The organism is Marinobacter sp. M-5, from assembly GCF_032911545.1.
Taxonomy (GTDB): Bacteria; Pseudomonadota; Gammaproteobacteria; order Pseudomonadales; family Oleiphilaceae; genus Marinobacter; species Marinobacter goseongensis.
This window is the reverse complement of record NZ_JAWJEK010000002.1, coordinates 57,672-114,232: the sequence shown is the minus strand read 5'-3', so window position 1 is coordinate 114,232 and position 56,561 is coordinate 57,672. Positions and strand designations below refer to the sequence as shown.

Below are 56,561 nucleotides of genomic sequence, written 5' to 3'. Positions count from 1 at the left end.
TTACCTGCTGATCAGCCACCCGGATCTGGACCTTTACCCTATGGTTTCGGTCGAGGATGGTCTGCTGGCCCTGTCCAATGGCGACCTGGATGTCATGGTGACCCACATCCCCGCGGTCAGTTACACCGTCGCCCGCCTTGGGCTGTCGAATCTGCGCATCACCAGCATTACCCCGTACCAGTACGAGCTGAGCCTGGCGGTGCGCAGGGACCGGCCGGAACTGCAGCGCATACTCAACAAGGCCCTGGGCAGCATCGATGCGGCGGAATCGGAGTCCATCTACAACCGCTGGATTCACCTGGATATCGAGCAGGAGACCGACTACACCGTGGTGCGCCGGGTGGTGGGTATTGCCCTGGTGGTGGTGCTGATCTTCCTGTACTGGAACCGCAAGCTGTCGCGGGAAGTGGATGAGCGTATACGCTCGGAAAATGCGCTGCGCCGCAGCGAGGACGAGCTCCGTGCGGCCAAGCTGGAAGCCGAACGGCTGGCCCGGGAAGCGGAAGCCGCCAGCCTCGCGAAAAGCGAATTCCTGGCCAATATGTCCCATGAAATTCGCACCCCGATGAATGCGGTCATCGGGTACAGCGACCTGCTGAGCGACAGCGTGAAGGATCCGCAGCAACGTAATTATCTGGATGCGATCCGGGCCGGCAGCCGCAGCCTGCTGATGCTGATCAACGACATTCTTGACCTTTCCCGCATCGAGGCCGGCAAGATGCGGCTGGACTACACCGCAGTATCCTTGCGTCGGTTGCTGGGGGATGTGCGACATATCTTTGACCTGCGCGCTCGCGAGCAGGGCATCACCCTGGAGGTCAGTGTGGACTCGAAAATGCCCGCCTCGATGATGCTGGACGAAACCCGTCTTCGTCAGGTGCTGTTCAATCTGGTGGGCAATGCCATCAAGTTCACCCACGAGGGTGGTGTAACGGTGCGGGCCACCGCGACGCCGGTGAAGAACGGCAAGTCAGGAGCCTCTGCCACCGACGACAGTCGCAAGCTTTACCAGCTGGCGGTGACCGTCCGTGACACCGGCATCGGTATTCAGCCGGATCAGCTGGAGCGGATCTTCGATGCCTTCGAGCAGCAGGAGGGGCAAAGCAGCCGTCGCTATGGCGGCACCGGGCTGGGATTGGCCATCAGCCGCAAGCTGGCCCGTATGATGGGCGGTGAGCTGGTGGTTGAGAGCCAGCCGCAGCAGGGCTCCACCTTTACGGTGACGTTACCGAGGGTAGACGCCACCGGGGAGCAGGCCGAGGACGACGGCGCCCCGGAAGAGGCAGAACGCCTGCTGGCCCAGACCCTCAGCATGCAGGAGCGTGGCTGGCTGCAGGACCAGCTGGCGCGGGATTTCGGTGACGAGTGGCAAACCGTGCGGGAAAGCGGGGATCCGGAGCAAATGCGGGATTTTGCCGGTCGTGTTGTGGCATGGGGGCAGCGATTCCGATCGCAATCGGTCACCGGCTACGGGGAGAAACTGTTGGCTGACGTGGAGGCGTTCAACCTCGACGCAGTAAACAGTGCACTGGAGGCCTTCCCCCGTTTGTTGGGTCGGGAACAGTAACCGCTGGAGACATCAGAGGCAGTCGAACTGGGAGCGGCGGTCGAACGCCACAGAGATCATGTCGTAACCGGAATCCGAGAGAGTGCGAATCAGGTCCCGATCCTTCAGCAGGGCCATACACACCTTGTGGACGCTGGCCTGCAGTTGATCCTCCGCCGGCTCGGAATGGAGCCGGAAATCCACAATCAGGTACTTGCGGTCGACCAGGGCCGACGTTGGGATATCTTCCCGTTCGACACTCTCAAAGCCGATGTAGGTGGCCTGCTCGCTGTTGAATACATTGCTCATCAGCACGTCCAGGTTTTCCGCAAGCGCCGGCCGGGCCGCGAAAACCGACACGAGAGCGACAGCGAAGACAAAGGACGGTTTGCGCATGGGGGCCACTCCCTGGTGTCTGCCCGGTGTTATCCAACATAATGTAACTGAACGTTACAAAGATTATTGCAGAGTCTGAAGAAGTTTGCGCCGGATGTAATGATGATTTTTCAATTGTTTTCAGTTTGTATGAAAAATGCGCAACGCGCCGCACGTTTCCCCGGCTGTGATGGATCAACTATCATGGTGGTATATCGATTCAGTGAGAGGCAGTGACATGTTTCAGCTTGTGTTCAAGGGAGAATGCGCGCCCGGGGCTGACCCCGCCGCCGCCCGGGCCAGCGCACGAACGTTGTTCAAGGCCAGCGTCGAGCAGATCGAGCGCATGTTTAGTGGCCAGCCGGTGGTCATCCGGAACAGGCTGGAAGAAGATCAGGCCCTGAAGTACCGTGCGGTGCTGGCAAAGCATGGCATGCGGGCCTATGTACAGCCGATGCCCGGTTCGTCGCCCTCGGGGCCGGAGGCCGCTGAAAGGAAACCTGCGCCGCAGACTCCGGCCCGGCCATCCCCGCCACCCGGGTCACCCGCACAAAGCACTGCTGCTTCCAGCGCAGACGCGCCTGCCGTCGAGCCCGGAGACCGGTTGCCGGTGGCTGGCGACAAGGTGGACACCATACTGGCGGGATCCGGGCTGTCGCTTGATCCGGTCGGGGTCACCCTCGCGGAACACCACGATGTGGAAGCCCCCATGTTTCAGCATCTCGACGACTGGACGCTGGCGCCTGCGGGCACGGATCTGGGCGTCGAGCGTGATCTTCCGCCGCCCATGGTGCCGGACGTATCTCACCTGTCACTGGCCGACGAGGAACCCCGCGGCAACCAGTGAACTGACCTCAGGAACTTCCCCTTGTTCAGGATTGTAGTTTGGCTGCTGGCCGCTTTTTGCCCGGCGCTCACACTTCCCGTTGTCGCGGCAACCGCTGCTGACCGGCCTTACGAAGATCGCCCAACCGTGGGCCTTGTGCTCAGTGGCGGTGGCGCCAAGGGCATGGCCCATGTCGGTGTGCTGCGGGTGCTGGAGGAGATGCGCATTCCGGTCGATCTGGTGGTCGGCACCAGCGCCGGCTCCGCGGTCGGTGCGCTATACGCCAGCGGCATGCCGGTGGAAGAGATCGAGCAGCGGTTCATTGATCTGGACTGGGTGTCCAGCTTTCAGGACGACCCCGGTCGTGCCTATAAGCCGGTGCGACGCAAACAGGAGGACTGGCGTTTCCCCGTGGTGCCCGGCATTGGCGTGCGCTGGGACGGGCTTCACCTGGGTGGCGGCATCATTGCCGGTCAGAACCTCGGTTTTATCCTCAATGAGCTCACCCGTAACGCCGCACTGGTGGAAGATTTCGACGAGCTGGCGATCCCATTCCGCGCGGTTGCCACCGATCTGGAAACCGGCGAACAGGTGGTGCTGGGCAATGGCAACCTGTCCGAGGCCATTCGCGCCAGCATGAGCATTCCCGGGGTTTATGCGCCGGTGAAGCGTGAGGGCCGCTTGCTGGTTGACGGTGGTGTTGCCAACAACCTGCCCGTGACCGTGGCACGCGACATGGGCGCCGACATTGTCATCGCGGTGGACATCACCGATCCGTTGCTGAAAGCCGAAGACCTGCAGGAGGCCTTCTCGGTGGTGGGTCAGCTCACCACCATGATGACGCGAATGAACACCGAGTATCAGCTCGACCGGCTTGAGGACGGCGATGTGTTGATTCGCCCCGACCTGGAGGGCCGTTCTTCCGCTGATTTCTACGATGCACCCATCCTGTTCGAGTTGGGGGCCACGTCGACCCGCAATCATGCCCGCGAACTACGCCACCTCAGCGTCGACAAACCGCGCTGGGAGCAGTTTCGCGCCCGCATCAACGACAGCGCCTATTCACCCGGTGAGATTGTCCGCGTCCAGGTGGAGCAGGATTCAAAGCTCGCCGGGGAATTCCTGCGCTCGCGCATCCGGCAACAGACCGGCGAGGCACTCGACGTGGAGGTGCTGGAGGAGGACCTCAAGCGGATCTACGGACTGGGCTATTACGAAACCGTATCCTATTCCCTGTCTCCATCGGCGGGGGGCACGGTGTTGACAGTTCAGGTCCAGGAAAAATCCTGGGGGCCGGGGTATCTGGCGTTCGGGTTGAATTACGAAGACAACTTCGACAGTGAAACCCGCTTCAATGTGGGCGCTGCCCTGCGGGTCACGGAACTCAACGCGCTCGGTGGCGAATGGCAGACCGGCCTGCAACTGGGCACCGAGCCTTACGTGCGCACTGAGTGGTTTCAGCCGCTGGATTTCGGCTACCAGCGATTCCTGACGACCGGAGTGGAATACACCCGGGATACCTTCAGCGTGTTCGATGGCGAGGGTGAACGCGTTGCCGAGGTCGACGTGACGTTCCGCCAACTGGATCTGGCTCTGGGTATGGAACTGGGTGGCAACGGCGACGTGCGACTGGGCTATTACCGAGGCTATGCCACTGTGGATGAGCAGGTGGGTGACGCCGAGGCACCGTCCGGTTCGATTCATCAGGGCGGACTGAGCCTGCAGCTGGTTCACGACTCGCTGGACGACATCTTTCACCCCCAGTCCGGTGGCTTCGCCGGCATTCGCGGCCGGATGGAGCGCGAAAGACTGGGTTCGGACCGCTATTTCGACTCGGTGACTGGCATGGGGCTGGGCACCGGGAGCTGGCAGGGCTTTACCCTGACCGGTCTGGCGTACGCCCACGCCGTCACCCGCGGTGAACCGGGCATCGAAAATACGGTCAGACTGGGCGGTTTCCGTCGGTTGTCGGCTTATGCGCCGGGTGAGATTACCGGGGAGAATGCGGCCATGGTGTCAGTGTTTGCCAGCCAGGAATTTGGTGGCCCATTCGTGCCCTGGTTTGCCGGCGCAGGTATCGAGACCGGCAACGCCTGGGAATCGTTCGACGATGCCAGCTGGAACAACACGGTCAGGTCCTACAGCGTATTCGCTGGCGTGGACACCTTTCTGGGGCCGGTGCAGCTGGCCACCGCCTACAACAACGAAGATAACTGGACGGCGTACCTGAACATCGGGTTTTCCTTCACCCAGCTGTTTTACTGAGCGCCGGCCAGAGTGCTGTGGCTCAGGCGCCGCGCCGGGCCTTGGTGTCCGCCAGGGCATCCAGTACCTGACGGCACTGCTGTTGGGCAAAGCGCTCAAGAATCCGGGCAAGGCGCTCTTCGTCCCGGTCCTTGATGGCCTTGATCGATTCTTCCATATGCGCCAGATTGTCTTCCAGCACCCGGTTGCCGCCGCTCTGAAACGCCACGAACGCGCAGCGTCTGGCGGAGGGCCAGAGATTCTCAATGGCCGAGACGATAAAGTAGTTGTCGGCGTAGGCGAGCGACGCCTGGGTGTATTCGATGCCGAGCTCCAGAAAGCCAGTCAGGTCATTGCGGCGATAGCAGTCTTTCATGCGCTCGTAGAGTGATTCCAGTTTTGCCATGTCCTCCGGTTGCCACTGGCAGGCCAGTTTGCGGCCGGTGTGGGTCAGGTACAGCTCCAGAATCTCGTACAGGCTGCGCACGAAATACTCGTCCAGCAGGGTCACAAAGGCGCCTTTGCGGGGCACATTGCGAACCAGATGACGCTTTTCCAGCAACAGCAGACCCTCGCGGATCGACCCGTGACTGACGTCCATCTGCTTGGCCATGGCGCTCTCGTAAATCCGTTCGCCGGATCTCAGCTGACCGAAAGCTATGAGGTTTTCGATGTGGCGGGCGACCTGTTCGGTCAGTGTTTCTCGGGGCTTGAATGTGGTCATGATCCTGCTTCGTTACTGCGTGCCGGGCTCGGAATAATCTGCATACTCTCACATTCTCGCGGTCGGGAAAACGCCCGCCCTGGGGGTCAGAGCAGCGGTGCCAGTAACCGCACCGCCCGGCAGCCGAGGCGGAAGGCGATCGACCGGTCCTGGTAATCCCGCTCGGTCATCAGCCGGGTATTGGCCAGGTCTTCCTCGAGCATGGTGGCCACATCGGCCACAAACGCCTCGGAGGTATTGATCGCGGTGATCTCGAAATTCAGCCGCATGGAGCGGTTGTCCATATTGGCCGTACCCACGGCGGCGTAGCGATTGTCCACCAGAATGACTTTCTGGTGCATGAAGCCGGGCTGGTAACGGTAGATGCCGACGCCGGCCTGACAGGCCTGCACCAGATACGAATAGGCCGCGATCTTGATCAGCCAGTTGTCGGACTTTTCCGGAATGATAATGCGCACATCCACCCCGCGCAGTGCGGCCAGCTGCAGTGCATTCATGATCTGGAAGTCCGGCACGAAATACGGCGACGCGATCCAGATCCGCTCGCGGGCGTTGTTAATGCAGTTAAGGAAGAACAGCGCGCAGGTCTCATAGGTATCGGCGGGACCGGTGGGCAGGATCAGCACTTCCTGGTCGCCATCAGGCGTTATGTCAGGTTCCCAGCTCAGCTCCGGGAATTCGCTGCTGGCCCAGTTCCAATCTTCCAGCCACGCCAGCTGCAGTCCGGTCACCGCCGGCCCGCTGATCTGGCAATGAGTGTCGCGCCACGGCTCCTGGTCCATGGCAGTGCCGAGGTATTCGTCCCCCAGATTGATGCCGCCGACAAAGCCGGTGTGGCCGTCGCAGACCAGCAGTTTACGGTGATTGCGGAAGTTGATCTGGAAGCGTCGGCGGCGGATGTTGCCATCCCCGAACGACGCCACCCGCGCGCCGGCGTCGGCGAGTTCCGTGAGGTACTTGCGGGGCAGCCCGACGCTGCCGATGTCGTCATACAGAAACCAGACTTCAACGCCCTCCGCGAGCTTGCGCTTGAGGATCGATTTGATGCGCTGTCCCACCTTGTCGGAGCGCACGATGTAGAACTCCAGCAGGATATAGCGCCGGGCGTCTTCCATGGCTTCGAACACCGCGTCGAAGGTGGCTTCGCCGTCGCGCAGCAGGGCGCATCGGTTGTTGCTGGTAAACGGCTGCCGGCCAAGCTTGCACAGCACCTGCAATTCGTCGCTGAAGTGCTCATGGCCGGGGAGGGAAATGGAGGTGGTCTGCTTTTCGAAGCGGTTAAGCAGGTTGGTCAGGGCGGCATCTCCCATCCGTCGTGCGCGGACATAGCCACCAAAACGGTTGCGCCCGAACAGCAGGAACATCGGTACCGCCAGATAGGGCACGGCGACCAGTCCGATGATCCAGGCCAGGGCACCCTGAGCGGTCCGGTAAGACAGCAGAATGCGAACAATACAGGCAAAGGCGGATGCGTACAGAAGGCCAAGGGCCATGGCGATGAACGTGATTTCCGGCATTGTCAGTCCCGGATCGGGCCGGCTTCACCGGCGAGGTGGTGGGCACGGTACTGGGCCGGCGCCCGTCCGGTCCAGCGTTTGAAGGCACGGCTGAAGGCGCTGAGCTCGGAGAACCCCAGCAAGAACGCGATTTCACCCAGGGCGTAATGATCGGCGGCCACATAGCGCAGCGCTTTGTCCTTGCGCACCTGCTCCACCAGTTCATGGAAGCTGACGCCCTCCTTTTTGAGGCGACGGTACAGGGTTTGCCGGCTCATATGGCACTGGCGCGCCAGAGTGTCCGCGTCAATGCGGTCGGTGGCCATCTGCCGCGAGATCAGCCGGCGGATCTTGCGCCCGAAAGTGCGCCGGGTCTGCAGCCGTGCCAGTACGCCGTTGACCTGCTTCAACACGGCGGAATACACATAGGGATTGCGATGGGGGATGGCGTGGCTCAGGTGGCGACTGCTGAACGCCAGTCGTGTGGTGGCGTGGTTGAACGTCACCGGACCACCGAGCAGGGTGGCGTATTCCCCGGCGTACGAAGTTTCGGGGTGGGCGATTTCGGCCCACTGGGCTGTAATCGCCGGGTGGATGAAATGCCGGGTGCGACTGAGAGCAGCGGCGAGCGTGCGGTCCATATCCTGGCGGCAATAGTGGCCCGGATGGTCCGGTTGCCAGGCCAGTACGGCCAGATCACCGGTCTGCTCGAAGCTCAGGGTGACCGACTCGTTGATCAGCCGGTGCAGCCGCACATACTGGATCACGGCCTCGCCAAGGGTGTCGCAGTTGAAGAACACGTGCCCGACCAGCCCCATCCGTTCCGGATCCACAACCTGCCCAGCGTGCAGGCCAACGGCGGGGTCACCGGTGACCTGTTCGGCGTATTCCCAGAGCCGGTAATGATATTCCGCCGGCACCCTGAGATCTGGATCTTTCAGGGCGTCCAGCGTGGTGCCGGTGATGCGTTCGACCTGATCCCGGTTCAGCACGCCCCGGCAGTCCAGATAATGCACCAGCGCCAGGATGCTGGAGGCCGCAAGCAGAGGCGTGTTGGGCATGTTGGGAGTGTCAGCCGGCAGTGCGTTCACGTGAATAGCTTCCTGTTGTTAACGGCTTGTCATGATGGCTGGTACAAAATGTCAAGCGGTTGGGACAGCCTGTCAAAGGTGTGCCATGCCAGTAACGATAGCATTAACCCGTTAGGTTGGAGCAATCGGCCCACCAATATTGAGGAGGTGTAATATGGATCGTGAAATCTTCGTACCCCATTCCGAGCTTGAGCGTCGCAACTGCGCCGCGCTGGCGGAATACCTGAACAGCATGTATTACTGCTGATCAAACGACTTGTAAGCTACTGACCTTTAACCGGGGCCATCCCCGGTTTTTTTGTGCCCGTCTGCCTCTTCGTTTCCACGCCTCTGTCTTGCCCCTGCGGTGATCGATGGTAATGTATCCGACTGATTCCCGTTAACAATACCGACCCCGGAGCCCCTGGCCTATGAGCGTTGAACTCAACCACCGTATCACCGGCGACGGTCCGCCATTGATTCTGCTGCACGGCCTGTTCGGGTCTCTGGAGAATCTCGGAGGCATCGCCCGGCGGCTGGAGGACGAGTGGCAGATCCATGCCCTTGACCAGCGTAACCATGGCAACTCATCCCATGTCGACGCCATGGACTATCCGGCCATGGCGGACGATGTGATCGCCTATATGGACGCGGCGGGTCTGGAACACGCCGCCCTTCTTGGTCACTCCATGGGTGGCAAAACCGCCATGCAGGTGGCGCTCCGTGCGCCGCAGCGTGTTGACCGGCTGATCGTGGCGGACATAGCACCAGTCAGTTACCCGCCCCGGCACGATGCCGTTCTCGAAGGTCTGAGCGCTCTTGACCCGGCGGCCGTTCATTCCCGGCAAGAGGCCGACAAGGCCTTGGCGGCGTATGTGGAATTGCTACCGGTGCGCCAGTTCCTGTTGAAGAACCTCGAGCGGGTGCCCGCCGGTGAGGAGAGCGCAGGCGCGTATCGCTGGCGGCTGAATCTGCCGGTGATTGAAGCCTGTTACCCCAAGCTGGCTCTAGCGCCGCAGGGCGACGGCCCGTTCGAGGGACCGGTGCTGTTCCTCAAAGGCGCCGAGTCGGCCTACATCCAGGAAAAGCATCGGGATGAGATCCGTCGCCTGTTTCCAGCGGCTGAGCTACGCATCATCGAGGGCACCGGCCACTGGCTGCACGCGGAGAAGGCCGATACGTTTGCGGCGCTGTGCCGGCGATTCCTGAAAGCGTGAATCGGGCCCTGGTGGCGATGTAGACCGGGGCAGGTCTCTGTTAAGGTTAGGCAAACGTCATCGTTGGAACGGACATCTGTTATGAAGTGGTTTTTGGGGCTGTTGCTGATCGTATTTTTACTGCTCGGGAGCTTTTTGCTGGCGCCGTCGCCCGTCGACAGTAAAGCCTGGGAGGCGCCACCGCCACCGGCGCTGACCGGTAAGCTGGCGCCCAACGAGCGTCTGAAACTGGCAGATCTGCTGGCACAAGGGCAGGTGTATGGTCCGGAAGACACCACGGTCAGTCCTGATGGTGTTGTTTACAGTGGCACCCAGGACGGCAAGATTGTCCGGGTATGGCCGGACGGCCGTGTGGAGAACTGGCTGGACACGGGGGGGCGGCCGCTGGGCCTGGTGTTTGACGCCGGGGGGAATCTGATCGTTGCGGACGCCTGGAAAGGCCTGGTGTCCATCGCGCCGGACAAGAGCATGACAACGCTGGCGCTGGAGTCCGAAGGCTTGCCGTTCCGCTTCACCGATGATGTGGACATTGCCCCTGATGGCCGCATCTACTTTTCCGACGCCAGTTCCCGATTTGAACAGCCGGATTATGTGCTGGATCTTTTGGAGATGCGCCCCCATGGGCGTTTGCTGAGGTACGATCCGGACACCGGCCGCACCGAAACCCTGGTGCGGAACCTGCACTTCGCCAACGGTGTAGCAGTGTCACCCGAGGGCAACTACGTCCTGGTCAACGAGACCTGGAAATATCGCATTCTGCGGTATTGGATCAGTGGCCCCAAGGCGGGCCAGGCCGAAGTCTTTGCCGACAACCTGCCCGGTTTCCCTGATAATCTGGCGGTCGACGAGGCGGGCCGCTATTGGGTGGCCTTTCCGACGCTGCGCAACCCGCAGGTGGATGCCATGCATCGCAAGCCCTGGCTCAAGGATCTGGTGGCCAAGCTGCCGGACGGCTTCCAGCCGAAGCCCGAGGAGTACGGGCTGGTACTGGCGTTCGATGCCAGCGGCAACGTGATCACCAGCCTGCACGACACCCGGGGTACGCACCTGCAGGAGATCACCTCGGTGAATCCCCACGATGGTCATTTATACTTTGGTTCACTTCACAACGACCGTATTGGCCGGCTACCGTTGCGGGCCATACCGGATCTGGGAGAGAGCCAGGAATGACCGCGCACGCTGACCGCATTGAGTGGGACCTGCCGTCGCCGTTCACCATCGAGATTGAGGTCAGGGCGGAAGATACCGACCGCCTCGGCCACGCCAACAATGTGGTGTATGTGCGGTGGCTGGAGGACGTCAGTTGGGCGCACATCGAGAGTCTCGGAATGACCTGGGCGCTGCACGAGGAAACCGGCAAGGCGATGGCCATTACCCGCACCGAGATCGATTACCTGGCCGCGGCCAACACCGGAGACCAACTGGTTCTGGCCACTTGGCTGACCGGTTATGATGGCCGTTTCCGGTCGTCGCGCCAGTTCCAGCTGGTGCGTCCGGCAGATGGCAAGACTCTGGTCCGGGCCACCTCCACCCACGCCTGCGTCGATCTCAAATCACAGCGGCCATCGCGGGCGCCAAAAGCGTTCGCCGACATTCTTGGTGCCGCCGTTGTGACCGGTGCGCCGGGACTCACATCCGGTTGAGCGTGCGATTGATGCGCGCCACAATCTGAACTTCTGCTAATCTGAGAAAAACACAGGCCCCTTGCCTGTTGCCAGCCCGCTGTCCGGAGAGTGCCATGGAAACGACCGTTGATCAGAACGCCGAAACCGCCATGTCCTGTGTTGCTTATGCGCACTTCGGGGAACGGGACGTGCTGCAGGTGGTGCGCTCAGAGGTTCCCCGACCGGGCGCCGGGCAGGTATTGATCCGCGTGCACGGTGCCGGATTGAACCCCATCGACTGGAAAACTCGCAAGGGGCTGGGTTTTGCGGCGCGGCAGATTGAAGACCGCCTGCCCTGGACACCTGGATACGACGTGGCCGGTGAAGTGGTGGCGGTGGCTGAGGACGTGACCACCCTGGCGGCCGGAGACCGGGTGATGGGTATGATCGGCTTTCCCGCCGCCGGTGGAGCCTACGCCCAGTATGCCATTGCCGCGGCGGATGAGGTGGCGATTGTGCCAGAGGAGCTGGACCTGGTCACCGCCGGTGCGCTGCCGCTGGCGGCCCTGACGGCCTGGCAGGCGTTGTTTGAAGTGGCGAAGCTGGAATCCGGGCAGAAAATACTGGTTCACGCCGGCGCCGGCGGTGTCGGGCATTTTGCCGTGCAGTTCGCACTCGAGCGGGGCGCCCATGTGGTGGCAACCGCCTCCGCTGGCAACCGTGATTTTCTCGCCGAGCTGGGTGTTCATGAAGTGATTGACTACCGCACCACAGACGTGGCTGAAGAGTGTTATGGCCTCGATGTGGTGCTGGATCTGATTGGCGGCGAGACCGGCAAACGCTCCCTCCACACACTTGGTGAGCACGGCGTTCTGGTGACCATCCCCACGGTGACGGCGGATGAAATCATCAGTGCGGCTGAGGAACTGGGCCTGCGGGCCCATGGCATGACCGTACGCCCGGATGTGTTCCACCTCGACGAGATTGCCGAGCTGATCGAGGACGGCGACGTCAAGGTGCACATCGAGCGTGCCTTCCCGCTGCACGCGGTGGCCGAGGCCCATGAACTGCTTGAGGGCGGTCATGTGCGCGGCAAGCTGGTGCTGGACTGCCGCTAGGGCCTTGGGCTGCCTTCGCTGTCTGCTTCCCGCTCGTCTTTCTCACGGCGTTCTTTCGGTGGCTGGGGTGGCACCAGGCTGATCAGTGCCCAGTTGGTTTCCGGCTCGACATCGTCTTTGTCCAGTACCGGTGCAACCCGCCCCTTGCCGTCGAACACGAACAGCACCAGCGCCTGATGCTGATACTTCTCCAGAAAATCGTCGTAGGTGAACTCGTCACTAAGCTGGGTGGTTTTCACGGTGTAACCCTGGCTGGCCAGGCTCGCCAGCTTGGCGTAGCTGACGCCATCGAACAGGCCGCGGGTCATCTGGATCTTTTCAGCGGTTTGATGCCGTGCCTTCTGGTCGGGGTCGCCTTCGGCCAGGGTAAACACCGAGTCTTTTCCGAACCAATCCAGAAAGTGGTAAGTGGCCAGCGAGTTCATGTGCTTGTAGGGCGATATGACCAGCAGATTGCCGATGCCGGTCAGGTCCAGGTGGGTGGAGGCGTGCTCCGACACCGGGTTACCAAAGTAGACATTCAGGTTTTCCATGCGCGCTTGCCGGATATTCTCCCAGTTGGTATCGGCCACGGTTACCGGCACCTCGTATTTTTTCAGGGCCACGGCAATTTTCCGTGCCACCGGGTTGGCGCCCAGAATGAGGAAGCCGAATTCCGCCGGCTCGGCCACCTTGAGCAGCCGTGCCAGCGGCCTGGCGGTCAGGCTCTGGAGGGTGACTGTGGCAATGATCAGCATGAATATCAGTGGAACCAGGGCGCCCGCGCTCTCGTAACCGAGTTTCTGCAGCTGGAAGGCAAACAGCGCGGAAACCGCCGCTGCCACGATGCCCCGTGGAGCGATCCAGCTCAGGAACAGCTTGTCGCGCCAATGCAGGCTGGTACCGATGGATGACAGAAAAATACTGGCGGGCCGGGCGACCAGCATCAGTACCGCCAGCACACCAACCAGGCCCCAGCCAAGTTCGGCGATGGCGGCAAACTCGACCCGTGCCGCCAGAATGATGAACAACGCCGAAATCAGCAGTACGCTGAGGGATTCCTTGAACTCGAGGATGTCGTCAATGGGCACCTGCTTCATGTTAGCCATCCAGATCCCCATCACCGTCACCGTCAGTAGCCCTGACTCATGGGCAAGCTCGTTGGAGATGGCGTAGACGCCCAGCATGAATGTGAGCGTGCCGGCATTATGCAGATACTGAGGCACCAGGTGTTTACGCAGCACCAGCCCGTTCAGGTAGCCGGCCACGGCGCCGATGAGAAAGCCCACTGCCAGGGTCTTGCCGAAGATGTAGAGAGAATGCCCGAACACGTTGCCCTGGCCCCAGGACACGATGCCTTCGAACACCAGTACCGCCAGCAGTGCCCCGACCGGATCAATGATGATGCCTTCCCAGCGAAGAATATTGGCAAGCTTGGCGTCGGGACGCACCGATCGGAGCAAAGGCGCGATGACCGTGGGGCCGGTTACAATGGAAATGGCACCGAACAGCAGGGCAACCTCCCAGGATACGCCCAGCATCCAGCGTGCCGCCAGCGTGCCGATCAGGCAGGTGACCACTGACCCCACCGGAATCAGGTTGCGGACCATCTTGCCGTGGCCGCGGATTTCCTCGTAGCGCAGGGTCAGGCTGCCTTCAAACAGGATAATGGCAACTGACAGGGAGATCAGCGGAAACAGCAGATCCCCGAACACCGCCTCCGGGGCCAGGAAGCCGAACAGGGGGCCCGCGGCGATGCCGCCCGCCAGCAGAAACAGGATGGCAGGCATTTTGACCCGCCACGCCAGCCACTGACAGAACAGAGACAGGACGCCAATGCTGGCAAGTAGCAGGACAGTGCTCAGTGGCATGGTGATGTCAGATCCATTGAGTTAGAGAGTGGTACGTCTGGCAATACGGTTGAGTACCCGTGCGGCCGCAAAGAAACCGAAACTGGCGGTCACCGGACTGGCCGCACCAAACCCGGATGCGCAATCCAGGCGAACCGGTCCTTCCGTTACCGGTTTCTGGAGGCAGACCTCGCCATCACCGGCAGGATACGTCAGCTGCTCCAGCGAGTATACGGCCTCGATGCCGAAACGGCGCTTGGGGTTGCGGGAGAAACCGTAGTCACGACGCAGCATGTTGCGAACCTTGGCCAACAACGGATCCTGGATGGTTTTGCTGAGATCGCCCACGCGGATCTGGCTGGGGTCCATCTGGCCCCCGGCCCCACCGGCACAGACAATCGGAATCTTGCGTCGCTGGCAGTGGGCAATCAGGGCGGCTTTGGACTTCACGCTGTCGATGGCATCGACCACACCGGTGATGTCTGCGGTGATCAGATCGGCCGCGTTCCCGGTGGTCAGGAAACCGAAGTGGATGCGAATGTCTGCGTGGGGATTGATCGCCCGCAACCGCTGGGCCATGGCGTCGGTCTTGGTGCGCCCGTACTGTCCTTCCAGCGCATGCAGCTGGCGGTTGGTGTTCGAGACACAGATGTCGTCCATATCGATCAGGGTCAGCGTGCCGACGCCGGAGCGCGCCAGCGCTTCTGCGGCCCAGGAGCCAACACCGCCAAGCCCGACGATGGCCACATGGGACTGGCGAAAGGCGTCCAGCGCACGGCGGCCATACAGGCGCTCAATGCCGCCAAAACGGAAACGGTAGTCATCAGTGTCCGGGGTGTCGCCGGTTGGGCTCATGGGGGGCTCCGGTGTCAGGCAAAGACCGGGATTGTAACGCAATGGGAGGAGGGCATAAAAAAAAGCCACGCAGAGCGTGGCTTACAAGCAAGTTGTTCAGCCCGACGGGGAGCTGAACAGGACTAGTTCAGAGACACTAATCAACCTAGCCATTATCGGGTTCCGGCGCCGTTGGCGGAAGGTCAGAACCTGACAATGCTCGGTCATTTCCGGCCATAGCTCGGCCGGGTGTCCCTCAGGCGGCCCAGTGGTCATCCTCGAACGCCATCATGGCGTCCTTGCCGCTTTCGATGTCAGACAACAGCCACTGTACTTCCGGCAGCAGTTTTTCGAAGTAGTAACGCGCCGACACCAACTTGCTCTGCAGCAGAGGCGTATTGCCTTCGCCGGCCTCGAGTTGCTGCTTGGCAACGTTGGCCATGCGTGACCACATGTAGCCGACCACCGTCAGTGCCATCAGGCGCAGGTAAGGCGTTGCTGCCGCCCCAGCCTGTTCCGGGTCTTTCGGGGCGTTAGTGGCCAGCCAAAGCGTAGCGGTCTCGAGTGCCTTCATGGCACCCTTGAGCTCTTCCCGGTGGGGCGCATCAGCGTTGTCTTTCAGGTAATCCGTCAACACACCGAACAGCGTGCGTACCAACTGGCCACCCTTGAGGCTCAATTTACGGCCTACCAGGTCCATTGCCTGGATGCCGTTGGTGCCTTCGTAGATGCGCGCGATACGGCCATCCCGAACCAGCTGCTCCAGCGGCCAATCAGTGGTGAAACCGGAGCCGCCCAAAACCTGAAGGCCGGTGTTGGCGTTGTTGGCACCTTCGTCCGTCAGGAAGGCTTTAACAACCGGGGTCAGCAACTGCACCAGGTCGTCTGCAGATTCACGAACGGCTTCGTCCGGATGGGCTACCGACAGGTCAAGCTGGTGGCCGGTGAACAGCGCCAGAGCACGCATGCCTTCGTTCAGGACTTTCTGCCGCATCAGCATGCGCCGCACGTCCGGATGCACAATGATCGGGTCGGCCGGGCCGTCGGCGTTTTTCGGACCGCTCAGGGAGCGGCTCTGCAAGCGCTCACGAGCGAAGCCCAGGCTTTCCTGGTAAGCCATCTCGGCCAGCCCCAGACCCTGCATGCCCACCATCAGGCGGGCTTCGTTCATCATGGTGAACATCGATCGCATGCCTTTATTGGGCTCGCCAACCAGCCAGCCTTTGGCACCCTCGAAATTCATCACGCAGGTGGCAGAGCCCTTGATGCCCATCTTGTGCTCAAGGCCGCCGCAGAATGCGGGGTTTCTCTCACCGGAATCCGGCAGTACCTTGGGTACCACAAACAGGGAAATGCCCTTGGTGGTGTCGGGCGCGCCGGGCAGCTTGGCCAGAACCAGGTGCACAATATTGTCGGTCAGGTCGTGTTCGCCGCCGGTGATCCAGATCTTGGTGCCTTCGATGGCGTAGCTGCCGTCGTCGTTGGGCGTGGCGCGGGTGCGGATCAGGCCCAGATCAGTACCGCACTGGGGCTCGGTCAGACACATGGTGCCGGTCCACTCGCCAGAGATCAGCTTTTCCAGGTAGGTCTGCTTCAACTCATCGGAGCCGTGGGCGTGCAGGGCGCTGATGGCGCCGTGGGTCAGGCCCGGGTACATACCGAGCGACAGGTTGGTGGAGCACACCATTTCGTCCACCACGAATTTCAGGGTGTGGGGCAGCCCCTGGCCGCCAAACTCGAGAGGAGCGTCCAAAGCGGTCCAGCCGCCCTCAACGAACTTCCGGTACGCCTCCTTGAAACCCTCCGGAGTCTTGACAGCGTGGCTCTCAGGATCGTAGTGGCAGCCTTCCCGGTCACCAATCTGGTTGGTGGGCTGGATCACCTCAGCGGCCAGTTTGCCGGCTTCGTCGATAACAGCGGAAATCAGGTCGGGTGTTGCGTCGGCGTATTTTTCCAGTTCGTGGAGCCGATCGGCACCCAATACGTCAAACAACAGAAAGCGAAGGTCATTCGCCGGAGCCTGGTATTGCATGGACTTCTCTCCTCAACTCAACGCGTGTCGTTATGCACTTCCGCACGCCCGGTTGTGGGGCGCACAGTGGTTACGGTTAATGCCTGTGTTCATACGGGTGTTTGAATCTGCCGGTTCACTGCCGGGGCAGTCTGATGCGCAAAGAATTCGTATGATCTCTATCGTTTGGATCAATCGTGGCCAGCAAGTGGGGAGGGTAGTTATGCAGAATGTGCTGATAGCGGGGATTTCCGGAGCCATAGGCAGCGGTATAGCTCTGGAGCTGCTTGAGCGGGACCCCTCGGTGCGCGTTATCGGATTGTGCCGCAGCCCGGGAAAGGTGCCAGAGGCGATCGCGCAATCGCCCAGGGTTAGCCTGCTGGACTGGGATGCAGCTCGTCCCGGGGCCGCTGAAAATGTGGCCGCCAGTCTCGTGGGCATGCTCGCTGCTGCGGAAGGCCTCGACGACGTGGTCTTTGCGGCAGGTATCCTGCACGGTGCAGGCATGTTCCCCGAAAAGCGGGTGGAGGATCTGGATGGTGATGCACTGGTGCAGGCGTTTCAGGTCAATGCCGCCAGTTTCGCGTTGTTGATCCGGGCGCTCATGCCTTGGCTGAAGCATCGCCGCTTCAAGCGTGTGGTCGCGATCTCCGCCAAAGTCGGATCTATCTCTGACAACCGCTTCGGTGGCTGGTACGCCTACCGCAGCTCGAAAGCCGCACTGAACATGCTGGTAAAGACGCTGTCGGTCGAGCTGCCCCGCCGCTGCAAGCCGGTGGCCTGTGTGGCAGTGCATCCGGGCACCACACGATCTGCCCTGAGCGAGCCTTTCGCGGCCTCACTGGCGCAACTGGAAGTGCACAGTGCAGGGCAGACGGCGACAAACATACTGGCGGTCATGGACGCGCTGGATGAGAGTGGCAACGGCTGCTTCTATAACTGGGATGGGGCAGAACTGCCCTGGTAAGGAATGCCGGGGCCGACCAGGGCCCCGGGATGCACGCTTGATTCAGCGAATGAACGGATTGAGCATGCGGGTGAACGTGCCGGTGAGTTTCACCGGGGCGCTCAGCACAGACAGGGTGATGCAGTCTTCGCAACCGACAGCGACTGGCTTGTGTTCGTCCTGATCGTTGAGAACCACGAAGTCCCACTGATTGAACACGCCCTTCTGATCCGCAAACGCTCCCTGCAGGACGATGGTGGTCTCTTCACCGCGGTGGGTGTGAGCCGGCGCCTTGCCGCCCGCGGCCAGTTTCTGCAGAACGACCTGCTCGCTCTGGCCCGGGAAGCGTTCAGAAATGTCGAGAACACTCACATCCCCCAGTTGCCGCTTCCACGGCAGGCTGTCCAGATCTTCGCCCAGCAGTTTCTGCAGCGGACTCATCCTGTGAACGTCCCGCCTCACGACGTCATTCTTCTCGACGTCGCTGTCGATGCGGGAAAGGATGCGGTCAAACATGCTTTCACTGACATCGGCTTTGGGCTGATGCTCCATCATTACCGCGCCCAGGCTGTCGAGCGTATCGACGCGGCTGCGGCAGTGCGGGCACTGGTCCAGATGGAGCCGGATGCAAAGAGCATGGGGCTCGGTCAGGTTGCCGGCGCTGTATTCCATCAGCGTCAGGCTATCAGGGTGGTGCCGTGTCATACGTTCTGATCCTGCAAAATCACTTTCAGTTTGTTCAGCGCCAGGCGCACCCGGCTTTTCACGGTGCCGAGGGGAATGTCGAGTTCGTCTGCCACCATCTGGTGCGACTTGTTCTCCATGTAGACCTTGGCGATAACCGTAATCTGCTCTTCGGGGAGATGGCTCAGCGACTCCCGAATCCGGCGTTCTGACATCAGACGGTGCAGCGAGGTGACGGGCTCGTCTTCATTATCGCCCGGAATCTGCCACAGGTCCTCGGTTTCGACCTGCATTTCGGCGCTGGTGCGCTTCATTTTGCGCAGCATATCGATTCGCTGGTTCCGCGCGATGGTGAAAATCCAGGTAGACGCCGCCGCTTTGCGCCAGTCATACAGGCAGGAACGTCTCCAGATTGATACAAAGACTTCCTGCACCAACTCTTCGGCGTGACTGGCCAGGCCGTTAGCCATGGCGTAGTACTTGATCTGCGGCCCAAAATGCTCAAACAGCGCATGGTACGCCTGGCGATCCTGGTTTTTACCCACTTTTTCCAGCATTTGGCTCCAAGGGTCCTTTCGTCCCTCGGCGCGGGCTGGTTTCTGCTCCAGTGTGGACACCGGACGCTCCTTGACTGTTGCATGATTTGAGCTTGTTCTAGTCATCATTCTATGCACTCGTCGCGGGTTTGTCAGTCACGGTATGTACGGGACACTGATCCGGATGGATCAACCGCAGCAGCAAAAAGCCGTTATCGGCAAACATTGCACGGGCGCCGGGTTTTGGGTGTCGGCAGGGTGATTGCGCAAGGCAATAAGCCGGACTAGTCTCAAGCATCAATAATAACCAGAGATCATCCCCGTCATGAACGCTCCCGGAGCTTCCGGCTCTCTGCCGGTCATTCGCGCCCATTACGCTGACATCCTGTGCCAGCTGGCCGGCGAACACGACGTTCTACGAGGGCCACTGCTGACGTCGGCGGGTATTCGTCCGTCCATGCTGAGCCATCCTGACAATCTGATCACGGTTGAGCAGTTTACGATGCTGTGCCGTGAGGCCCTGAGGCGCAGCGGTCATTCCGCATTGGGTCTGGAGTTTGGCCGCCGCCTCAAATTCACCACCCACGGTTCACTGTCGCAGGCCGCCATCAGTTGCGACACCCTGCAGCAGGCACTGTCGGTGCTGATCAAATACTTTCGCATACGTTTCGAGTACATGGAGCTGGATTTTTTCGTGGAAGGCGAGGATGCGGTGGTCCAGCTGAGCCTGGCTCACGAAGTTGAGGACCTTTACCGCTTTAACATCGAGGTGGTGATGGCGTCACTGATGGACGTCAACCAGTTGCTGTTCGGTGCCCGGCTGATCGAAAGCGGCGTATGCCGGCTGGATTACCCGGAGCCGGAACACGCACGGGATTACCTGGCCATTTTCGGTGATCGAGTCGATTTTGCCTGCGGCGTTAACCAGCTTCGTTTTCGCAAATCGTTTCTGGATCTGCCGATCTCGTTGTCCAATCCGGTTACCCGGCGTGTCGCCGAGGCGCAGTGCGAGGAGGAGTTGCGATCCATAGATGCGGCCACGTCGGTGACAGCGCGAGTGATGCGAGTGTTGGAGTCGGTGCGCGGTGGCAGCCTGCCGGGGCTGGAGGCGGTCGCCGATCAGCTGGGCGTGTCGCCGCGAACCCTTCGGCGGCAACTGAGCAGTGAAGGTGCCCGCTATCAGGTGCTGCTGGACCGGATCCGGCATAAACGAGCGCTGGAGCTATTGCGCCGTGGGCGACTGGGTATTGACGAAATCGCCGTCACGCTGGGATACAGCGACCCTTCCAATTTTGGCCGTGCTTTTCGCAAGTGGGAGGGCGTGGCGCCCACCGCATGGCGGGCACGGCACCTTCCGGGTCGCTGACAGGCCTCACTCTTCCAGGTAGGTGTAGCCTTCGAGGCCGTTCCTCAGTTCGCCAAGCAGCTGTTCCTGCTCCTCTGTCCCGAGTTCACTGGCCTCGAACTGGTGCTGATAGGACTGCAGCAGCGCCGCCGGCTCGAAATTCACATAGCGCAGTACCTTGGCCACGGTATCGCCGTGGATGGCATCGCTGACGGTGTAATGCCCGGCGTCGGTAAGATGTACGTCTACCGAATGGGTGTCACCGAACAGGTTGTGCATATCGCCCAAAATCTCCTGATAGGCACCGGTCATGAAGAATCCCATTAGCAGCGGGTCACCGGCCTTTTCTTCCGGCAGCGGCAGAGTCGTTTCGATGCCCTGACCATCGACGTAGCGATCGATGCGGCCGTCGGAATCGCAGGTAATGTCCTGAATCACCGCCCGCCGGCACAGGGGGCGGTCCAGCCCGTTGATGGGCATGACCGGAAAGATCTGATCAATACCCCAGACATCGGGCAGTGACTGAAACAGCGAGAAATTGACGAACAGCTTCTCCGCCAGCTTTTCATTCAGCTCGTCGATGATTTCCCTGTGTGCGCGGTTGCTGCTGTCCAGTCTCGATCGCAGAATGCGGCAGCAGTTGGTGTATAGGGTTTCAGCGCTGGCTCTCTCGGTCAGCGCCAGCAGGCCATGGGCGAACTGGGCATGCACGTCGGTCATGGCGTGCATCACGTCGTGATAGATTTCGGCCAGCGAGCGCGGTGATTGCTCGTCCTGAAGACTCTCCAGGTCCCGCCACAAATCCAGCAAGGGCGCGCTGGCGTCGGCAGTCGGTGGCATCGGTTCGCGGTGGTCGGGCACTTCGCGGTCAATCACGTTGGTGACCAGCACCGAGTGGTGCGCGGTCAGTGCGCGCCCGGATTCGCTGATCAGATCCGGATGGGGGATGCCGGCACGGTCGCACTCCGATTGCAGCACGTGAACGACGTTGTAGGCGTATTCGTAAACGCTGTAGTTCATCGAACAGCTGCTGCGGGAGCGTGTGCCCTCGTAATCAACTCCCAGCCCGCCGCCGATATCCACCGTGCCAACGGGCGCCCCGAGCTGACGCAGTTCGCTGTAGAAGCGTGCGCACTCCCGCAGACCGGTCTGGATATCGCGAATGTTGGCGATCTGTGAGCCCAGATGGAAATGCAGTAGCTGCAGGGCGTCCAGTGCATTAGCCTCGCGCAGGGTGCTGACCACGTCCAGTACCTGGCTGGCCGACAACCCGAATTTGGACTTCTCGCCGCCGGTATTCTGCCAGTTGCCCTTGCCGATGGTGGCGAGCCGGGCGCGCACGCCGATGAGTGGGGAGATACCGAGATTGCGGGCTTCGTCCAGAATCAGCGGCAGCTCAGACTGTTTTTCCACCACGATGAACACCCGGTGTCCCAGCTTCTGTCCGATCAGCGCCAGGCGGATGTACTCGCGGTCCTTGTAGCCGTTGCACACGATAACCGAACCGGGCTGGCGTGACATCGCCAGTACCGCCATCAGCTCCGGTTTGCTGCCGGCCTCAAGGCCGATCTGGTGATTGCTGGCTGCCGGTTCGGCCCGCAGCAACTCTTCCACTACGCGCCGCTGCTGATTGACCTTGATGGGATAGACCGCCGTGTAGCGGCCCTGGTAACCGTGTTCGTCCGCTACCCTGTTGAACGCGCCGCAGAGTTTGTTGACCCGATCGTGAAGGATATCCGTGAAACGGATCAGCACCGGTAGCTGGATGCCACGGGAGGTGAGCGAACGGGTCAGCTCCGGCAGATTGATGGTGCCGCTGTCGCTGCGGTGACCCCGCTCAGGCCGGATCAGCACTTCGCCCTGCTCGTTCACGTCGATATAGCCATCACTCCATTGGGCGATGTTGTACACCTTGTGGGCGGCGCTTCCGGTGGTTCGGGTCATCGTGGGCTTCCTGTGCTGAATCCGGGCCGGGTGAATGCCGGCGTATGGGCGCCATTGTATGGATTCCGCGGGTTCGCTAAAAGAACCCTGTACGGAAAATACGTGGATAGCGGTGCGCTATAGTGCTTTAGCTGACGGCCCTGCGCCCCTACAATACCGGCAAAACCTATCTGGCTCGCGTGAGCGTTATCTGCTTTGACGAAAGGGAGACATACCATGACAGCATTGAACGACGGCTGGTTTACCGAGGTATTCCAGGACCAGGGAACGGCGTTTTCCCTGCAGGTAAAACGGAAGCTGCACGAGGAGCAGAGCGAATTCCAGAAGCTGGAAATCTACGAGACCGAGACCTTCGGTAATCTCATGGTTCTGGACGGTTGCGTGATGCTGACCACCCGGGACAATTTTCTTTACCATGAAATGATGACCCATCCCGCACTGTTTACCCACCGCGACCCGAAGAAGGTCGTGATTGTCGGTGGCGGTGACTGCGGCACGCTCCGGGAAGTGCTGAAGCACCCCGGCGTTGAAGAGGCGTGGCAGGTGGAGATCGACGAGCGGGTGACCCGCCTGTCGGAAAAGTATTTTCCCGAGCTGTGTGACGCCAATGACGATCCCCGCGCCAACTTCTTCTTTGGCGATGGCATACAGTGGATGCGCGACGTAGAGCCGGCCAGCATCGATGTCATCATCATAGACAGCACCGACCCGGTTGGCCCCGCCGAGGGGCTGTTCGCGCTGGACTTCTACCGCGACGCCCTGCTGGCACTGCGGGATGGCGGACTGATCGTCCAGCAGAGCGAGTCCCCGCTGTTGCACACTGACACCATCATCAAAGGCATCCACGAGGATATGCGCAAGGCCGGATTCGACCACGTGCAGACCTTGCCTTTTCCGCAGCCGGTGTATCCGACCGGCTGGTGGAGCTGCACCATGGCCGGTAAAGACAAGCCGGTGCAGTATTTCCGCGAGGAAGACGCCGAGCAGCGACCGTTTGTGACCCGCTATTACAACGCCGGAACCCACCGCGGCGCGCTCGCGATGCCTCAGTTCATGGTGGATGCGCTGGAAGATCGGGTGATTCCCGGCGAGGCCTGAAGGAACGGGCAAAACAAAAAAAAGGGGCGCTCTTGCGAGCGCCCCTTTTCGTTTTGCTGTCGTCAGATTACTTGCTGCTGACGAACTCCGGATAGGCTTCCATGCCACATTCGGACAGATCCACACCTTCGTACTCTTCCTCTTCGGTGACGCGGATGCCGATGACCGCCTTGAGTATACCCCAGACAATCAGGCTGGTGACGAACACCCAAACAAAGATGGTGAGCGCGCCCACGATCTGGCCGAAGAAGGTCGAGTCACCGTTGGTGATCGGCACCAGCAGCAGACCCAGCAGACCACACACACCGTGGACCGAGATGGCGCCGACCGGATCGTCGATGCGCAGCTTGTCCATGGTGACGATGCTCAGGACCACCAGAATGCCACCCAGGGCGCCGAACAGAGTTGCTGTAAGGGCGGTCGGGGTGGAAGGCTCTGCGGTGATGGTCACCAGGCCAGCCAGCGCACCGTTGAGCAGCATGGTCAGGTCAGCCTTGCCGAACATCAGACGTGCCATGATCAGCGCGGCGATACCACCACCGGCAGCGGCTGCGTTGGTGTTCAGGAACACCATGGCAACAGAGTGAGCACTTGCCACGTCACCCAGTTTCAGTACCGAGCCACCGTTAAAGCCGAACCAGCCCATCCACAGGATGAAGGTACCCAGTGTCGCCAGCGGCAGGTTGGCACCCGGGAAGGCGCGGATTTCACCGTTCGGGCCGTACTTGCCTTTACGGGCACCCAGCAGGATCACACCCGCCAGAGCCGCAGCGGCACCTGCCATGTGAACGATGCCGGAACCGGCGAAGTCACTGAAGCCAAGGTCACCGAGCGTGTACATGCCGAACACGGAAGCTCCGCCCCAGGTCCAGGCACCTTCCATCGGGTAGATGAAGCCAGTCATTACGACCGCAAACACCAGGAACGCCCACAACTTCATGCGCTCAGCAACCGCACCAGACACGATGGACATGGCCGTGGCCACAAACACCACCTGGAAGAAGAAGTCAGACGCGCCAGAGTAGATGGAACCACCCTCGAAGCCGCCGTCACGGCTCGCGAAATCGCCCATCACACCGCCGACGTCCACGTCGCCCATGCCGGACAGGAAGATGTTGCCCCCGTACATGATTGCGTAGCCGCAGACCAGGTACATGGTGCAGGACACCGCGAACAGTGCCACGTTCTTGGTGAGAATTTCAGTGGTGTTCTTGGCACGAACCAGGCCGGATTCCAGCATGGCGAAGCCAGCTGCCATCCACATGACTAATGCACCACACACCAGAAAATAAAAGGTATCTATAGCGTACTGCAAGTGAAAGATATTGCTTTCCATATGAAGCCCTCCGCACGAGGCTTTTCAGGTTATAAGTTTTTTGCGTTGGCTATTGGGAATTCAGACGGTCGTCAGACCGCTTCCTCGCCGGTTTCACCGGTCCGGATACGAATTGCCTGTTCGAGTTCGGTCACGAAGATTTTGCCGTCACCGATCTTGCCCGTGTTGGCTGCCTTGGTGATGGACTCGATAACCTGGTCCAGCAGGTTGTCGCCAATGGCAACCTCTACTTTGACCTTGGGCAGGAAGTCCACCACGTATTCCGCGCCACGATAGAGCTCTGTGTGGCCCTTTTGCCGTCCGAAGCCTTTCACTTCAGTGACGGTTACGCCTTGCACGCCAATCTCGGATAGTGCCTCACGGACATCATCCAATTTGAAAGGCTTGATGATCGCTGTCACAAGTTTCATTGCTTTCTCCTTGGTAAAGCCGTCCCAACATTGAGGGCCCATTGGCCGTTTGTGTTGAGGTCGGGATGCTGCCACCTCGCACACCAATTGTGCGGATTGCGTACTAGGCTTATAGCATCGGGTGTGCCAACGCAAAAAATGTGTTTAAAACCAGTTGCTTGAGAAACTGCCGCTCCAGTTTGGAACATTATGCTGCACCAAAACAGAGCAACGGTGTGTGCAGCGAGCCAAATTGGCGCACTGCGGCAACCGTTTCGCCCCGCCATTATACTGCGGACGGCCTACAGTATGGCAGGGCCTGCGATGTGATACACTTCCGCGAGTCCGTTCCGGGCGGCTGAGTCGCGGTCGCGACCGGGAATTGTCGATGCCAGAGAGGTGATTTCGTGAAAGGACCGCAAGATTTTCTGACCCAGCTGCAGGGGCAGTTTGGCCAGTTTGTACCCGACATGGCCCGTGCGGCCCGGGAAGACTTTGAAACCCAGGCGAGGGCCACCGTGATGTCGGTGCTGTCCCGGCTGGAACTGGTAACCCGGGATGAGTTTGATGCGCAGCAGGCTGTGTTGATGAAGACCCGGGAGAAAGTCGATGCGCTGGAAAAGCGCGTGGCTGAACTGGAGAAACGCCTGCCACCCGCCTGAGCAGGTTGCCGCTTGTAAAAAACTGACCATGGAAGGTCGTCATGTTAGCTATAGTCCATTCCCGCGCCAGCATTGGCGTGTCTGCACCGACCGTTACGGTTGAAGTGCATCTGTCCGGTGGTCTGCCGGCTCTGTCCATCGTCGGGCTCCCGGAAACCGGCGTGCGCGAAAGCAAAGAGCGGGTGCGCAGTGCCCTGCTGAATGCCGGTTTCGAATTCCCTGCCCGTCGCATCACCATCAATCTGGCGCCTGCAGACCTGCCGAAAGAGGGCGGTCGCTTTGACCTGCCGATCGCGCTGGGTATTCTCGCCGCGTCCGGACAGATACCTCGAGAAAGCCTGGTCGATGTGGAGTTTCTGGGCGAACTGTCCCTGGATGGCGCATTGCGCCCACTCAAAGGTGTGCTGCCTGCTGTGCTGGCTGCCCGTGCTGAGGGCCGCCGCCTGCTGGTGCCGCAGGCGAATGCAGCGGAGGCGGCCCTGGCAAGTGAGGACGATGTATTGGCGGCAGCCCACATACTGACCGTGTGCGAGCATCTGTGTGGCCGCGCCAGGCTGGTGCCGGTGCCGGCCGAGGAGTTGGGCCGGAATGACCAGGCAGGCCCCGATCTGGCCGATGTCCGCGGGCAGAGCGTGCCTCGCCGAGCGCTCGAGGTGGCCGCCGCGGGTGCCCACAACCTGCTTTTTTTTGGCCCGCCAGGGACCGGGAAAAGTATGTTGGCCAGTCGCTTGCCGGGCATTCTGCCGCCGTTAACCACAGACGCTGCGTTGGAAGTGGCCAGCGTGCACTCCGTGGCGGGGCTAGCGGACCGGAACGGCGGTTGGCGTCAGCCGCCGTTCCGGTCGCCGCATCACACAGCTTCGGCGGTGGCCATGGTGGGTGGCGGCAGCAGTCCGCGACCGGGGGAAATCTCACTCGCCCATCGCGGCGTACTGTTTCTGGACGAATTACCGGAGTTTGAACGTCGGGTCCTGGAAGTGCTGCGTGAGCCCATGGAGAGTGGCGAAATTGCGATCAGCCGTGCGGCCCGCCAGGTAACCTTTCCGGCGCGATTCCAGGTGGTGGGGGCGATGAATCCGTGCCCCTGCGGCTACAACGGCCACCCCACCATAGAGTGCCAGTGCACACCCCAGCAGGTAATGCGGTATCGCGGCAAGGTATCCGGCCCCCTGCTGGATCGGTTTGACCTCCATGTGGAGGTTCCGGTGCAGGGCAGTGAGGTGTTGATGCAGCGCCAGCAGGATGGTGAATCCAGTGCCTTGGTTCGTGCCCGTGTGGCGGAAGCCCGGGATCGTCAGCTCCGGCGCGGTGCGGTCAACGCGTCCCTGGCCGGGGCCGCGCTGCACACCCATTGTCGCCTGGACCGTCAGGGCGAGACCTTGCTGTCCGGCGCCCTGGAGAAACTGGGGCTGTCGGCGCGGGCACTGCACCGGATTTTGCGGGTAGCACGAACGCTTGCGGATCTTGACGGTTGCGAGCGCATTGCCAGTGGCCACCTGGTCGAGGCACTGGGGTATCGGAAGCTGGACCGGCAGCAGTCCCGCAGCTCTTTGGTATCAACCTGAAACCGCTCTCTCTGGTAAACTGTCGGTTACTATTTCCAGAACTTGAATCCGCTGCCCGCGGTTGAGGAAGACCGATGACCGATGAGAAAGATCTGTCCAACGAATCACCCGTCACAACCCGCCGGGGAATTCGCAGCTTTGTACTGCGTCAGGGACGCATGACGGAGGGCCAGAAAAAAGCCTACGAGCGCAGCTGGCCGGTGTATGGTCTCACCCGGGAGCAGGGCATGATCGACCCCCGCGAGGTGTTCGGCCGCGATGCCATGCTCAATCTGGAGATCGGCTTCGGTATGGGCAAGTCGCTGGCGGATATGGCGGAAGCCGCCCCTGAGCAGGACTTCGTTGGTGTGGAGGTGCATCTGCCCGGCGTCGGCGCCCTGTTAAAAGAGGTGGAAGACCGCAAGCTGGAGAATGTGCGGGTGTACGCCATTGACGCCAATGATGTGATTGATCTGTGCCTGCCGGATGCCTGCCTCGACCGGGTGATGGTATTTTTCCCGGACCCCTGGCACAAGAAGCGTCACAACAAGCGGCGGCTGGTTCAGCCCGAGTTTGTTCAGCGCATTCGTCACAAGTTGAGGGTCGGTGGGGTATTACACCTGGCGACAGACTGGGAAAACTACTCCGAACACATGATGGAGGTGATGAGTGGGTCGGAGGGCTTCGCGAACACCCAGGAGCCCGGCCAGTTCTCACCGCGCCCGGACGATCGCCCCATCACCAAATTCGAGAAGCGCGGGGAGCGCCTCGGCCACGGAGTATGGGATCTGCTCTTCCACCGCACCAACTGAACGGCCGTGGTCGGGCGTTATCCGTGAGCCAGCGGGTGACGCCTTGCGGCCCGGATGATTACAAGCCCCGCGATTCCCAGCAATAAACCGGTGAACTTGACCAGCGCGCAGAGCGTGGCCGACAGGCTCAGGCTGTCTGTGGGCGGGTTGAGGTTGTTCAGCAGCAGGATGTTTTCCGCCACGTCGCTGATGCCGGCACTCACGAACAGAGCTCGCACCCAGCGCGCCACGTTGCGTTCACGCACCCCGGGACGATCCTGCGTCAGCTGGTTGGTCAGCATCAGCAAGGTGAACACGTAAGCCGGCACCAGCAGGAAATCGAGCCAGAGCGAAACCTGGGCCCAGACCATGGCGTCGCCGCGCCAGCTCCTGAGGATGGCCATGGACTGATCGGCGGTAGCCGCCAGTTGATAGCTCACGATGCCTTGGGGCGCTGAGCTGGTCTGAAGTGGCTGGTTGATTACCAGCAGGGCTGCCAGCATCAGGGTCGTCACGATCACGCCGAGCTTCAGTCGGCCCGGCAGGGATCGGATGATGTTCACAATGTCCATTACAGAAAACGCTCCAACAGGCTGTTGAGATACCTCTGGCCCAGATCTGTTGTTTTGATTCGGTCAGGGTCTAACAGATGTTCCTTCCTTAACTGTTTAAGTTTTACCGCAACTGTGCTCAGGGGTAAACCGGTTCTTGTTCGGAACAGGGATTCTTCAACGCCGTCGGTCAACCGCAGAGCGTTCATCAGGAATTCCAGCGGCAACTCATCTTGCTCGATCACTTCTGATCCCGCTGTGCGGCTGCCAATGCGGTTCAGGTACGCCGTCGGCTGCCGCGTTTTCCAGTAGCGTGTGATCGAGTCGGGTCGGGTGATCTTGCCGTGGGCGCCGGCACCCAGCGCCAGGTAATCGCCGAAAGTCCAGTAGTTCAGATTGTGGCGTGAGGCCATGCCGGGGCGAGACCAGGCGGACACTTCGTAATCGTGAAAGCCGTGGGCCCGCAGGCAGTCTCCCCCCCGCTGGTAGATCTCCCAGAGGCGGTCATCATCGGGCAAGGGCGGCGGGCGGCTGTAGAATTCCGTGTTGGGCTCCAGGGTCAGCTGGTACCAGGAAAGGTGGGGTGGCTGCCATGCCAGCGCCGTTTCCAGATCCGCCACGGCGTTTTCCGGGGTCTGCCCCGGGAGGCCGTGCATCAGATCCAGGTTGAAATTGTCGAACCCGGCAACCCTGGCGGCCTCAATGGCCTGATGGGCAGCCCGGTCATCGTGAATCCGGCCCAGTGCTTTCAGGTGGTCCGCATTGAAACTCTGGATGCCCAGTGACAGACGGTTGATGCCGGCGCCGCGAAAAGCCTCAAAGCGGCCCTGTTCCAGGGTGCCCGGATTGGCTTCCAGGGTGATTTCCGCGTCCGGGGCAAAATCCAGCCGCTGGCGGAGGGCCCTGAACAGTTCACGATAAAACGGTGCGGACATCAGTGAGGGCGTGCCGCCGCCAATGAAAACCGTCTGAATGGCGCGGTCCTGAACCAGCGCAAGGTCCTGGTCCAGATCCTCGATAAGGGCACGGAGGTAGGGCGTTTCGGGGATATCGCCGGCCAGGGCGTGGGAATTGAAATCGCAGTAGGGGCACTTGCGGACACACCAGGGCATGTGCAGGTAGAGGCTCAGCGGGGGTAGCTGTGCCACGTCCGCCCGTGGTGTGTCGGTCACGCTGAGCTGGCTCCCTGCTCAAGCTGGGTCAGTAACTGGGCGAGAGCGCGGCCGCGATGACTGATCCGGCCTTTCTGTTCCCGCGTCAGTTCCGCCGCACTGGTTCCGGTTTCCGGTACCAGGAATACCGGGTCATAGCCGAAACCACCGTCGCCTTGAGTTGCGCTGAGAATGCGCCCCGGCCAGCGCCCGTGGCAGATCACCGGGGTGGGGTCGTCGGCGTGACGCAAGTACACCAGCACACAGTGGAACTGCGCGCCGCGGTCAGCCTCCGGCACACCGTTGATGGCTGCGAGCAGCGCGTCGATATTGTCACGGTCACTGGCCTGTTCGCCGGCATAGCGCGCCGAGCGGACGCCGGGGGCGCCACCGAGGGCGTCTACCGCGAGCCCGGAGTCGTCGGCAAGGGCTGGCAGGCCGGTGATGCGGGACGCATGCCGGGCTTTGAGAATGGCGTTCTCCACGAAAGTGACGGCGGGCTCCTCCGCCTCACTGACTCCCAGCTCGCCCTGGGCTACCGGTTGCAGTCCCAACGGACTCAGAAGATCGGTCAGTTCCGCGATCTTGCCTTTGTTGTTGCTGGCAATCACCAGCTTGCGATGAGTGTCTGTCATCAGTCGTTGAACAGTGTGTGGGCGAACCGGATTGGCAGGTCCTTGCCACCGCCGGTGGGGCGCGCGGTGATCTGGAACGTCATCAGCTCCGCGGAGCGATACTGGTATTCCGCGATGAAGTAGACCGCGTCGCCTTCCTGAATACGCCGAAAAGGCAGAAACCGTGTTTGCTGGATATCATTGAGTACCTTGCCTTCCACCTGGCCCGATACCGGCTCCAGGCCGCCGTCTTCGCCCTCGCGCATGATGGCGATATTGACGATGCCGATGCCCTTGCTGCGGTTGAGGTCGTTGGCCTGAGCAACCTCGGCGCTGAGAAAGGTGCTGGGGAACACGCTGTAGTGCACCTGATAGTCACCGAAGTTCTTGGAGCCGGCGTGGGCAGGGGTGCTGAAGGTAAACAGGCAGATCAGCGCGATGCCCAGCCAATGTTTGAGATTGCTCATCATGGTGTCTCCCGGGTTATACGGTAAATGGCGATTTCCCCCAGCATGTTGGGCCACAACCGGGCAAGCCAGCTGTTCTGGTGCTGCCCGTCGACCACCCGCCGGCTCTTGATGCGAATGTTCTTCTGCCGGCACAGGGCTTCGAAATCCTTGAAAGTGCACAGGCGGATGTTGGGGGTGTTATACCACTTATACGGCAGCGCGTCGGATTCGGGCATACGCCCTTTAAACGTCAGTCCCCAGCGCAGCCGCCAGTGGGCAAAATTGGGGAACGTGACGATACCTTCACGACCGACCCGCAGCATTTCATCCAGCACCATATCCGGGCGGCGAACGGCCTGCAGTGCCTGGGTCATCAGCACGATGTCGAAAGTCTGGTCCTCGAAATTGCCCAGCCCCTGGGTATCCAGGTTCTGTTCGATCACCGCAACGCCACGCCCCATGCAGGTGGTGATGTGATCCGGATTGATCTCCAGCCCAAATCCGGTGGCGCCCCGTTCGCGCTGGAGGAAGTCCAGCAGGGTGCCGTCACCGCAACCGAGATCAAGTACCCGGTGGCCGGGCTGAACCCACTGTTGAATAATTTCCAGATCCAGTCTCATGCGCCCACCTCTCTGGCGACACGGTCCATGTAGGCGGTGAAGATGTCGGTGTAGCGGGGGGTGGGTATCAGAAACGCATCGTGGCCCCAGGGGGCGTCGATTTCCGCGTAACTGACCCGTTTACGGGCAGCAATCATGGCGTTGACCATTTCTTCCGAGCGCGCCGGGGTGAAGCGCCAGTCGGTGCTGAACGACAACACCAGGTATTCGCAGCGGGCCGCCGCCAGCGCTTTCGACAGATCGCCGCCGAACTCATAGGCCGGGTCAAAATAATCCAGTGCCCGCGTCATCAGCAGGTAGGTGTTGGCGTCAAACACTTCGGAAAAGCGTTCGCCCTGATAGCGCAGGTAACTTTCCACCTGGAATTCTGCGTCATAGCCGAACTTGTAGGCCTGGTCCCGCAATTCGCGACCGAACTTTTCGCCCATGGAGGCATCGGACAGGTAGGTAATGTGGCCCACCATTCGTGCCAGCATCAGGCCGCGGCGCGGCAGTGCCTCGAAGTCCTGGTAGCGGCCGTCGTGAAATTCACGATCCGAAGTGATCGCCTGACGCGCCACCTCGTTGAAGGCGATGTTCTGGGCCGTCAGGCGTGGGGTGGACGCGATCACCACTGCATGGCGGAGACGGTCCGGGTAATCCAGGCTCCACTGCAGCGCCTGCATGCCGCCCAGGGAGCCGCCCACGACCGCGGCCCAGCACGCGATGCCGAGTCGGTCCGCCAGCAGCGCCTGGCTTTGCACCCAGTCACTGACCGTGATCACCGGAAACTCCGGGCCGTAGGGCTGTGCAGTGGCCGGGTTGATGCTGCTGGGGCCGGTGCTGCCGTGGCAGCCACCCAGATTGTTCAGGCTGACCACGAAAAACCGGTTGGTATCGATGGGCTTGCCGGGGCCAATGCAGCTGTCCCACCAGCCTGGCTTGCGCTCGTCCATGGTGTGGTAGCCGGCGGCATGGTGGTTACCGCTGAGCGCGTGACAGATCAATACAGCGTTGCTGGCGTCGGCGTTCAGTTCACCGTAGGTTTCGATCACCAGATCGTAGCTTTCCAGCGTTTGCCCACACGCCAGAGTGATCGGCGCGTCAAAGTGTAGGGTCTGCGGGGTGACTATCCCGACAGAATCCGTTGGCAGGGAATCGGGCATCGGCGCGACAGGTTCCTGGTTCAGTCAGTGGAAGTCCGGAGCAACACAGGGAGAGAGTGTTTGCCAGCCCAGCAGTTTAAAGGCCGGCTCCGGCGGCTGCAACCGCCGGATGCCCGGGCGCCTCAGACGGCGCCAGAGATGTTCACGACTTTCTGCTGGATCAGCGTGGGGGCCGGCTTGCGAATCTGGCGCTGCATGGCATCGGCCAGTTCCAGTTGGCGGCGCAGGTCGGTAATGGTGTTGTGCAGGCGTTCCCGCTCTGAGCGGCCGTCACGGTCGCTGCGCACCATGTCCCTGAGGCGGCGGATCTGGTGCTCCAGCAGCTGTTTCTGTTCCATGGAATACTGCATGATTGGCAGCAGTGCCTCAGAGGGCCAGCGGTCTACATCGGCGCGGGTGCGCTGGTGCAGAGTGCGGGCTTCGTTCACCATGACGTTGAAGAAGCGACGCACCAGCACAGACTGCTCGGTCAGCAGGTTTTTGGGGCTGATGCGGAAGCGTCGGGCTTTTTTGCGCAGCTCGCGGATCGCAATGACATGGCGTCCCGACCTCAGCGGAATCGGTTCCAGGTGCCGGGCCCGGGTGTCTTCGTTGTAGCGGCGATAGATGGCGCCGACCATCTTTTCGGCCAATTGACCTTCGCTCATCAGATTGTTGAGGTCGCTTTCCAGCAGCTCGAAGAAGTGGTCCATGCCGCGGTTCATGCCCGCGGTGGTCCAGCTTTTCGACATCATCTGGCGCACCTTGTCAGCGTGGCTTTCGAATCGCTCCTCACTAACCAGCTTTCTCAGCATGTTGCCCTGGGAATCCATCAGGCGCCGGCTAGAGCGCAGGGTAATCAGCTTCTTGTAGTAAAAGTCGTAATCTTTCTGGGCGCGGTCGGCGAGGCGACGCAGGGCGGCCTTGTCCATGGTAGCGCCGGAGCATGCCTGCAATTCCTCTTCGAGAGCATAGAGCCGGGTCTGCATGGCGGCTTGACTGTTCTGCAGCATGCCCAGCAGGTCGTTGATCAGGCTCTGGGTGATCAGCTGTTCCTTGTGCATCAGGATGCGCTGAATGATCAGTTGCTCCAGTTGACCAAGATTGGAGCGCTCGAACAGGTCGGTGTTGTTTCTCACCCGCGCGACCAGGCCCTGTTTGGCGGATAGCGGGATCACGTCGCCATGGCGGATGCCCAGATGATCGGCGGTATAGTCGCGTACTTTCTCGATGGCGTCGCGGGTGTGCTGGTCACCTTGCAGGTCATCCCACAGCACGTCGATCTTGTTGAGCACGGCAAAGCGGCCGGCGCGATGGTCCGCATGCTCGGTATCAATATGCTCTTTCCAGATGGTCATGTCGCTTGCGGTCACGCCGGTATCGGCGCTGAGCAGGAAGATCACCGCATGGGCCCGGGGCAGCATGCTGATGGTGAGTTCCGGCTCGGAGCCCAGGGCGTTCAGCCCCGGTGTGTCGAGAATGCGCAGGCCACGCTCGAAGAGCGGATGGCGGATGCTGATCTGGGCATTGCGCCAGGCCGGTACCAGTACATGGCCGGGGTTGTTGCGATCGTGCTCGAGCATGTCCTCGTCGAAGCCGAGTGCCCGCGCCTCGGCCGGCGACACGCTTTTGACTCTGGCCACTTCCGCCAGCACTTCCCGCATGATATCCGGGTTGCGCTCGTCCAGGTCGTGTTTGACCCAGCGCTCCGGCTGTCTGCGCAGGTCCTGCAGGGAAAGATCGCCGGTGCGGGTCTCGATCGGCAGCAGCAACAGGTAGTTGGCGTTGGCGGTGCGATCAAAGAACAGCTCGGTGGGACACATGGTGGTCCGCCCGGCCTGGGACGGCAGCATGCGCTGACCATACTCGGAGAAAAACAGCGCGTTGATCAATTCGGTTTTACCGCGGGAGTATTCACCCACGAAGGCGATGGTCAACTCGTCTTCAATCAGCAGTTCCAGACCGTGGCGAATACGGCCGCTGACATCCTCTGAGAACAGGTTGTTGTCCTGCAACCACAAACGGTATCGACCGATCTGGCGGATCAGTTCTTTCTTCCAGTTGTGGTAAGCCTCTACCTGCTGCGACAGAGTTCCTTGTTTGTTCATCGGAATTTCCTTCTGCGCGACTTCCGGGTAACAGTTTCTGGGTGGATCGAGGTATCTCGGCGCTCGACGGCTGAACCTCGGGCAAGCTACCGACAAGTGTAACGTAACCACCGGATATGTCTTTATTTGTGCAAGCAGGTGTGTATAGCAGAACGTCAGGTTTCGGTCAAAAAAAGACCGTCGAATCAGTAGGATGAATCGACGGTCTGGATGTGATGCTTGGTCTGGAAAGTTGTAACCGATTGTAGTCTTGCGACCTGGTTTACATTCCGGCCAGTGCGCCCATGCCGGCCGCGACCTTCATGTGGTCGATGACCACCGACACCACATTGAGGATCAGAAACACAATGATGGGCGAGAGATCCAGTCCGCCCATGGACGGCATGATGTTGCGCACCGGGCGCATCACCGGCTCGGTGATCTGCGCCACCAGCTGGATGGCGGGATGATGGCTGCCCGGGGCAATCCAGCTTACCACCACCACGGCAATGACGGACCAGAAGTAGATCTTGACGATCAGATCGAGCACGTTCAGTACTGCCCAGACCAGCAGCGTCAGCGGATTGATGCCGGGAATGCCGCCATTCATCGCGACCAGGATCAGGAACAGCGCCAGCGCCTGGATCAGCACCGCCAGCACCAGGGCGGCTCCGTCGATGCCGCCCCAGCCCGGAATGAAGCGCCGCAGGGGGCGCAGCAGCGGGTTGGTGGCTTTTACCGCAAACTGGGAAATCGGATTGTAGAAATCCGCCCGTGCCAGCTGCAGCAGGAAGCGCAGCAGCACGATGGTCATATAAAACGTCGAGGCGATGAGCAGGATGGTGATCAGAATATCAGCCAGCATGAAGCCTTGTCTCCGTTATTGGTTTGCCAGTTCTTTGGCCATGTCTTCAGAGCGCGAGAAAGCGGCGGAGTAGGCTTTCTTGACCAGCTCCCGCAACCCTCCGTCCTCGAAGGTGTGGATCGCGCGCTCGGTCGTGCCACCGGGTGACATCACATTGCGCTTGAGCTGGGCCGGATCGTGTTCGCTGCGACCGGCCATCTCGGCGGCGCCTGCCATGGTCTGGATCGCCAACTGGCGGGCGGTTTCCGGATCGATGCCGGCTTCTGTGGCGGCCTCCTCGAGAGCCTCGAGCATCAGAAAGAAGTAGGCTGGGCCGCTGCCGGAAAGTGCCGTCACCGCGTGCAGCAACGGCTCTTCATTCACCCAGAGGGCCGAGCCGATGCTGCTGAACACCTTTTCCACCATCTGCTTCTGCTTGTCACTGACCTGATCGTTGGCAAACAGCCCGGCGGCACCTTTGCCGACCAGGGAAGGGGTGTTGGGCATAACCCGCACCAGTGGCAAGCCACCGCCGAGCCATTGGTCCAGCGTGCCGGCTTCCAGGCCTGCGGCAATGGAAACCATCAGTGGGCGGGTGTTCTGAACCATCGGTGCGATGTCACGGCACACATCCGCCATGACCTGCGGCTTCACCGCCAGAATGACCAGATCAGCCTGCTGCGCGCAGTAGCGGTTGTCGGTGGTCACGCTGACCCCGAAGCGCTTGCGAATGGCCTGTAAATGACTGTCATCGGGAGCGCTGACCCAGATATCGGCTCCCTTGAAACCGTTGTCCAGCATGCCGCCAATGATGGCGCTGGCCATGTTTCCTGCGCCGATAAACGAAATGGTTGGTGATGTACTCAAGGTTCACTCCACTGTTGAACTGTCGATGATCCGGGCCTGATGATAACAGGAACTGGCGCGTTCAGCTCTTGGCCGGTCTACGGCCGAACAGCGCGGTGCCGACGCGCACCCAGGTGGCGCCTTCTTCGATCGCCATCTCCAGATCCCCGGACATGCCCATGGACAGGGTGTCCAGCGGACCGGCATCCGGATGATTCTGTCGCAGCGATTTGAGCGCGTTGGCCAGGGCGCGGAAGCTGGCGCGCAGCGCCGACTCCGGCTGATCGGGATCGGGAATCGCCATTAACCCGCGCAGCGCCAGATTGGGCAAATCACCGATCTCCGCGACCAGCCCATCGAGCTCGGCCACGGTGCAACCCGCCTTGCTGTCTTCCTCGTTGATATTGACCTGTAGGCAGATATTCAAGGGGGGCATGTGCACATCCCGCTGTTCGCTGAGCCGGCGGGCGATTTTCAGCCGGTCGACGCTGTGTACCCAGGCAAACCCGGTCGCAATCTGGCGGGTTTTGTTGGACTGAATGGGGCCGATAAAGTGCCAGTCGATACCCTCGAGATCGGCCAGCGCGGCCTGCTTGTCGAGCGCCTCCTGCAGGTAATTTTCACCGAAGGCGGTCTGCCCTGCGGCCACCGCTTCGCGCAGTTCGCTCGCCGTGCGGGTCTTGCTGACTGCCAACAGGCGCACGGAATCGGAAGCTCGTCCCGCCCGCAATGTTGCTTTTTGTATGCGTCGGGTTACGCTCCCGATGTTGTCTGCTATGCTGCTCATACTGTGAGTTTGCCGCTTCTGGAATAAAAGAAAAAGCCTTCCGAGGAACCTATGGATATTACCGAACTGCTTGCCTTCTCGGCGAAACAGGGTGCGTCGGATTTGCACCTGTCTGCCGGTTTGCCTCCCATGATTCGTGTTGATGGTGATGTTCGCAGAATCAATCTGCCGCCCATGGAGCACAAAGAGGTGCACGGGCTGATCTACGACATCATGAACGACAAGCAGCGCAAGGATTACGAAGAGTTTTTCGAGACAGACTTTTCCTTCGAGGTACCCGGGGTTGCCCGTTTCCGTGTCAACGCCTTCAACCAGAACCGCGGTGCCGGTGCGGTATTCCGGACCATCCCGTCCAAGGTGCTGACCATGGAAGATCTGGGCATGGGGCAGGTTTTCAAGGATGTGTCCTCGGTGCCCCGTGGCCTGGTACTGGTCACCGGGCCCACCGGCTCCGGTAAGTCCACCACGCTGGCGGCGATGATCGATTACATCAACGACAGCCGTTACGAGCACGTGCTGACCATCGAAGACCCCATCGAATTTGTTCACGAGTCCAAGAAATGCCTGGTTAACCAGCGGGAAGTGCACCGGGATACCCTGGGCTTCAACGAAGCCCTGCGCTCGGCGCTGCGGGAAGACCCGGACATCATTCTGGTGGGCGAGCTGCGGGATCTGGAAACTATCCGCCTGGCGCTGACAGCGGCGGAAACCGGCCACCTGGTGTTCGGCACCCTGCACACCACCTCTGCCGCCAAGACCATCGACCGGGTGGTCGACGTGTTCCCGGCGGAGGAGAAGTCCATGGTGCGCTCGATGTTGTCGGAGTCCCTGCAGGCGGTTATCTCCCAGACCCTGATGAAGAAGATGGGTGGCGGTCGGATTGCGGCCCACGAGATCATGATCGGCACGGCGGCGATTCGTAACCTGATCCGGGAAGACAAGATTGCCCAGATGTATTCGGCGATCCAGACGGGCGGCTCGCTGGGCATGCAGACACTGGATCAATGCCTGGAAAAGCTGTTGAAAAAAGGTCTGATTTCGCGCGAAGCGGCCCGCGCCAAGGCCAAAATGCCGGATAACTTCTGACTGCCGGTGCGCCCTTGCACCCTGGATTGATGAATAGGTAAGACATCATGGAATTCGAAAAACTGTTGCGGCTGATGGTGGAAAAAGGCGGATCGGACCTGTTTATTACCGCGGGTGTGCCTCCGAGCATGAAAGTGAACGGGAAGGTGCTGCCCGTCACCAAGAACGCTCTGACGCCGGAACAGACCCGTGAATTCGTTTACGGCGCCATGAACGACAAACAGCGGGCGGAGTTCGACGAGAGTCACGAGTGCAACTTCGCCATCAGTGCCCGCGGCATCGGCCGCTTCCGGGTCAGTGCCTTTTTCCAGCGCAATCTGTGCGGCATGGTGCTGCGACGCATCGAGATCAAGATTCCCCAGATCGATGAGCTGTCGCTCCCGGAAGTCATCAAAGAACTGGCGATGACCAAACGTGGCCTGATCATGTTTGTGGGGGCCACGGGTACCGGTAAGTCCACGTCGCTGGCCGCGATGCTGGGGCACCGCAACCGCAACAGCCGTGGCCACATCATTTCCATTGAGGACCCCATCGAATTCGTTCACCAGCACCAGGGTTGCATCGTGACCCAGCGAGAGGTGGGCATTGATACCGAAAGCTTCGAAGTGGCCCTGAAGAACACTCTGCGGCAGGCCCCGGACGTAATACTCATCGGTGAGGTGCGTACGCGCCAGACCATGGAGTACTCGGTGCAGTTTGCCGAAACCGGTCACCTGTGCCTGGCCACCCTGCACGCCAACAACGCCAACCAGGCGCTGGACCGCATCATCCAGTTTTTCCCGCCGGAGCAGCACAACCAGATCTGGATGGACCTGTCCCTGAACCTCAAGGCCATCGTTGCCCAGCAACTGGTACCGACGCCGGACGGAACCGGCCGCAAAGCGGTCATCGAAGTGTTGATCAATACCCCGCTGGTCGCCGATATGATCCGTAAGGGCGAGGTACACAAGCTCAAGGAGTTGATGTCCAAGTCCACCGAATCGGGCATGCAGACCTTTGACCAGGCGCTGTACCGGCTGTACGCCGAGGGTTCGATCACCTACGAGGACGCGCTGGCTCACGCCGATTCCGCCAATGACCTGCGCCTGATGATCAAGCTGGGCGCCGACGCCCAGGGTGCGGACAAGCTGTCATCTTCGGTCGACAAGCTGTCAATTCAGGACGATTGAGCGATCTGTCGCCAAATCAGACTTTAGTCTTAAACGGTTAGGTCCCTGAACCAGTAGGGATGGCATTTGAGGCCATTGGCCCGAGATGCGTATACTTCCTCGCAAAATTGAATGGAGGAAGTATGCGCAACAACAAGTCCAAACTTTATTCTGCGATCCGTTTTGTCACCCTGACCGCTGCCGTCGCGCCAGCCCCGGCCCTCGCGGGTGGCTTTGCTCTGAATGAGCAGAGCGCCAGCGCCATGGGCGTTGCCAACGCTGGCACCGCTGCCAATCCCGAGAATGCCACCACGGTCCTGTTCAACCCCGCCGGCATGAGCCAGCTGTCCGGAACGAATCTGTCGTTCGGCGCCGCGGTCCTCGATATCGATGCAGAAGCCAAAAACGACGCGCAGGCAACCAACCAGATCGGCCTCCCGGTGCAGGGCTCCAGCGGTGGCGACATTGCCGATCCAGCCGTGCTTCCGAACCTGTACATGACCCACGAAGTCAGTGATTCCGTTGATGTGGGTTTTGGCATTCACGCGCCTTTCGGCCTCGCCGCAGACTATGAAGACGATTTTGTTGGCCGCTATTTTGCCGACGAGACCGAGCTGACGGCGATTTCGTTCAGCCCCTCCATTTCTGTGAATAACGGCAACGGCCTGTCGATGGGGGCGGGCATCAATATTATCTATGCCGAAGGCAAACTGACCCGATTCCTCGATAATTCCGCTTCCAGCGTTGCTGTCACCGCGCCCAGCGGCACACCAAATCCCGGCTTTTACGATGAGGGCTACGCGGACATCGAAGGTGATGACGTGGGCGTGACATTCCGCGTCGGCTTCCTCTACGAGTTGTCGGAACAGACCCAGTTCGGTCTGATGGCGCAGACCGGCACTGAGCTGAATCTCGAGGGCGACGCCGAGCTGAGCAACTTCGTGAATCCCGCCAACGGCGTGGTGACACCGACCAGTGCCACTGAGAAAGTTGAGGTGCCGCTGGCGATTCCGGAAAGCATCACCTTCGGCGCTCGCTACCATTTGACGGACACCGTGACCCTGCTGGCGGGCGCGACCTATGCCAAGTGGAGTCGGTTTGAAGAGCTGGACATCGTAAGCCGTGAAGCCGGTGGTGAAGTCACCCAGGCGCCGCAGGAAGGCGCTGTGCTCAGTCATGTTACTGAAAAATGGCAGAACACCTGGCAGTTTAATGTGGGTGCGATCTGGCAGGCCACGCCGGAGTGGGCCTTCAAGACCGGTTATGCGTTTGACGAATCACCGGTCAACGACGACTTCGTAACGGCGCGCATTCCCTCCAATGATCGCCACTGGCTCACGCTGGGTGCTCAATGGGCTGATCAGCGCAGTGGCTGGACCGTGGACGTGGCTGCCGGCACGCTGATTTTCGACGGCAACGGTCGGGTTGATGAGTTCAACTATGAGCACGAGAACCCGTCACAAGTCGCCGAGCTTCAGCCGGGTGTAACGGATCAGAGCAACTACCAGGGCGAGTACGAGCTTGAAGCCTGGAGTGCCGGTATCCAGGTCAGCAAATCCTTCTGAGCACACTGCAGTAACAGGCTGACCGGTCCCGGTCAGCCGACCACCTGGCCACGATAGATCACCTTGGTACGTCGTGGCTTCGCTTCCTCGCCCTCCGCCTCCGTGTGCTGTTGTTCGCGGCCTTCGTCAGGAATTACCTGCCCACGATACGTGCGCTTGCCGCTTTCCGGCGCGTCAGCCTCCGGTGCCGGTATATCCAGTTGCGGTACCCGCTCCACCAGGGTCTCCCAGGTGCGGGTCAGTTGTGTGGAGCGTGTCTTGCGGGCGTAGTCCGCCAGCTGCGCTTCGAGGTGTTCTTCGGTCAGGTGCAATTTGACGCCAAATTCGGTGTGAATCAGGCGGCGGCATTGGTGCACCAGTTTCAGCAGGCCCGGGTCCAGAAGCCAGCTTCGTTGAGATGCCAGAGATGTCATGGTAACGGCCTCGGAAACGATGTGTCACAACCTGGCTCCGTGCTGAGTAGCGGGAGCCGACAACAGGATTACTTGCGAATTTCGTGCCGTGTCGTGAAAGGCGCCAGTGGTGGCGGTTGGTTTCGATATTATGACCGGAAACGGGGCGTCGCCCCGTTTCCTGCCCCAAAATGACCCGTTTTCAGGGCGTTATGGTCTGGCGGCTGGCGTCAATGGGCTTCGTCCCAGTTATCACCGACGCCCGCTTCCACCAGCAGCGGAACGTCCAGGCTCGCCGCTGCGGACATCCGCTGCACCAGGCCCTTGCGGATGGTCTCCACCACGTCCTCCCGCACCTCCAGGATCAGTTCGTCGTGTACCTGCATGATCATACGTGCGTCGTCGGCGTGGCTGTGCAATAGCCAGCGTTCCACGTCAATCATGGCCCGCTTGATGATGTCGGCGGCAGTACCCTGCATGGGTGCGTTGATGGCGGTGCGTTCGGCGGCCTGCTGCATCTGCTTGTTGCGGGCGTTGATCTCGGGCAGGTACAGTCGGCGGCCGTACAGGGTTTCCACGTAACCGTCGTCGTGAGCCTGCTTGCGGATGTTGTCCATGTATCGGAGCACGCCGGGGTAACGTTCGAAATACCGGTCGATGTATTCCTGGGCCTGGTTGCGGCCCACATCCAGCTGGCGGGCCAGCCCGAACGCGGACATGCCGTAGATCAGGCCGAAGTTGATGGCTTTGGCACTGCGCCGCTGGTCACCGGTGACCGCATCAACAGCCACCCCGAACACCTCCGCCGCTGTGGCCTTGTGGATATCCTCACCTTTTTCGAAGGCGGTCAGCAGGCCTTTGTCGCCAGACAGATGCGCCATGATGCGCAGCTCGATCTGGGAGTAATCCGCGGCCACCAGTTTGCAGCCCTCCGGGGCAACAAAGGCCTGACGGATGCGTCGGCCCTGTTCGCTGCGAATCGGAATGTTCTGCAGGTTGGGTTCCGATGATGACAGGCGACCAGTTGCCGTGACGGCCTGGTGATACGAGGTGTGAATACGCCCGGTGCGGTGGTGAATCAGCACCGGCAGGGTGTCGGTATAGGTGGACTTGAGCTTGCTCAGGCTGCGATGTTCCAGGATCAGTCGGGGCAAGGCGTGCTCGTGGGCCAGTTCCTGCAGCACCGGCTCCGCGGTGGAGGGCGCTCCTTTGGGGGTTTTCTTGATGACCGGCAAGCCCATCCTGTCATAGAAGATGACCTGTAACTGTTTGGTGGAACCCAGGTTGAACGTTTCGCCGGCCTCTTCGTGGGCCTCTTTTTCCAGCTCGGCCATGCGTTCCGCCAGTTCCTGGCTGTGCTGCTTCAGGGTGCTGGCACAGATCATTGCGCCGCGCTGCTCCATGCGGGAGAGCACCGGCACCAGTGGCAGGTCGATCTCCTCATACACCGATTTCAGCTTGCCGGTTTCTGCCAGCCTGGGGCGCAGCACCTGGTGCAGCCGCAGGGTGATGTCGGCATCCTCCGCCGCGTAGGGGCCGGCTTTGTCCAGATCAATCTGGTTGAAGGTCAGTTGTTTGGCGCCCTTGCCGGCGATGGACTCGAAGGTGATGGTCTGCTCGTCGAGATACTGTCTGGCCAGCGTGTCCATGTCATGTCGGGACGCCACTGAGTTGAGCACGTAGGACTCGAGCATGGTGTCTTCGGCAATGCCCTCGAGGGTGATGCCGTGGTTGACCAGCACATTTTTGTCGTACTTCAGGTTTTGCCCCAGCTTGGGCCTGGCCGGGTCTTCCAGCAGAGGCTTGAGCTGCGCCAGCACGGCGTCGCGATCCAGTTGCTCCGGGGCCCCCATGTAGTCGTGGGCCAGCGGCACGTAGGCGGCCTCGCCCGGCTCGATGGCGAAGGAGACGCCAACCACCTCGGCATCCATATACCGCAGACTGGTGGTTTCGGTGTCGAAGGCGAACAACGGCGCCTGCCTCAGCCGCGCCAGCCACTGATCGAAATCGGCCTGCTCGGTGATCACCGTGTAGCGCTTGTCGACTGGCTCGGCGGTTGCGTCGGCACTCGTATCCGGCGTCCGGTCTGACTCGGTGCCGGTACTCTCCAGCTCCGCCGTCCAGGAGCGCAGCTCATATTCGCGGAACAGTTCGAGCAGTGCGTCGTTGTTCTGGTTCCGCAGCTGGAGATTTTCCAGCCCGAAGTCCAGTTCCACGTTGGTGCGGATGGTGGCCAGGTCGCGGCTCAGTGGCAGTATCTCCAGCGCTTCCCTGAGGTATTCACCGATCTTGCCCTTGACCTGGTCGGCGTTCGCCATGATCTCTTCAAGGCTGGGGTGTTCCTGGAGCCATTTGACCGCGGTTTTGGGCCCGCATTTATTGACGCCGGGAATGTTGTCCACCTTATCGCCGACCAGTGCGAGGTAGTCGATGATCTGCTCCGGGGTTACGCCGAACTTGTCCACCACGCCGTCCCGGTCCATGCGGGTTTCGGTCATGGTGTTGATCAGCGTCACGTGGTCGCTGACCAGCTGCGCCATGTCCTTGTCGCCGGTGGAAATCACCACGTCGATTCCTTTGCTGGTGGCTTCGTGGGCGAGGGTGCCGATCACATCGTCGGCCTCCACGCCGGGCACGATCAGTAGCGGCAGTCCCATGGCCTTGACCATCTCGTGGATGGGCTCAATCTGGCAGGCCAGGTCGTCTGGCATCGGCGGGCGGTTGGCCTTGTACGCCTCATACATGTCATGGCGAAAGGTTTTCCCCTTGGCGTCAAAGACGACCACCATTTTAGATCCCGGAAAATCCTGCTCCAGCCGGCGCAGCATGCTGATGACGCCTTTGATGGCGCCTGTCGGGTGGTTCTTGCTGGTGGTCAGGGGCGGCAGGGCATGGTACGCCCGGAACAGATAGGAAGAGCCGTCTACAAGAACAACCGGTGGGGTCTGTTGCTGTGTCATATCAAAACAGGTCCGGAATGTGATTGAAGCGTGGGTTGCCATGTGCAACGCTATAGTCATAAAGGGACAATTACTGTCGCCATAGTTGGACAAAAGGGTATCACGAAAATGAAACGAATCGCCTGCCTCGGTGTTGCCTCCCTGCTGCTGTCCGCACCCATTTCCGCGCAGGACAGAGGAGGGCTGGATCAGGAGGTGGTCGCCACGCCACAGGAGCCGCTGGTGGTGTCTGATTACCAGCCCTCCTCGGACGGTGCCCAGATCGTGATCCGCCCCGGTGATAACGAAGTGTTCTATGAATACCGGGTCAATGGTCAGCTGGTTGAAATCAAGGTAGTGCCGGAGGTGGGGCCGGAATACTATCTGGTGCCCGCCGACGGTGGCGGGTGGATCCGCGAGGATCAGACCGACATGCTGGTGCCAAGCTGGGTCATATTCCGCTGGTAGTTCGCCGGTTGCGAGTGCTCAGCCCTGTCGCATCTGGGTGAGATTGATGGACACCGGCGTTGAGCGGCGGCTCTCCAGGCCACTGTTATCCACTGTGGTGATGCTGAATTCGTACGCACCCGGTGGCAAGGTGTTCAGAGTGAACCGGTTCTTTTGTGGGCTGTCGACCGGAATCACTTTGAGTGTGTTTTCGTGTTTCAGCCGATAGTAAATGCGGTAGCCGCTGATCTGGCCGGGATAGAGTGATGAGCCGTCTTCCCTTGTCAGCGGGGCGTTCCAGGTCAGTGTCGGAGTGCGCATCCGCTGCTCAGTGCCGCTGTCCTGCCCCAGCGCGGTACGAAAGCTGCCCATGGCTTTGTCCAGCCGCTGTCCGGCGATGGATGCCGCCTGATCGGTGCTGGTTTTTGACGCCCGTGAGTCCTCCTGGCAGCCCGCTAGAATAAGTACGCTTGCCAGCGTTGCGCTGAGGGCAAGGCTTCGCCCCCGCAGAGTCTGCATTGGTCTGGTCATCATGATGTTCTCGCCATTTTTCTTGTTGCCCGGATCGGGCGATCCGGGAGCGCGCAGCCTGAATAATGCGGAGAGACGGGCTTTGAGATCAGGTTGAAATTATGCGGTGACGTGGAAAATCATCAAATGAACAATCTTTAAGTTCGGTAATGGGTCACACATTGGCTTTTAGTATGAACATTCTAATTTTTGACCGTAACCTGATGTTGTGAATTAGGGATCCGACAGGAATCCACCCTTTATATCATCTCAGGAGAGAACATTATGGGTAAGCTCAAAAGCTATCAGGAACAGCTTCAGGAAATCGTGGAAAAAGGCATCAATGCCGCTGAAGACCAGCAGAAGAAGCTGGCTTCCAAGCCGTTCGACTACGCTGAGAAGCTGGAGTCAGAAGCACGCGAGTACAGTGTCAAGACTCTGCGTACCCGTTACTACGGTTACAGCGAGAACCTGTTCGAGCAACTGCGTACCCTGAACAGCCGTTTCGGCAACTTCGCTGCGGATCTGGTTGCCAAGCTGGAAAAAGAAGCGGCTGAAGGCGCCGACGCAGTTTCTGACGCAGCAGGCGAGGTTTCTGAAGCTGCCCAGTCAGCCAAGAAATCTGTTGCAGCCAAGAAGCCTGCAGCGCGCAAGACCGCCGCTCGCAAGCCGGCTGCCAAGAAAACCACCGCTTCTGCCTGATAGGTCGTAAGACGGTGCGAAAAGGGCCACCCGAGGGTGGCCCTTTTCTTTGATTGCTCAAAACAGGTTGATCAGTTGCCCGGTTCGGGCGGCTCAAGTGGAAGGGTTCGCGGCTCGCCGGTGATCTCTTCAAGGCGGCGTATGTCGGCCTCGTAGCCATCCCTGAGGTCCTGTATTTCGGCATTCTGGATCGCAATTTCCCGCTCTATGTCGCGAACCTGGGCTTCAAGGCGCCGGATTTTTTTCAGGGTGGTTTCCGGCACTTCGCGCCCGGAGCGCTCCATGTCGGCGGCACGGCTCTCTTCGTTATTCAGTTGGCTGACAATGACGGAAATGTTGCCCCGCTTGAGTTGGCTCAGGCTTTCCAGCTCACGGACCTTGCGGTGCATGGCACTGACGGCCTGATCCGGATGGCTGAAGCGTTTGAGCAATTTGCGGTCCTGCTCTTGCTGCCGCTTCTGCGCTTCCTGGCGCTTTTCCTCAGCTTCGCGGGCGGCTATTTCCTCCGGGGTCGGAGCCGGGGCAACCGATTCGACGACACGTCCTTGGGTATTCAGGATGTCGTAGCCCCGCCGGGAAGCCTCCTGGGGGATGGTGTTGCTGATAACCATCTGGCCGTTTTCATCCGTGTAACGGTACATTTGTGCCTCGGCGACCGTTGCGGCAAACAACAGAGCGGAGGCAGATGCTGCGAGTGAAAACCGGGTCAGACATTTCATGGATATTCAGACTCCGTAACGGTCCCGATACTGGGCGACGCGACTGGCGTGGTCGGCGAAATCCGGACGCTTGCTCAGGTAGTCGAGAACCTGTTCAAGCCGGATGATGCTGACGACGGGCAAACCGAATTCCTGTTCCACCTCCTGGATGGCGGACAGCGCGTCATTGCCGCGCTCCTGTCGGTCCAGGGCAATCAACACGCCCGCGGGCTCGGCGCCTGCGGCGCGGATCAGGTCGATGGACTCGCGAATGGCCGTGCCGGCGGTAATGACATCATCAACGATCAGCACTTTGCCCTCAAGTGGCGCGCCGACGATGTTACCACCCTCGCCATGGTCCTTCTTTTCCTTGCGGTTGAAGGCAAACGGCTTGCTTTGGCCTTCAGAAGCCAGCGCCATGGCCGTTACCGTGGCCAACGGAATGCCCTTATAGGCAGGCCCGAAGATGATGTCATAATTCAGGCCGCTGCGCTGCACGGCGGCGGCATAAGCTTTGCTTAGTTCAAGCAGGTCCTCGCCGGTATTGAACAGCCCGGCATTGAAGAAGTATGGGCTGGTGCGTCCGGACTTGAGGGTAAATTCGCCAAAACGCAAAACGTTACGGCGGATGGCAAACTCAATGAAATGTTGCTGATAGTCGTGCATGGCAAGGCTTCTGGCGGGTGTGGATCTTTAATTAAAGCGTAAAACCGGTATCATACACACAAACCGAATCAGGAAACACGTATGCGGGTAGTAACAATCAGCGTCAACGGCCTCGCCCAGGCGGTTGAGAAAGGTTTCTTCGAATGGCTGGCCGGGCAAGATGCCGACGTGGTCTGCGTTCAGGATCACCGCATGCGCGCCTACGAAATCGAGGACTTCAACCTGATTCCGGAAGGCTACGAGGCCTACTTCATTGATGGCGAGAACAACGAGGACGGCGGCGTGGGCATCTATACCCGCCACTTTCCCAAAGCCATCATGTACGGCTTCGCCAATGAGCAGGCGGATCGTGAAGGGCGATTCATCCAGGCCGACTTCGACAAGGTGTCGGTGGCCTGTGTGCTGGCGCCCTGTGCGCTTGGCCGTGAGGACGAGCTCATTGGCGACAATGACCTGACGGTGCTGGATCACAAGGACGACTTCATGGAAGCGTTCGGCCTGCACATGCAGAAGACATTGCGCAAGCGCCGCCAGTTCATTTTCTGCGCCAACCTGCAGACCGCCCATCACGTGACCGACGCCAGCCCGCTCTATCATCAGCTGGACGCCTCCGGATTCATGCCCCATGAGCGGGCGTGGCTGGATCGGCTGTTCGACGAGATGGGCTGCGTGGATGGATTCCGCGAGATCAATAAACAGAGCAATCAGTTTACCTGGTGGCCAGAACAGACCGAGGGGTCGCGCAAGAACGCCGGCATCCGGGTGGATTACCAGCTGATGACGCCGGGTATCCGCAAGACGATTCTGGATGGCTGGATTGATGACGGCACCCGTTTTTCCGATCACGCGCCGGTGATCATGGACTACGACATCGAAATCGGTTTCTGAGTCTGGGAGAGCGCCGTCGGTCGGATCAGGCGCAAGCCCTGATCCGACAACAGCTTACCCGGTAACTTATCCCTCCAGAGCCGCCTTCTGAATCTCAAACAGCTGCTCAATACCCTGCCTGGCTAACGTCAGCATGCTGTCCAGCTCTTCCTGCACAAACGGCGCGCCTTCGGCGGTGCCCTGTATCTCGATAAAGCCACCGCGGTCGGTCATGATCACGTTCATGTCGGTTTCGGCCTCGGAGTCTTCCGGGTAATCCAGGTCCAGCACCGGCGTACCTTTGTACACGCCGACACTCAAGGCTGCGACCATCTGCTTCAGCGGTGATTTCTTCAGGCGTTTTTCCGCCACCAGATGATTCAGGGCGTCAACCAGGGCGACGCACCCACCGGTGATCGCCGCGGTACGGGTGCCACCATCGGCCTGGATGACGTCGCAGTCGATGGTGATGGAGTGCTCGCCCAGGGCGCTCAGGTCAACCGCAGCGCGCAGAGAGCGGCCGATCAGGCGCTGGATTTCAACCGTGCGCCCACCCTGTTTGCCGCGGGCCGCTTCGCGGCCCATGCGGCTGCCGGTGGAACGGGGCAGCATGCCGTATTCGGCGGTGATCCAGCCTTTGCCTTCGCCGCGCAGGAAGGGCGGCACCTTGTTTTCCACCGAGGCGGTACAGATGACCTTGGTGTCACCGAATTCGACCAGTACCGAGCCCTCGGCGTGGCGGGTGTAGTTGCGGGTGATTCGGATGTCTCTCGGTTGTTCCGGCGTTCTTCCGCTGGGTCGCATAGTGTGTCCTGATATCAGTAGTGGATGTCCGGGGCGGTGCGCCCGGCGTTCGGAATAGGATAACGGCGGAGTATAACACGGTGAGGCAGCGGTCTGTTCCGGTGCGGCTCTCCGGCTTTGGTCGGGTTCGCGGTTTCGCGCCGCACCCTGTTAAACTCGAAAGATTGCATCGACAGACCAATGGAGCTGCCATGATTCGAAGCATGACTGCCTTTGCGCGCCAGGACACACAGGGTGACTGGGGAACGCTGACTTGCGAGATTCGCACCGTGAATCATCGTTACCTGGAGCCGTCGTTCCGTTTACCGGAAGCGCTGCGGGAGCTTGAGAATGCCTTTCGTGAGCAGCTGCGTAACCAGCTCAAACGGGGCAAAGTGGACGTGTCGATGCGCCTGCAGACGGCAGAAAGCGCCGCGCAGAACTTCGAGGTCAGCGACGACATGGCCCGTGCCGTCAACGAGGCGGCCAACCACGTCAACCGGATTCTGGACAACCCTGCCCACATCAACGCCCTTGATGTCTTGCGCTGGCCCGGCGTGCTGTCGGTGAAAGAGCTGGATTACAGCCCCGCTCGCGATGCCGCGGCGGAACTCTTCGAGCGCACCGTAGCTGATCTGGTCACCGTTCGGGAGCGGGAAGGCGAGCGTCTGCGGCCGCTGTTCGAGGACCGGCTTGAGGCCATGGGGCAGCGGGTCGAGGAAGTGCGTGAGCTGATGCCGGAGTTAGTCAAAGCTCAGGAGCAACAGCTCAGGGATCGCTTCGAAAAAGCCCGGGTCGAACTGGATCCTGAGCGGGTGGCGCAGGAAATGGTGATGCTGGCCCAGAAAAGCGATGTGACTGAGGAGCTGGATCGCCTGGATGCCCACATCTCCGAGGTGTCTGACACCCTGACGTCCGGCGACGCCATCGGCCGTCGTCTGGATTTCCTGATGCAGGAGCTGAATCGCGAGGCCAACACCCTCAGCAGCAAAAGTATCGATGCCCGGGTGACCCGGGTGGCGGTGGATCTCAAGGTGCTGATCGAGCAGATGCGGGAGCAGGTGCAGAACCTGGAGTAAGGGATTTCCGCATCGTGTATAATTTCTCCCCTTGTTATTGCGGCCGCGGTTTGTGATCGGTGACGTGTCGCGAAAATCAGACAGATCCGGAGTGTTGTGCGCCATGAGCCAGGCAGTTGAACAGGGTACCCTCTACGTGATTTCCGCCCCGTCCGGGGCCGGCAAGACCAGCCTGGTGGCTGGGATGCTGCGCAACGACGGCAGGCTGGGCGTGTCGGTGTCTCATACCACCCGCCCGATGCGCGAGGGTGAGCAGCACGGGGTCAACTATCATTTCGTCAGCCGGGACGAGTTCGAGGCCATGATCGGCCGTGGCGACTTCCTTGAGCACGCGGATGTGTTTGGCAATTATTACGGCACGTCCCAGGTCTGGGTGCGGGAAACACTGGCGACAGGTCAGGATGTGATCCTCGAGATCGACTGGCAGGGCGCCGAGCAGGTGCGCCGGTTGATTCCCGAGTGTGTTGGCATCTTTATTGTGCCGCCGTCCGCGGAGGTGCTGCGTGAACGCCTCACCGGTCGCGGTACCGACGCGCCGGAGGTGGTGGAGCGCCGGCTGGCGGAGGCCACCGATGAATGCAGCCATGCGGTGGAGTTCGACTACCTCGTGGTCAATGACAACTTCGACGTGGCCCTGGCGGACCTGCTGGCGATTGTTCGTGGCCAGCGTTTGCGCATGACCGCCCAGCAGGCTCGTCACGCGGTGTTGCTGTCCCGGCTATCCAGCCGCGGCTGAACCGTTTTCCGCTGTATACAAAGCGGGCTGGTCGCAGTAAACTACGCGGTCTGCTAGATCAGTCATCTTATTTTGTCGGGGAAGTTATGGCACGAGTTACCGTTGAAGATTGTCTTGAACACGTCGATAACCGTTTTCAACTGGTTATGCTGGCTACCAAACGCGCCCGCCAGATTGCCACCAAGGGCTTCGAGCCTATGGTCGCCGAAGAGAATGACAAGCCCACCGTCATTGCTTTGCGCGAAATTGCTGAAGGCAAGGTCAGTCGCAGCCTGCTGACCGAAGACGACGACGAGTAAGTTGTCGGGCAGGTCGGGTCGGTAGAAACACCTGCCTCCCTGCCACAAGCATTGAAATCTGTCCCCGCGGTTTTATAGTGTAACGGTAAGGCGTGGGTAGACGGACAGCGGAAGGACCCGGATGCGTGCATTCGGGTTTTTTTGTTCCTGGTTCATGAACGGACGTTGGAGGCGCGGTGTCGGCAGAGGCGACGGTTGAAGGGCTGGCGAAAGAGCTCAGCTCCTATCTCGATACGCATCGGATCAATCAGGTGCGACGGGCCTATTATTACGCCGAACAAGCCCACGAAGGCCAGATGCGCCGCAGTGGCGACCGCTACATCACCCATCCTCTTGCCGTTGCTCACATTCTTGCCGATCTGAAGCTGGACCATCAGAGCCTGATGGCCGCCATGCTCCACGATGTGATCGAGGACACGGGTATCCCCAAGGATGCGCTGTCTGACCAGTTCGGTGACGACGTCGCGGAGCTGGTCGACGGTGTGAGCAAACTCACTCAGATCGAGTTCCGTTCCCGTGCTGAGGCCCAGGCCGAGAATTTCCAGAAAATGACTCTGGCCATGGCCCGGGACATCCGCGTGATTCTGGTGAAACTCGCAGACCGCCTGCACAACATGCGCACCCTGGGGCCCATGCCCTATGAGAAGCGCCAGCGGATTGCCAACGAGACTCTCGACATCTACGCCCCCATCGCCAACCGGCTCGGCATGCACTCCATCTGCACGGAGCTGGAGGATCTGGGTTTTGCCTCCCTGTACCCCATGCGTTCCCGCTACATTTCCAAGGCGGTGGAAAAGCTGCGGGGCAGTCACCGGGAAATCATTGACGAGATCCGCGGCAAGCTGCAGGAAAAGCTGGAAGAGCGAGGTATGCCCGGGCGGATTCTAGGGCGCGAGAAGCACCTGAACAGCATCTACAACAAGATGAAGTTCAAGCAGAAGTCGTTCCACGAAATCATGGACGTGTACGCCTTCCGCATCATCACCGACACGGAAGACGACTGTTATCGTATCCTCGGCGCCGTGCACAGCCTTTACAAGCCATTGCCGGGGCGGTTCAAAGACTACATCGCCATGCCCAAGGCCAATGGCTACCAGTCTCTGCACACCACACTGTTCGGCATGCATGTGAACATCGAGATCCAGATCCGCACCGAGGAAATGGAGCACATCGCCAATAACGGCATTGCCGCCCACTGGATGTACAAGAACGAGCCGTCCAGTGTGACCAGCGTGAACCAGTCGCGGGTGGATCGCTGGGTGAAGGGTCTGATGGAAATGCGGGAGCGCGCAGACGACTCCCTGGAATTCATCGAGCACGTGAAGGTCGACTTGTTCCCGGATGAGATCTACGTGTTCACCCCCAAGGGCAAGATCATGGAATTGCCCAGCGGTGCCACACCAGTGGACTTCGCCTACGCCATCCACACCGACATCGGCAACGCCACGGTGGCCTGTCGGGTCAACCGCAACCTGGGCTCCCTGAGCCAGCCGCTGCAGAGCGGGCAGACCGTGGAAGTCATTACCGCCCCCGGCGCCCGCCCCAATCCGGCCTGGCTGAGTTTTGTGGTCACCGGCAAGGCCCGCAGCAGCATTCGTCATGTGCTGAAGAACCAGAAACGGGCCGAATCCCTGGAGTTGGGCAAGGCGCTGCTGAAGAAGTCCCTCAAAGGTTTCGGTACCAGCCTTTCGAAAATCGGCGAGAGCCAGGTCGAGGCGGTGGTCCGCCACAATCAGGTCAGCAGCCTGGACGATCTGGTGAGCGAAATCGGCCTCGGTAACCGCATGGCCTATCTGGTGGCGCGCCAGCTGGTCAGCGGTGCGGAAGTGGATGCAGACACCGCGCCCCAGGTGCCGTCGGAAGGCAGTCCGGTCACCATCCGCGGAACAGAGGGCTTGCTGGTGCGTTTCGCCAGTTGCTGCAAGCCGATCCCCGGCGACCCGGTGGTGGGTGTGATGGATTCCGGCAAAGGCATGATGATTCACTCCGATACCTGCTCCCGTCTGCCGGACGATAACGATGGCGGCGCGCGCCTGACCCACCTCAAGTGGGCGAAGGATATTACCGATGAATTTTCTGTGGAACTGCGGGTGGAGCTCGAGCGCCAGCGCGGCGTGATTGCCGAAGTGGCCAACGCCGTGGCCATGGCCGACGGCAACATCGAGCGCATCAACGTCGAGGAACAGAACGCCCGGCTCGGAGTGGTCAGCCTGGTGGTTCATGTCAATGGTCGCCGGCACCTTGCACGGGTCATGCGGCGTATCCGCAATATCCGCGCAGTGACTCACATCAACCGGGTACGCCATTAATCCGGGGGCAGGCGATTCGCTGGTTGACAGGCCGCGCTCCGAGGGGAGACGATTGGCCTTTTGGAAGAAAGGAACCCAAAGGTCATGACCAACAAATCAATCATCCAGACTGAGAATGCACCTCAGGCGATCGGTACCTATTCCCAGGCAGTCAAGGCTGGAGATACTGTGTATCTGTCTGGCCAGATTCCTCTGGTGCCGGAAACCATGGAAGTGGTCGCCGGTGATTTTGCCGCCAAGACCCGTCAGGTGTTCGAGAACCTGAAAGCGGTCTGTGAGGCGGGTGGCGGTGAGCTGAAAGACATCGTCAAGCTCAACATCTACATGACTGACCTGGCCAACTTCGCCACCGTCAACGAAATCATGGCGACCTATTTTCAGGAGCCTTATCCCGCGCGCGCGGCGGTCGGCGTCGCGGCACTGCCCAAAGGTGTCCCCATCGAGATGGAAGCGGTTATGGTGTTGAGCTGATCGCGATCATTTCCCGGTAACCGACCCGGAAATCCGGATAGCGGAAGCGAAAACCGCTCTCCAGCAAGCGCTGATTGCTGCACCGCTTGCTCCCTGCGCGCCCGCCTTTGCGGGCGTTTTCCGTTGGCGGTGCGCACGGCACCTGCTGCCGCACCCAGGCAACCACCTCATCCAGCCGCACCGGCTCGCAATCACTGGCCACGTAGCAGTCTTCCACAGGTTCCCCTGCCAGAGACTGGTGGGTCAGGTGGGCGATTGCCGCCGCTGCGTCGACCTCGTGAATACGGTTGCTGAACGGGGCCGGACTGGCCGGGTCCATGCCGCCGGCAATGACTTCCTCCAAAAAACGTTGGCGGCTGGGCCCGTAGATGCCGCTGAAACGAACCACGGTGGCAGGAAAGCCGCTGCCAAGCGCCGTTCGCTCGCCGGTGACAATGGTTTGCCCGCTGAATCGCGCCGGCTCTGCCGGGCTGTGTTCGTCAACCCAGGAATCGTCGTTCTGGGCGTACACGCTGGTGCTGCTGATGAAGATCAGACGCTTCAGGGGTTGGTCCTGCAGCGCGTCCAGCAGGTTCTGAAGGCCGGTAACGTAGGCATTGCGGTAGCCCTGTTCATCGTAACTGGCGGGTGTCAGGCAGTAGATCACTACATCCAGATCTTCGGGGAGCACCCGGGTGACCTGCTCGGGGCGGGTCAGGTCGGCCTTGAGAGGGCGAATGCCCGACGGCACCTCGGCAGGGTTCCGGCGCAGGCCGAACACCTCGGCGCGGTCCGTCAACAGCGTGGCAATGGCGCCCCCGAGCTTGCCGCAACCCGCCACCAGAATTCGTGGAAGTTTATTGCTTTCAGTGATTGCCATAGACAATTTCAATCCTTATGCTTTGGCTTATCAAGACAGAGCGCGATGATTGCCCCTCTGCCCTGGACGAATTCTGACCGGAGCTCACCATGACTCTCACTGAGTTACGATACGTTGTTACCCTCGCACGGGAAAGGCATTTTGGCCGCGCCGCGGAGCGCTGTCACGTCAGTCAGCCGACCCTGAGTGTGGCCGTAAAAAAGCTGGAGGACGAGCTGGGCATTCCGCTGTTTGAGCGCAGCAAGAGCAGTATCCGGGTGACCGAAACCGGCCAACGGATTATCGAACAGGCGCAGCGGGTGCTGGATCAGGTGGGCGTGATCAAGGACATGGCTCAGGATGGCAAGAACCAGCTCAATTCGCCCCTGAGAGTTGGCGCCATCTACACCATCGGCCCCTATCTGTTCCCACATCTGTTGCCGGAACTGCGCCGCGCGGCGCCGGACATGCCGCTGTTCATCGAGGAGAATTATACCGCCAGCCTGCGCCAGAAACTGCGCCACTCGGACCTGGATGCCATCATCATTGCCCTGCCGTTCGAGGAACCGGAGGTGGTGACCCTTCCGCTGTATGACGAGCCGTTTGTGGTATTGCTGCCTGCCGGTCATCCGTTGACCGAGAAAGAGAGCCTGACGGCGGAGGAACTGGCCAGGGAACAACTGCTGTTGCTGGGCCCCGGACACTGCTTCCGCGATCAGGTGCTTGAATCCTGCCCGCCTCTGGTCGATGCGGTGACCCGCAACGCCAGTGCAGCAGCACCGGCACTGGTCACTGAGGGCAGTTCCCTGGAAACCATTCGGCATATGGTGGCCTCTGGCCTCGGTATCACAGTGCTGCCGTTGTCTGCGGCTACGGCCATGCAGTACCACGAAGACATTCTGGCGGTGCGGCCGTTTGCGGCTCCGGTGCCTTTCCGCACCGTGGCGCTGGCGTGGCGGGTGACCTTCCCCCGCCCGAAAGCCATTGATGTGTTGTCGCTGGCGGCCAGCCAGTGTCGCGTCATCGAGAAGGCGAAAACCGATACCCCCGCGGCGGCCACGGACACCTGAGGTCGCTCATGACGTCACTGGACGACATCCCGGTCACCGCATTGAAGGGCGTAGGAAGCGCCCTGGCGGACCGGTTGGCAAAACTGGGGATTCAATCCCTGCAGGATCTACTGTTTCATTTGCCCCATCGTTATGAAGATCGTACCCGGATAGTGCCCATGGGCAATCTGCGCATTGGCGATGTCGGTGTGGTGGAAGGGGAGGTGGTCAAAACCGATCTGGTAATGGGGCGCCGCCGCAGCCTGCAGGTGACCCTGAAAGACCAGAGCGGGTTTCTGGTGATGCGTTTTTTCCATTTTAATGCCGCCCAGAAAAACCAGCTGACCGAGGGTGCTCGGGTGCGTTGTTTCGGAGAAGTTCGCCCGGGTCGTGCCGGATACGAGTTCTATCACCCGGAATACCAGACCGACCCGCCGCCGATGCCTGCGGAAGGGCAGGCGACGCTGACGCCGGTCTACCCCCTGACCGAGGGCATTCAGCAGCCGCGGGTCCGATCCCTGTGCCAGCAGGCACTGACTTACCTGAAACGCTACCCCATTCATGACTGGTTGCCGCCGGGGTTGCTGGCGGATTATCAGCTACCGGGTATAACCGAAGCGGTGGAGCTGGTGCACGCGCCCCCGGCCACGGCACCGGTGCATCTGCTGATGGAAGGCCGGCATCCGGCGCAGCAACGCCTGGTGATGGAGGAGTTGCTCGCCCACCAGCTCAGCC

At 60.5% G+C, this 56,561-nt stretch carries 55 protein-coding genes (2 of these 55 cut by a window edge); 26 read left to right on the top strand and 29 right to left on the bottom strand.

Translation table 11 applies throughout. From position 1 onward, the window contains the following. Positions 1-1,567: the 3' portion of an ATP-binding protein gene (locus R0125_RS09870; protein ID WP_410797605.1), read on the top strand. 1,226 nt of this gene lie to the left of the window's left edge; the window shows 1,567 of its 2,793 coding nt (coding positions 1,227-2,793); its start codon lies beyond the left edge, outside the window; its stop codon occupies positions 1,565-1,567. Positions 1,568-1,579: 12 nt separating this feature from the next. On the opposite strand, the gene R0125_RS09865 is transcribed toward R0125_RS09870, so the two are convergent. Continuing rightward, entirely contained in the window at positions 1,580-1,855 is a 276-nt protein-coding gene (locus R0125_RS09865) for a hypothetical protein (RefSeq protein WP_410797648.1), read from the bottom strand. 304 nt (positions 1,856-2,159) lie between these two features. Between R0125_RS09865 and R0125_RS09860 the strand changes: the two genes are divergently transcribed. Further along, the gene (locus tag R0125_RS09860) at positions 2,160-2,768 is read left to right on the top strand and encodes a hypothetical protein (RefSeq protein ID WP_248185077.1); all 609 of its coding nucleotides are present in this window, start codon (positions 2,160-2,162) and stop codon (positions 2,766-2,768) included. Positions 2,769-2,930: 162 nt separating this feature from the next. Next, the gene (locus R0125_RS09855) at positions 2,931-5,012 is read left to right on the top strand and encodes a patatin-like phospholipase family protein (RefSeq protein WP_410797647.1); all 2,082 of its coding nucleotides are present in this window, start codon (positions 2,931-2,933) and stop codon (positions 5,010-5,012) included. A gap of 22 nt (positions 5,013-5,034) precedes the next feature. Here the strand turns inward: R0125_RS09855 and R0125_RS09850 are convergent, their stop codons facing one another. The 3 genes from R0125_RS09850 to R0125_RS09840 form a co-directional block, all read right to left on the bottom strand. After that, on the bottom strand, positions 5,035-5,715 hold the full coding sequence (locus tag R0125_RS09850) for a GntR family transcriptional regulator (RefSeq protein ID WP_317238034.1): 681 nt from the start codon (positions 5,713-5,715) through the stop codon (positions 5,035-5,037). Between the two features lie 86 nt (positions 5,716-5,801). Continuing rightward, on the bottom strand, positions 5,802-7,232 hold the full coding sequence (cls, locus tag R0125_RS09845; protein WP_317238033.1) for a cardiolipin synthase: 1,431 nt from the start codon (positions 7,230-7,232) through the stop codon (positions 5,802-5,804). A 2-nt stretch (positions 7,233-7,234) separates the two neighbouring features. Beyond that, entirely contained in the window at positions 7,235-8,272 is a 1,038-nt protein-coding gene (locus R0125_RS09840; protein WP_317238477.1) for an AraC family transcriptional regulator, read from the bottom strand. Positions 8,273-8,712: 440 nt separating this feature from the next. Between R0125_RS09840 and R0125_RS09835 the strand changes: the two genes are divergently transcribed. The 4 genes from R0125_RS09835 to R0125_RS09820 all read left to right on the top strand — a co-directional run bounded on the left by R0125_RS09835 (position 8,713) and on the right by R0125_RS09820 (position 12,220). Then, positions 8,713-9,498, top strand: a complete 786-nt coding sequence (locus R0125_RS09835; protein WP_317238032.1) for an alpha/beta fold hydrolase — start codon at positions 8,713-8,715, stop codon at positions 9,496-9,498. 81 nt (positions 9,499-9,579) lie between these two features. Next, positions 9,580-10,668, top strand: coding sequence for an SMP-30/gluconolactonase/LRE family protein (locus tag R0125_RS09830; RefSeq protein WP_317238031.1), 1,089 nt, complete (start codon positions 9,580-9,582; stop codon positions 10,666-10,668). After that, positions 10,665-11,141: an acyl-CoA thioesterase gene (locus R0125_RS09825; protein WP_248185067.1), complete on the top strand. Its 477-nt coding sequence runs from the start codon at positions 10,665-10,667 to the stop codon at positions 11,139-11,141. The genes R0125_RS09830 and R0125_RS09825 overlap by 4 nt, the downstream gene beginning before the upstream one ends. A 95-nt stretch (positions 11,142-11,236) precedes the next feature. Then, positions 11,237-12,220: an NADP-dependent oxidoreductase gene (locus R0125_RS09820; RefSeq protein WP_248185065.1), complete on the top strand. Its 984-nt coding sequence runs from the start codon at positions 11,237-11,239 to the stop codon at positions 12,218-12,220. Here the strand turns inward: R0125_RS09820 and R0125_RS09815 are convergent. From R0125_RS09815 to R0125_RS09805, 3 genes are all read right to left on the bottom strand, one after another. After that, on the bottom strand, positions 12,217-14,070 hold the full coding sequence (locus R0125_RS09815; protein WP_317238030.1) for a sodium:proton antiporter: 1,854 nt from the start codon (positions 14,068-14,070) through the stop codon (positions 12,217-12,219). The genes R0125_RS09820 and R0125_RS09815 overlap by 4 nt on opposite strands. A gap of 21 nt (positions 14,071-14,091) precedes the next feature. Then, on the bottom strand, positions 14,092-14,904 hold the full coding sequence (gene tcdA / locus R0125_RS09810; protein WP_317238029.1) for a tRNA cyclic N6-threonylcarbamoyladenosine(37) synthase TcdA: 813 nt from the start codon (positions 14,902-14,904) through the stop codon (positions 14,092-14,094). A 235-nt stretch (positions 14,905-15,139) separates the two neighbouring features. Continuing rightward, complete coding sequence (locus tag R0125_RS09805) at positions 15,140-16,915, bottom strand: acyl-CoA dehydrogenase C-terminal domain-containing protein (protein ID WP_248185060.1); 1,776 nt, start codon at positions 16,913-16,915, stop codon at positions 15,140-15,142. Between the two features lie 202 nt (positions 16,916-17,117). Here R0125_RS09805 and R0125_RS09800 point away from each other — a divergent pair, with 202 nt between their 5' ends. Further along, positions 17,118-17,861, top strand: coding sequence for an SDR family NAD(P)-dependent oxidoreductase (locus tag R0125_RS09800; RefSeq protein ID WP_317238028.1), 744 nt, complete (start codon positions 17,118-17,120; stop codon positions 17,859-17,861). A gap of 42 nt (positions 17,862-17,903) precedes the next feature. Here R0125_RS09800 and R0125_RS09795 read toward each other — a convergent pair whose 3' ends face one another. Further along, complete coding sequence (locus tag R0125_RS09795; RefSeq protein ID WP_317238027.1) at positions 17,904-18,545, bottom strand: ChrR family anti-sigma-E factor; 642 nt, start codon at positions 18,543-18,545, stop codon at positions 17,904-17,906. Further along, positions 18,542-19,141 (bottom strand): sigma-70 family RNA polymerase sigma factor, encoded by a 600-nt coding sequence (locus R0125_RS09790; protein ID WP_248185054.1) that lies wholly within the window; start codon positions 19,139-19,141, stop codon positions 18,542-18,544. Before R0125_RS09790 ends, R0125_RS09795 begins: the two co-directional genes overlap by 4 nt. A 244-nt stretch (positions 19,142-19,385) precedes the next feature. Between R0125_RS09790 and R0125_RS09785 the strand changes: the two genes are divergently transcribed. Then, positions 19,386-20,426: an AraC family transcriptional regulator gene (locus R0125_RS09785; protein WP_317238026.1), complete on the top strand. Its 1,041-nt coding sequence runs from the start codon at positions 19,386-19,388 to the stop codon at positions 20,424-20,426. A gap of 6 nt (positions 20,427-20,432) precedes the next feature. On the opposite strand, the gene speA is transcribed toward R0125_RS09785, so the two are convergent. Next, positions 20,433-22,349: a biosynthetic arginine decarboxylase gene (gene speA / locus R0125_RS09780; RefSeq protein WP_317238025.1), complete on the bottom strand. Its 1,917-nt coding sequence runs from the start codon at positions 22,347-22,349 to the stop codon at positions 20,433-20,435. A gap of 216 nt (positions 22,350-22,565) precedes the next feature. Between speA and speE the strand changes: the two genes are divergently transcribed. Further along, positions 22,566-23,447, top strand: a complete 882-nt coding sequence (gene speE / locus R0125_RS09775; protein ID WP_317238024.1) for a polyamine aminopropyltransferase — start codon at positions 22,566-22,568, stop codon at positions 23,445-23,447. Between the two features lie 67 nt (positions 23,448-23,514). On the opposite strand, the gene R0125_RS09770 is transcribed toward speE, so the two are convergent. Together R0125_RS09770 and glnK are read right to left on the bottom strand one after the other, a co-directional pair. Continuing rightward, positions 23,515-24,783: an ammonium transporter gene (locus R0125_RS09770; protein WP_248185047.1), complete on the bottom strand. Its 1,269-nt coding sequence runs from the start codon at positions 24,781-24,783 to the stop codon at positions 23,515-23,517. A 71-nt stretch (positions 24,784-24,854) separates the two neighbouring features. Beyond that, positions 24,855-25,193, bottom strand: a complete 339-nt coding sequence (gene glnK, locus R0125_RS09765; protein WP_004578958.1) for a P-II family nitrogen regulator — start codon at positions 25,191-25,193, stop codon at positions 24,855-24,857. Between the two features lie 386 nt (positions 25,194-25,579). Here glnK and R0125_RS09760 point away from each other — a divergent pair, with 386 nt between their 5' ends. From R0125_RS09760 to trmB, 3 genes are all read left to right on the top strand, one after another. Next, positions 25,580-25,834 carry an accessory factor UbiK family protein gene (locus tag R0125_RS09760; protein WP_248185045.1) on the top strand — a complete coding sequence of 85 codons (255 nt, stop codon included), beginning with the start codon at positions 25,580-25,582 and terminating at the stop codon, positions 25,832-25,834. 41 nt (positions 25,835-25,875) lie between these two features. Further along, positions 25,876-27,399: a YifB family Mg chelatase-like AAA ATPase gene (locus tag R0125_RS09755; RefSeq protein WP_317238023.1), complete on the top strand. Its 1,524-nt coding sequence runs from the start codon at positions 25,876-25,878 to the stop codon at positions 27,397-27,399. A gap of 74 nt (positions 27,400-27,473) precedes the next feature. Then, positions 27,474-28,190: a tRNA (guanosine(46)-N7)-methyltransferase TrmB gene (gene trmB / locus R0125_RS09750; RefSeq protein ID WP_317238022.1), complete on the top strand. Its 717-nt coding sequence runs from the start codon at positions 27,474-27,476 to the stop codon at positions 28,188-28,190. Positions 28,191-28,207: 17 nt separating this feature from the next. Here the strand turns inward: trmB and R0125_RS09745 are convergent, their stop codons facing one another. From R0125_RS09745 to R0125_RS09700, 10 genes are all read right to left on the bottom strand, one after another. Continuing rightward, entirely contained in the window at positions 28,208-28,672 is a 465-nt protein-coding gene (locus R0125_RS09745) for a hypothetical protein (protein ID WP_410797646.1), read from the bottom strand. A gap of 68 nt (positions 28,673-28,740) precedes the next feature. Further along, the gene (gene hemW, locus R0125_RS09740) at positions 28,741-29,892 is read right to left on the bottom strand and encodes a radical SAM family heme chaperone HemW (protein ID WP_317238021.1); all 1,152 of its coding nucleotides are present in this window, start codon (positions 29,890-29,892) and stop codon (positions 28,741-28,743) included. Continuing rightward, entirely contained in the window at positions 29,889-30,506 is a 618-nt protein-coding gene (rdgB, locus tag R0125_RS09735) for an RdgB/HAM1 family non-canonical purine NTP pyrophosphatase (protein ID WP_317238020.1), read from the bottom strand. The genes hemW and rdgB overlap by 4 nt, the downstream gene beginning before the upstream one ends. Beyond that, entirely contained in the window at positions 30,506-30,955 is a 450-nt protein-coding gene (locus R0125_RS09730) for a DUF4426 domain-containing protein (RefSeq protein WP_410797603.1), read from the bottom strand. The genes rdgB and R0125_RS09730 overlap by 1 nt, the downstream gene beginning before the upstream one ends. Then, on the bottom strand, positions 30,952-31,554 hold the full coding sequence (metW, locus tag R0125_RS09725) for a methionine biosynthesis protein MetW (RefSeq protein ID WP_248185036.1): 603 nt from the start codon (positions 31,552-31,554) through the stop codon (positions 30,952-30,954). The genes R0125_RS09730 and metW overlap by 4 nt, the downstream gene beginning before the upstream one ends. Next, positions 31,551-32,699, bottom strand: coding sequence for a homoserine O-succinyltransferase MetX (locus R0125_RS09720; protein WP_248185034.1), 1,149 nt, complete (start codon positions 32,697-32,699; stop codon positions 31,551-31,553). The genes metW and R0125_RS09720 overlap by 4 nt, the downstream gene beginning before the upstream one ends. A gap of 122 nt (positions 32,700-32,821) precedes the next feature. Next, positions 32,822-34,786 carry a dynamin family protein gene (locus tag R0125_RS09715; protein WP_248185033.1) on the bottom strand — a complete coding sequence of 655 codons (1,965 nt, stop codon included), beginning with the start codon at positions 34,784-34,786 and terminating at the stop codon, positions 32,822-32,824. A gap of 262 nt (positions 34,787-35,048) precedes the next feature. Further along, the gene (locus R0125_RS09710; RefSeq protein ID WP_248185030.1) at positions 35,049-35,630 is read right to left on the bottom strand and encodes a YggT family protein; all 582 of its coding nucleotides are present in this window, start codon (positions 35,628-35,630) and stop codon (positions 35,049-35,051) included. Between the two features lie 15 nt (positions 35,631-35,645). Then, positions 35,646-36,476: a pyrroline-5-carboxylate reductase gene (proC, locus tag R0125_RS09705; protein WP_248185028.1), complete on the bottom strand. Its 831-nt coding sequence runs from the start codon at positions 36,474-36,476 to the stop codon at positions 35,646-35,648. Between the two features lie 61 nt (positions 36,477-36,537). Further along, entirely contained in the window at positions 36,538-37,242 is a 705-nt protein-coding gene (locus R0125_RS09700; RefSeq protein ID WP_317238019.1) for a YggS family pyridoxal phosphate-dependent enzyme, read from the bottom strand. Positions 37,243-37,293: 51 nt separating this feature from the next. Between R0125_RS09700 and R0125_RS09695 the strand changes: the two genes are divergently transcribed. From R0125_RS09695 to R0125_RS09685, 3 genes are all read left to right on the top strand, one after another. Next, positions 37,294-38,328, top strand: coding sequence for a type IV pilus twitching motility protein PilT (locus tag R0125_RS09695; RefSeq protein ID WP_248185025.1), 1,035 nt, complete (start codon positions 37,294-37,296; stop codon positions 38,326-38,328). 47 nt (positions 38,329-38,375) lie between these two features. After that, positions 38,376-39,497 (top strand): PilT/PilU family type 4a pilus ATPase, encoded by a 1,122-nt coding sequence (locus R0125_RS09690; RefSeq protein WP_317238018.1) that lies wholly within the window; start codon positions 38,376-38,378, stop codon positions 39,495-39,497. 122 nt (positions 39,498-39,619) lie between these two features. Further along, positions 39,620-41,041 carry an OmpP1/FadL family transporter gene (locus R0125_RS09685; RefSeq protein ID WP_317238017.1) on the top strand — a complete coding sequence of 474 codons (1,422 nt, stop codon included), beginning with the start codon at positions 39,620-39,622 and terminating at the stop codon, positions 41,039-41,041. Positions 41,042-41,073: 32 nt separating this feature from the next. Here the strand turns inward: R0125_RS09685 and R0125_RS09680 are convergent, their stop codons facing one another. Beyond that, positions 41,074-41,454 carry a hypothetical protein gene (locus tag R0125_RS09680; protein WP_248185018.1) on the bottom strand — a complete coding sequence of 127 codons (381 nt, stop codon included), beginning with the start codon at positions 41,452-41,454 and terminating at the stop codon, positions 41,074-41,076. Between the two features lie 209 nt (positions 41,455-41,663). Beyond that, positions 41,664-44,393 (bottom strand): DNA polymerase I, encoded by a 2,730-nt coding sequence (gene polA / locus R0125_RS09675; protein WP_317238016.1) that lies wholly within the window; start codon positions 44,391-44,393, stop codon positions 41,664-41,666. A 108-nt stretch (positions 44,394-44,501) separates the two neighbouring features. Here polA and R0125_RS09670 point away from each other — a divergent pair, with 108 nt between their 5' ends. Next, complete coding sequence (locus tag R0125_RS09670) at positions 44,502-44,840, top strand: DUF2782 domain-containing protein (RefSeq protein WP_248185014.1); 339 nt, start codon at positions 44,502-44,504, stop codon at positions 44,838-44,840. Between the two features lie 18 nt (positions 44,841-44,858). On the opposite strand, the gene R0125_RS09665 is transcribed toward R0125_RS09670, so the two are convergent. Continuing rightward, positions 44,859-45,353 (bottom strand): fibronectin type III domain-containing protein, encoded by a 495-nt coding sequence (locus R0125_RS09665; protein WP_317238015.1) that lies wholly within the window; start codon positions 45,351-45,353, stop codon positions 44,859-44,861. Positions 45,354-45,614: 261 nt separating this feature from the next. Between R0125_RS09665 and R0125_RS09660 the strand changes: the two genes are divergently transcribed. Further along, the gene (locus R0125_RS09660; protein WP_248185008.1) at positions 45,615-46,031 is read left to right on the top strand and encodes a hypothetical protein; all 417 of its coding nucleotides are present in this window, start codon (positions 45,615-45,617) and stop codon (positions 46,029-46,031) included. Between the two features lie 71 nt (positions 46,032-46,102). Here the strand turns inward: R0125_RS09660 and R0125_RS09655 are convergent, their stop codons facing one another. Then, the gene (locus R0125_RS09655) at positions 46,103-46,750 is read right to left on the bottom strand and encodes a DUF4124 domain-containing protein (RefSeq protein ID WP_317238014.1); all 648 of its coding nucleotides are present in this window, start codon (positions 46,748-46,750) and stop codon (positions 46,103-46,105) included. A 6-nt stretch (positions 46,751-46,756) separates the two neighbouring features. Further along, a complete protein-coding gene (gene pyrE / locus R0125_RS09650) occupies positions 46,757-47,395 on the bottom strand; it encodes an orotate phosphoribosyltransferase (RefSeq protein ID WP_317238013.1) in 639 nt (212 codons plus the stop codon). Positions 47,396-47,476: 81 nt separating this feature from the next. Between pyrE and R0125_RS09645 the strand changes: the two genes are divergently transcribed. After that, a complete protein-coding gene (locus R0125_RS09645; RefSeq protein WP_248185001.1) occupies positions 47,477-48,283 on the top strand; it encodes an exodeoxyribonuclease III in 807 nt (268 codons plus the stop codon). Between the two features lie 66 nt (positions 48,284-48,349). Here the strand turns inward: R0125_RS09645 and rph are convergent, their stop codons facing one another. Then, positions 48,350-49,066 (bottom strand): ribonuclease PH, encoded by a 717-nt coding sequence (gene rph / locus R0125_RS09640; RefSeq protein ID WP_248184999.1) that lies wholly within the window; start codon positions 49,064-49,066, stop codon positions 48,350-48,352. Between the two features lie 191 nt (positions 49,067-49,257). Here rph and R0125_RS09635 point away from each other — a divergent pair, with 191 nt between their 5' ends. The 5 genes from R0125_RS09635 to R0125_RS09615 all read left to right on the top strand — a co-directional run bounded on the left by R0125_RS09635 (position 49,258) and on the right by R0125_RS09615 (position 53,939). Continuing rightward, positions 49,258-50,124 carry a YicC/YloC family endoribonuclease gene (locus tag R0125_RS09635; RefSeq protein WP_317238012.1) on the top strand — a complete coding sequence of 289 codons (867 nt, stop codon included), beginning with the start codon at positions 49,258-49,260 and terminating at the stop codon, positions 50,122-50,124. 103 nt (positions 50,125-50,227) lie between these two features. Beyond that, positions 50,228-50,860: a guanylate kinase gene (gene gmk, locus R0125_RS09630; protein WP_317238011.1), complete on the top strand. Its 633-nt coding sequence runs from the start codon at positions 50,228-50,230 to the stop codon at positions 50,858-50,860. A gap of 86 nt (positions 50,861-50,946) precedes the next feature. After that, positions 50,947-51,159: a DNA-directed RNA polymerase subunit omega gene (gene rpoZ / locus R0125_RS09625; RefSeq protein ID WP_248185378.1), complete on the top strand. Its 213-nt coding sequence runs from the start codon at positions 50,947-50,949 to the stop codon at positions 51,157-51,159. A gap of 176 nt (positions 51,160-51,335) precedes the next feature. Then, positions 51,336-53,468: a RelA/SpoT family protein gene (locus R0125_RS09620; RefSeq protein ID WP_317238010.1), complete on the top strand. Its 2,133-nt coding sequence runs from the start codon at positions 51,336-51,338 to the stop codon at positions 53,466-53,468. 84 nt (positions 53,469-53,552) lie between these two features. Continuing rightward, positions 53,553-53,939 (top strand): RidA family protein, encoded by a 387-nt coding sequence (locus tag R0125_RS09615; RefSeq protein WP_248185376.1) that lies wholly within the window; start codon positions 53,553-53,555, stop codon positions 53,937-53,939. Here the strand turns inward: R0125_RS09615 and R0125_RS09610 are convergent. Then, the gene (locus R0125_RS09610) at positions 53,923-54,798 is read right to left on the bottom strand and encodes an NAD-dependent epimerase/dehydratase family protein (protein WP_317238009.1); all 876 of its coding nucleotides are present in this window, start codon (positions 54,796-54,798) and stop codon (positions 53,923-53,925) included. The two genes, R0125_RS09615 and R0125_RS09610, sit on opposite strands and share 17 nt — an antisense overlap. A gap of 89 nt (positions 54,799-54,887) precedes the next feature. Between R0125_RS09610 and R0125_RS09605 the strand changes: the two genes are divergently transcribed. Further along, entirely contained in the window at positions 54,888-55,847 is a 960-nt protein-coding gene (locus R0125_RS09605; protein WP_248185374.1) for a hydrogen peroxide-inducible genes activator, read from the top strand. Positions 55,848-55,855: 8 nt separating this feature from the next. Next, positions 55,856-56,561: the 5' portion of an ATP-dependent DNA helicase RecG gene (recG, locus tag R0125_RS09600; protein WP_248185373.1), read on the top strand. It continues 1,370 nt past the right edge of the window; 706 of the gene's 2,076 nt are visible here — the first part of the coding sequence; it begins with the start codon at positions 55,856-55,858; its stop codon lies off the right edge, out of view.

Coding starts and splice junctions, on each gene's coding strand:
- R0125_RS09865 (WP_410797648.1), bottom strand. CDS start 1,855: ATGAGCAATGTATTCAACAGCGAGCAGGCCACCTACATCGGCTTTGAG.
- R0125_RS09860 (WP_248185077.1), top strand. CDS start 2,160: ATGTTTCAGCTTGTGTTCAAGGGAGAATGCGCGCCCGGGGCTGACCCC.
- R0125_RS09855 (WP_410797647.1), top strand. CDS start 2,931: ATGGCCCATGTCGGTGTGCTGCGGGTGCTGGAGGAGATGCGCATTCCG.
- R0125_RS09850 (WP_317238034.1), bottom strand. CDS start 5,715: ATGACCACATTCAAGCCCCGAGAAACACTGACCGAACAGGTCGCCCGC.
- cls (WP_317238033.1), bottom strand. CDS start 7,232: ATGCCGGAAATCACGTTCATCGCCATGGCCCTTGGCCTTCTGTACGCA.
- R0125_RS09840 (WP_317238477.1), bottom strand. CDS start 8,272: ATGCCCAACACGCCTCTGCTTGCGGCCTCCAGCATCCTGGCGCTGGTG.
- R0125_RS09835 (WP_317238032.1), top strand. CDS start 8,713: ATGAGCGTTGAACTCAACCACCGTATCACCGGCGACGGTCCGCCATTG.
- R0125_RS09830 (WP_317238031.1), top strand. CDS start 9,580: ATGAAGTGGTTTTTGGGGCTGTTGCTGATCGTATTTTTACTGCTCGGG.
- R0125_RS09825 (WP_248185067.1), top strand. CDS start 10,665: ATGACCGCGCACGCTGACCGCATTGAGTGGGACCTGCCGTCGCCGTTC.
- R0125_RS09820 (WP_248185065.1), top strand. CDS start 11,237: ATGGAAACGACCGTTGATCAGAACGCCGAAACCGCCATGTCCTGTGTT.
- R0125_RS09815 (WP_317238030.1), bottom strand. CDS start 14,070: ATGCCACTGAGCACTGTCCTGCTACTTGCCAGCATTGGCGTCCTGTCT.
- tcdA (WP_317238029.1), bottom strand. CDS start 14,904: ATGAGCCCAACCGGCGACACCCCGGACACTGATGACTACCGTTTCCGT.
- R0125_RS09805 (WP_248185060.1), bottom strand. CDS start 16,915: ATGCAATACCAGGCTCCGGCGAATGACCTTCGCTTTCTGTTGTTTGAC.
- R0125_RS09800 (WP_317238028.1), top strand. CDS start 17,118: ATGCAGAATGTGCTGATAGCGGGGATTTCCGGAGCCATAGGCAGCGGT.
- R0125_RS09795 (WP_317238027.1), bottom strand. CDS start 18,545: ATGACACGGCACCACCCTGATAGCCTGACGCTGATGGAATACAGCGCC.
- R0125_RS09785 (WP_317238026.1), top strand. CDS start 19,386: ATGAACGCTCCCGGAGCTTCCGGCTCTCTGCCGGTCATTCGCGCCCAT.
- speA (WP_317238025.1), bottom strand. CDS start 22,349: ATGACCCGAACCACCGGAAGCGCCGCCCACAAGGTGTACAACATCGCC.
- speE (WP_317238024.1), top strand. CDS start 22,566: ATGACAGCATTGAACGACGGCTGGTTTACCGAGGTATTCCAGGACCAG.
- R0125_RS09770 (WP_248185047.1), bottom strand. CDS start 24,783: ATGGAAAGCAATATCTTTCACTTGCAGTACGCTATAGATACCTTTTAT.
- glnK (WP_004578958.1), bottom strand. CDS start 25,193: ATGAAACTTGTGACAGCGATCATCAAGCCTTTCAAATTGGATGATGTC.
- R0125_RS09755 (WP_317238023.1), top strand. CDS start 25,876: ATGTTAGCTATAGTCCATTCCCGCGCCAGCATTGGCGTGTCTGCACCG.
- trmB (WP_317238022.1), top strand. CDS start 27,474: ATGACCGATGAGAAAGATCTGTCCAACGAATCACCCGTCACAACCCGC.
- R0125_RS09745 (WP_410797646.1), bottom strand. CDS start 28,672: ATGCTGGCAGCCCTGCTGGTAATCAACCAGCCACTTCAGACCAGCTCA.
- rdgB (WP_317238020.1), bottom strand. CDS start 30,506: ATGACAGACACTCATCGCAAGCTGGTGATTGCCAGCAACAACAAAGGC.
- R0125_RS09730 (WP_410797603.1), bottom strand. CDS start 30,955: ATGATGAGCAATCTCAAACATTGGCTGGGCATCGCGCTGATCTGCCTG.
- metW (WP_248185036.1), bottom strand. CDS start 31,554: ATGAGACTGGATCTGGAAATTATTCAACAGTGGGTTCAGCCCGGCCAC.
- R0125_RS09720 (WP_248185034.1), bottom strand. CDS start 32,699: ATGCCCGATTCCCTGCCAACGGATTCTGTCGGGATAGTCACCCCGCAG.
- R0125_RS09715 (WP_248185033.1), bottom strand. CDS start 34,786: ATGAACAAACAAGGAACTCTGTCGCAGCAGGTAGAGGCTTACCACAAC.
- R0125_RS09710 (WP_248185030.1), bottom strand. CDS start 35,630: ATGCTGGCTGATATTCTGATCACCATCCTGCTCATCGCCTCGACGTTT.
- R0125_RS09700 (WP_317238019.1), bottom strand. CDS start 37,242: ATGAGCAGCATAGCAGACAACATCGGGAGCGTAACCCGACGCATACAA.
- R0125_RS09695 (WP_248185025.1), top strand. CDS start 37,294: ATGGATATTACCGAACTGCTTGCCTTCTCGGCGAAACAGGGTGCGTCG.
- R0125_RS09690 (WP_317238018.1), top strand. CDS start 38,376: ATGGAATTCGAAAAACTGTTGCGGCTGATGGTGGAAAAAGGCGGATCG.
- R0125_RS09685 (WP_317238017.1), top strand. CDS start 39,620: ATGCGCAACAACAAGTCCAAACTTTATTCTGCGATCCGTTTTGTCACC.
- R0125_RS09680 (WP_248185018.1), bottom strand. CDS start 41,454: ATGACATCTCTGGCATCTCAACGAAGCTGGCTTCTGGACCCGGGCCTG.
- polA (WP_317238016.1), bottom strand. CDS start 44,393: ATGACACAGCAACAGACCCCACCGGTTGTTCTTGTAGACGGCTCTTCC.
- R0125_RS09670 (WP_248185014.1), top strand. CDS start 44,502: ATGAAACGAATCGCCTGCCTCGGTGTTGCCTCCCTGCTGCTGTCCGCA.
- R0125_RS09665 (WP_317238015.1), bottom strand. CDS start 45,353: ATGATGACCAGACCAATGCAGACTCTGCGGGGGCGAAGCCTTGCCCTC.
- R0125_RS09660 (WP_248185008.1), top strand. CDS start 45,615: ATGGGTAAGCTCAAAAGCTATCAGGAACAGCTTCAGGAAATCGTGGAA.
- R0125_RS09655 (WP_317238014.1), bottom strand. CDS start 46,750: ATGAAATGTCTGACCCGGTTTTCACTCGCAGCATCTGCCTCCGCTCTG.
- pyrE (WP_317238013.1), bottom strand. CDS start 47,395: ATGCACGACTATCAGCAACATTTCATTGAGTTTGCCATCCGCCGTAAC.
- R0125_RS09645 (WP_248185001.1), top strand. CDS start 47,477: ATGCGGGTAGTAACAATCAGCGTCAACGGCCTCGCCCAGGCGGTTGAG.
- rph (WP_248184999.1), bottom strand. CDS start 49,066: ATGCGACCCAGCGGAAGAACGCCGGAACAACCGAGAGACATCCGAATC.
- R0125_RS09635 (WP_317238012.1), top strand. CDS start 49,258: ATGATTCGAAGCATGACTGCCTTTGCGCGCCAGGACACACAGGGTGAC.
- gmk (WP_317238011.1), top strand. CDS start 50,228: ATGAGCCAGGCAGTTGAACAGGGTACCCTCTACGTGATTTCCGCCCCG.
- rpoZ (WP_248185378.1), top strand. CDS start 50,947: ATGGCACGAGTTACCGTTGAAGATTGTCTTGAACACGTCGATAACCGT.
- R0125_RS09615 (WP_248185376.1), top strand. CDS start 53,553: ATGACCAACAAATCAATCATCCAGACTGAGAATGCACCTCAGGCGATC.
- R0125_RS09610 (WP_317238009.1), bottom strand. CDS start 54,798: ATGGCAATCACTGAAAGCAATAAACTTCCACGAATTCTGGTGGCGGGT.
- R0125_RS09605 (WP_248185374.1), top strand. CDS start 54,888: ATGACTCTCACTGAGTTACGATACGTTGTTACCCTCGCACGGGAAAGG.